General features: G+C 70.4%; 47 protein-coding genes and 3 tRNA genes (1 of these 50 cut by a window edge). 27 read left to right on the top strand and 23 right to left on the bottom strand.

The window, feature by feature from the left end:
* Positions 1-1,080, top strand: partial view of an ATP-binding protein gene (locus ACJ8AN_RS14540; RefSeq protein ID WP_407755937.1) — the 3' portion only. It extends 96 nt beyond the left edge of the window; 1,080 of the gene's 1,176 nt are visible here — the last part of the coding sequence; its start codon lies beyond the left edge, outside the window; the stop codon is at positions 1,078-1,080.
* A 28-nt stretch (positions 1,081-1,108) separates the two neighbouring features.
* Here ACJ8AN_RS14540 and ACJ8AN_RS14535 read toward each other — a convergent pair whose 3' ends face one another.
* Entirely contained in the window at positions 1,109-1,678 is a 570-nt protein-coding gene (locus ACJ8AN_RS14535; protein ID WP_407755936.1) for a DUF420 domain-containing protein, read from the bottom strand.
* A 144-nt stretch (positions 1,679-1,822) separates the two neighbouring features.
* Between ACJ8AN_RS14535 and ACJ8AN_RS14530 the strand changes: the two genes are divergently transcribed.
* The 7 genes from ACJ8AN_RS14530 (at position 1,823) to ACJ8AN_RS14500 (ending at position 13,701) form a co-directional block, all read left to right on the top strand.
* Positions 1,823-3,859 carry a DUF1585 domain-containing protein gene (locus ACJ8AN_RS14530; protein ID WP_407755935.1) on the top strand — a complete coding sequence of 679 codons (2,037 nt, stop codon included), beginning with the start codon at positions 1,823-1,825 and terminating at the stop codon, positions 3,857-3,859.
* Positions 3,859-4,518 (top strand): hypothetical protein, encoded by a 660-nt coding sequence (locus tag ACJ8AN_RS14525; protein WP_407755934.1) that lies wholly within the window; start codon positions 3,859-3,861, stop codon positions 4,516-4,518. Before ACJ8AN_RS14530 ends, ACJ8AN_RS14525 begins: the two co-directional genes overlap by 1 nt.
* 22 nt (positions 4,519-4,540) lie before the next feature.
* A complete protein-coding gene (locus ACJ8AN_RS14520) occupies positions 4,541-5,929 on the top strand; it encodes a DUF1501 domain-containing protein (RefSeq protein ID WP_407755933.1) in 1,389 nt (462 codons plus the stop codon).
* Between the two features lie 4 nt (positions 5,930-5,933).
* Complete coding sequence (locus tag ACJ8AN_RS14515) at positions 5,934-7,445, top strand: hypothetical protein (protein WP_407755932.1); 1,512 nt, start codon at positions 5,934-5,936, stop codon at positions 7,443-7,445.
* Positions 7,446-7,460: 15 nt separating this feature from the next.
* Positions 7,461-11,201, top strand: a complete 3,741-nt coding sequence (locus ACJ8AN_RS14510; RefSeq protein ID WP_407755931.1) for an FG-GAP-like repeat-containing protein — start codon at positions 7,461-7,463, stop codon at positions 11,199-11,201.
* A 173-nt stretch (positions 11,202-11,374) separates the two neighbouring features.
* Positions 11,375-13,063: a hypothetical protein gene (locus tag ACJ8AN_RS14505; protein ID WP_407755930.1), complete on the top strand. Its 1,689-nt coding sequence runs from the start codon at positions 11,375-11,377 to the stop codon at positions 13,061-13,063.
* Positions 13,064-13,074: 11 nt separating this feature from the next.
* Positions 13,075-13,701, top strand: coding sequence for a pentapeptide repeat-containing protein (locus ACJ8AN_RS14500; RefSeq protein WP_407755929.1), 627 nt, complete (start codon positions 13,075-13,077; stop codon positions 13,699-13,701).
* Between the two features lie 327 nt (positions 13,702-14,028).
* Here ACJ8AN_RS14500 and ACJ8AN_RS14495 read toward each other — a convergent pair whose 3' ends face one another.
* Positions 14,029-14,463, bottom strand: a complete 435-nt coding sequence (locus tag ACJ8AN_RS14495) for a CBS domain-containing protein (RefSeq protein WP_407755928.1) — start codon at positions 14,461-14,463, stop codon at positions 14,029-14,031.
* Positions 14,464-14,648: 185 nt separating this feature from the next.
* On the opposite strand from ACJ8AN_RS14495, the gene ACJ8AN_RS14490 reads away from it, so the two are divergent.
* Positions 14,649-14,981, top strand: a complete 333-nt coding sequence (locus tag ACJ8AN_RS14490) for a hypothetical protein (protein ID WP_407755927.1) — start codon at positions 14,649-14,651, stop codon at positions 14,979-14,981.
* A gap of 95 nt (positions 14,982-15,076) precedes the next feature.
* On the opposite strand, the gene ACJ8AN_RS14485 is transcribed toward ACJ8AN_RS14490, so the two are convergent.
* On the bottom strand, positions 15,077-15,391 hold the full coding sequence (locus ACJ8AN_RS14485) for a hypothetical protein (protein WP_407755926.1): 315 nt from the start codon (positions 15,389-15,391) through the stop codon (positions 15,077-15,079).
* Positions 15,392-15,569: 178 nt separating this feature from the next.
* Here ACJ8AN_RS14485 and ACJ8AN_RS14480 point away from each other — a divergent pair, with 178 nt between their 5' ends.
* From ACJ8AN_RS14480 to ACJ8AN_RS14460, 5 genes are all read left to right on the top strand, one after another.
* Complete coding sequence (locus ACJ8AN_RS14480; protein ID WP_407755925.1) at positions 15,570-16,037, top strand: ferritin-like domain-containing protein; 468 nt, start codon at positions 15,570-15,572, stop codon at positions 16,035-16,037.
* Positions 16,038-16,163: 126 nt separating this feature from the next.
* On the top strand, positions 16,164-17,309 hold the full coding sequence (gene argE / locus ACJ8AN_RS14475) for an acetylornithine deacetylase (protein ID WP_407755924.1): 1,146 nt from the start codon (positions 16,164-16,166) through the stop codon (positions 17,307-17,309).
* Positions 17,310-17,489: 180 nt separating this feature from the next.
* Positions 17,490-18,083 (top strand): hypothetical protein, encoded by a 594-nt coding sequence (locus ACJ8AN_RS14470; RefSeq protein ID WP_407755923.1) that lies wholly within the window; start codon positions 17,490-17,492, stop codon positions 18,081-18,083.
* Between the two features lie 128 nt (positions 18,084-18,211).
* The gene (locus ACJ8AN_RS14465) at positions 18,212-19,891 is read left to right on the top strand and encodes a diguanylate cyclase (RefSeq protein ID WP_407755922.1); all 1,680 of its coding nucleotides are present in this window, start codon (positions 18,212-18,214) and stop codon (positions 19,889-19,891) included.
* 30 nt (positions 19,892-19,921) lie between these two features.
* Complete coding sequence (locus ACJ8AN_RS14460) at positions 19,922-21,013, top strand: tetratricopeptide repeat protein (protein WP_407755921.1); 1,092 nt, start codon at positions 19,922-19,924, stop codon at positions 21,011-21,013.
* A 57-nt stretch (positions 21,014-21,070) separates the two neighbouring features.
* Here the strand turns inward: ACJ8AN_RS14460 and mfd are convergent, their stop codons facing one another.
* From mfd to ACJ8AN_RS14440, 4 genes are all read right to left on the bottom strand, one after another.
* Positions 21,071-24,649 (bottom strand): transcription-repair coupling factor, encoded by a 3,579-nt coding sequence (gene mfd, locus ACJ8AN_RS14455; RefSeq protein WP_407755920.1) that lies wholly within the window; start codon positions 24,647-24,649, stop codon positions 21,071-21,073.
* Positions 24,650-24,770: 121 nt separating this feature from the next.
* Positions 24,771-24,980, bottom strand: a complete 210-nt coding sequence (locus tag ACJ8AN_RS14450) for a hypothetical protein (RefSeq protein WP_407755919.1) — start codon at positions 24,978-24,980, stop codon at positions 24,771-24,773.
* Between the two features lie 71 nt (positions 24,981-25,051).
* On the bottom strand, positions 25,052-25,381 hold the full coding sequence (locus ACJ8AN_RS14445) for a c-type cytochrome (RefSeq protein WP_407755918.1): 330 nt from the start codon (positions 25,379-25,381) through the stop codon (positions 25,052-25,054).
* Positions 25,382-25,419: 38 nt separating this feature from the next.
* On the bottom strand, positions 25,420-26,463 hold the full coding sequence (locus ACJ8AN_RS14440; RefSeq protein WP_407755917.1) for a hypothetical protein: 1,044 nt from the start codon (positions 26,461-26,463) through the stop codon (positions 25,420-25,422).
* Between the two features lie 187 nt (positions 26,464-26,650).
* On the opposite strand from ACJ8AN_RS14440, the gene ACJ8AN_RS14435 reads away from it, so the two are divergent.
* The gene (locus tag ACJ8AN_RS14435; RefSeq protein ID WP_407755916.1) at positions 26,651-28,351 is read left to right on the top strand and encodes a hypothetical protein; all 1,701 of its coding nucleotides are present in this window, start codon (positions 26,651-26,653) and stop codon (positions 28,349-28,351) included.
* 6 nt (positions 28,352-28,357) lie between these two features.
* Here ACJ8AN_RS14435 and ACJ8AN_RS14430 read toward each other — a convergent pair whose 3' ends face one another.
* The 3 genes from ACJ8AN_RS14430 to ACJ8AN_RS14420 are packed head-to-tail and all read right to left on the bottom strand — an operon-like array spanning position 28,358 to position 31,634.
* The gene (locus ACJ8AN_RS14430; protein ID WP_407755915.1) at positions 28,358-29,944 is read right to left on the bottom strand and encodes a hypothetical protein; all 1,587 of its coding nucleotides are present in this window, start codon (positions 29,942-29,944) and stop codon (positions 28,358-28,360) included.
* Positions 29,941-30,288 (bottom strand): P-II family nitrogen regulator, encoded by a 348-nt coding sequence (locus tag ACJ8AN_RS14425; RefSeq protein ID WP_407755914.1) that lies wholly within the window; start codon positions 30,286-30,288, stop codon positions 29,941-29,943. The genes ACJ8AN_RS14430 and ACJ8AN_RS14425 overlap by 4 nt, the downstream gene beginning before the upstream one ends.
* Positions 30,285-31,634 (bottom strand): methyltransferase domain-containing protein, encoded by a 1,350-nt coding sequence (locus ACJ8AN_RS14420; RefSeq protein ID WP_407755913.1) that lies wholly within the window; start codon positions 31,632-31,634, stop codon positions 30,285-30,287. Before ACJ8AN_RS14420 ends, ACJ8AN_RS14425 begins: the two co-directional genes overlap by 4 nt.
* A 177-nt stretch (positions 31,635-31,811) precedes the next feature.
* Between ACJ8AN_RS14420 and ACJ8AN_RS14415 the strand changes: the two genes are divergently transcribed.
* From ACJ8AN_RS14415 to ACJ8AN_RS14390, 6 genes are read left to right on the top strand one after another with little or no spacing between them, the layout of a single operon-like run.
* Complete coding sequence (locus tag ACJ8AN_RS14415) at positions 31,812-34,007, top strand: GumC family protein (protein ID WP_407755912.1); 2,196 nt, start codon at positions 31,812-31,814, stop codon at positions 34,005-34,007.
* A 16-nt stretch (positions 34,008-34,023) separates the two neighbouring features.
* The gene (locus ACJ8AN_RS14410; RefSeq protein WP_407755911.1) at positions 34,024-35,163 is read left to right on the top strand and encodes a glycosyltransferase; all 1,140 of its coding nucleotides are present in this window, start codon (positions 34,024-34,026) and stop codon (positions 35,161-35,163) included.
* A gap of 12 nt (positions 35,164-35,175) precedes the next feature.
* Complete coding sequence (locus ACJ8AN_RS14405; RefSeq protein WP_407755910.1) at positions 35,176-36,528, top strand: O-antigen ligase family protein; 1,353 nt, start codon at positions 35,176-35,178, stop codon at positions 36,526-36,528.
* Positions 36,525-37,652: a glycosyltransferase family 4 protein gene (locus tag ACJ8AN_RS14400; RefSeq protein ID WP_407755909.1), complete on the top strand. Its 1,128-nt coding sequence runs from the start codon at positions 36,525-36,527 to the stop codon at positions 37,650-37,652. The genes ACJ8AN_RS14405 and ACJ8AN_RS14400 overlap by 4 nt, the downstream gene beginning before the upstream one ends.
* Positions 37,649-38,749, top strand: coding sequence for a glycosyltransferase (locus tag ACJ8AN_RS14395; protein ID WP_407755908.1), 1,101 nt, complete (start codon positions 37,649-37,651; stop codon positions 38,747-38,749). The genes ACJ8AN_RS14400 and ACJ8AN_RS14395 overlap by 4 nt, the downstream gene beginning before the upstream one ends.
* A 39-nt stretch (positions 38,750-38,788) precedes the next feature.
* Complete coding sequence (locus ACJ8AN_RS14390; protein WP_407755907.1) at positions 38,789-39,316, top strand: SRPBCC family protein; 528 nt, start codon at positions 38,789-38,791, stop codon at positions 39,314-39,316.
* Between the two features lie 105 nt (positions 39,317-39,421).
* Here the strand turns inward: ACJ8AN_RS14390 and ACJ8AN_RS14385 are convergent, their stop codons facing one another.
* The 5 genes from ACJ8AN_RS14385 to ACJ8AN_RS14365 all read right to left on the bottom strand — a co-directional run bounded on the left by ACJ8AN_RS14385 (position 39,422) and on the right by ACJ8AN_RS14365 (position 42,434).
* Positions 39,422-39,628, bottom strand: coding sequence for a hypothetical protein (locus tag ACJ8AN_RS14385; protein WP_407755906.1), 207 nt, complete (start codon positions 39,626-39,628; stop codon positions 39,422-39,424).
* A 498-nt stretch (positions 39,629-40,126) separates the two neighbouring features.
* Positions 40,127-40,630 (bottom strand): ExbD/TolR family protein, encoded by a 504-nt coding sequence (locus ACJ8AN_RS14380; protein WP_407755905.1) that lies wholly within the window; start codon positions 40,628-40,630, stop codon positions 40,127-40,129.
* Positions 40,627-41,052, bottom strand: a complete 426-nt coding sequence (locus ACJ8AN_RS14375) for an ExbD/TolR family protein (protein ID WP_407755904.1) — start codon at positions 41,050-41,052, stop codon at positions 40,627-40,629. Before ACJ8AN_RS14375 ends, ACJ8AN_RS14380 begins: the two co-directional genes overlap by 4 nt.
* A 30-nt stretch (positions 41,053-41,082) precedes the next feature.
* The gene (locus ACJ8AN_RS14370; RefSeq protein ID WP_407755903.1) at positions 41,083-41,751 is read right to left on the bottom strand and encodes a MotA/TolQ/ExbB proton channel family protein; all 669 of its coding nucleotides are present in this window, start codon (positions 41,749-41,751) and stop codon (positions 41,083-41,085) included.
* A gap of 170 nt (positions 41,752-41,921) precedes the next feature.
* Positions 41,922-42,434, bottom strand: a complete 513-nt coding sequence (locus tag ACJ8AN_RS14365) for a hypothetical protein (RefSeq protein WP_407755902.1) — start codon at positions 42,432-42,434, stop codon at positions 41,922-41,924.
* A gap of 185 nt (positions 42,435-42,619) precedes the next feature.
* On the opposite strand from ACJ8AN_RS14365, the gene ACJ8AN_RS14360 reads away from it, so the two are divergent.
* Complete coding sequence (locus ACJ8AN_RS14360; protein ID WP_407755901.1) at positions 42,620-43,558, top strand: phosphotransferase; 939 nt, start codon at positions 42,620-42,622, stop codon at positions 43,556-43,558.
* Positions 43,559-43,563: 5 nt separating this feature from the next.
* Here ACJ8AN_RS14360 and ACJ8AN_RS14355 read toward each other — a convergent pair.
* The 6 genes from ACJ8AN_RS14355 to ACJ8AN_RS14330 form a co-directional block, all read right to left on the bottom strand.
* Positions 43,564-43,632: transfer RNA gene (locus tag ACJ8AN_RS14355), tRNA-Gln, on the bottom strand.
* A 1-nt stretch (position 43,633) separates the two neighbouring features.
* Positions 43,634-43,704: transfer RNA gene (locus ACJ8AN_RS14350), tRNA-Glu, on the bottom strand.
* A 6-nt stretch (positions 43,705-43,710) separates the two neighbouring features.
* A tRNA-Gln gene (locus tag ACJ8AN_RS14345) sits at positions 43,711-43,780 on the bottom strand.
* A gap of 96 nt (positions 43,781-43,876) precedes the next feature.
* Positions 43,877-45,031, bottom strand: coding sequence for a glycosyltransferase family 4 protein (locus ACJ8AN_RS14340; RefSeq protein ID WP_407755900.1), 1,155 nt, complete (start codon positions 45,029-45,031; stop codon positions 43,877-43,879).
* Positions 45,028-46,218, bottom strand: coding sequence for a glycosyltransferase family 4 protein (locus tag ACJ8AN_RS14335; RefSeq protein ID WP_407755899.1), 1,191 nt, complete (start codon positions 46,216-46,218; stop codon positions 45,028-45,030). The genes ACJ8AN_RS14340 and ACJ8AN_RS14335 overlap by 4 nt, the downstream gene beginning before the upstream one ends.
* Positions 46,215-47,441, bottom strand: a complete 1,227-nt coding sequence (locus ACJ8AN_RS14330; protein WP_407755898.1) for a glycosyltransferase family 4 protein — start codon at positions 47,439-47,441, stop codon at positions 46,215-46,217. Before ACJ8AN_RS14330 ends, ACJ8AN_RS14335 begins: the two co-directional genes overlap by 4 nt.
* Positions 47,442-47,608: 167 nt before the next feature.
* Here ACJ8AN_RS14330 and ACJ8AN_RS14325 point away from each other — a divergent pair, with 167 nt between their 5' ends.
* Genes ACJ8AN_RS14325 through ACJ8AN_RS14315 form a run of 3 tightly spaced genes read left to right on the top strand, consistent with a single transcriptional unit; the run spans position 47,609 to position 51,453 of the window.
* On the top strand, positions 47,609-49,129 hold the full coding sequence (locus ACJ8AN_RS14325) for a lipopolysaccharide biosynthesis protein (protein WP_407755897.1): 1,521 nt from the start codon (positions 47,609-47,611) through the stop codon (positions 49,127-49,129).
* A complete protein-coding gene (locus ACJ8AN_RS14320; RefSeq protein ID WP_407755896.1) occupies positions 49,126-50,349 on the top strand; it encodes a glycosyltransferase family 4 protein in 1,224 nt (407 codons plus the stop codon). The genes ACJ8AN_RS14325 and ACJ8AN_RS14320 overlap by 4 nt, the downstream gene beginning before the upstream one ends.
* 27 nt (positions 50,350-50,376) lie before the next feature.
* A complete protein-coding gene (locus ACJ8AN_RS14315; protein ID WP_407755895.1) occupies positions 50,377-51,453 on the top strand; it encodes a polysaccharide pyruvyl transferase family protein in 1,077 nt (358 codons plus the stop codon).
* Between the two features lie 412 nt (positions 51,454-51,865).
* Here the strand turns inward: ACJ8AN_RS14315 and ACJ8AN_RS14310 are convergent, their stop codons facing one another.
* Positions 51,866-53,053: a glycosyltransferase family 4 protein gene (locus ACJ8AN_RS14310; protein WP_407755894.1), complete on the bottom strand. Its 1,188-nt coding sequence runs from the start codon at positions 53,051-53,053 to the stop codon at positions 51,866-51,868.
* Positions 53,054-53,229: 176 nt separating this feature from the next.
* Between ACJ8AN_RS14310 and ACJ8AN_RS14305 the strand changes: the two genes are divergently transcribed.
* Positions 53,230-54,714, top strand: a complete 1,485-nt coding sequence (locus ACJ8AN_RS14305) for an MraY family glycosyltransferase (protein ID WP_407755893.1) — start codon at positions 53,230-53,232, stop codon at positions 54,712-54,714.
* Positions 54,711-55,748 carry a nucleotidyltransferase family protein gene (locus tag ACJ8AN_RS14300; protein ID WP_407755892.1) on the top strand — a complete coding sequence of 346 codons (1,038 nt, stop codon included), beginning with the start codon at positions 54,711-54,713 and terminating at the stop codon, positions 55,746-55,748. Before ACJ8AN_RS14305 ends, ACJ8AN_RS14300 begins: the two co-directional genes overlap by 4 nt.
* Positions 55,749-56,333: 585 nt before the next feature.
* Here ACJ8AN_RS14300 and ACJ8AN_RS14295 read toward each other — a convergent pair.
* A partial coding sequence (locus tag ACJ8AN_RS14295; protein ID WP_407755891.1) for a hypothetical protein occupies positions 56,334-56,557 on the bottom strand: 224 nt, incomplete at its 5' end.

Genomic DNA, 56,557 nt, shown 5'->3' with positions numbered 1-56,557 from the left:
GAGCAGGTCAGCTCCGCCGAGGAGGCCCTGGAGCGCCTGGCGCGCGCGCCCCCGCCGGACGCGCTGGTGCTGGACTTCCACCTGCCGGGCATGGACGGGGTGACGCTGCTGCGCACGCTGCGTGAGCGGTGCGGCGAGCGGATGCCCGCGGTGGTGGTGTACACCGGCAGAGGCAGCGAGCGCGTGGCGGTGGAGGCGATGAAGTCCGGCGCGCACGACTACCTCCTCAAGGAGGCCCTCTCCCCGGAGCGCCTGCGCCACAGCCTGCGCAACGCGGTGGAGGCGGTGCGCATGGCGCGCCAGCTGGAGCAGGGCCGCCGCCAGACGGAGCGCGCCGAGCGGGCGGCACGCGAGGCCCTCGCCGTGCGCGACGAGTTCTTCGCCATCGCCACGCACGACCTCAAGGGGCCGCTGCAGAGCATGCTCCTGAGCACCCAGCTCTTGCGCCGTCAGCTTCCGGCCGAGGTGCGCACACCCGGCGTGGACGCGCGGCTGGAGCAGATACTGCGCGGGGCGCAGCGCATGGGCGAGCTCATCGACCACTTCCTGGAGGTGACGCGGGGAGGGGAGCGCCCGCTGCGGCGCGAGCGGGTGGACCTCTTCGCCCTGCTGCGCACGAAGGTGCGAGAGCTGGGGCCGCTGGGGAGCACGCATCCGGTGCACCTGCACCTGGAGGGCGAGGGCTTCGTGGGCCACTGGGACACGCAGAGCCTCGAGCGGGTGTTGGACAACCTGCTGGGCAACGCCGTGAAGTACAGCCCGCGGGGCGGCACCATCGACGTGTGGTTGAGCGAGGAGTCGCCGGGGCCGGAGGGTTGGGTGCGGCTGTGCGTGCAGGACCAGGGGATGGGGATTCCGGCCGCGGACCTGCCCCACATCTTCGAGCGCTTCCGCCGGGGCCGCAACGTGGCCCCCGCCATCTCCGGCAGCGGCGTGGGGCTGGCCAGCGCGCACCGCATGGTGGCGCTGCACGGGGGCACCCTCACCGTGCAGAGCGAGGAGGGCAGGGGCTCGAGCTTCACCGTGCGCCTGCCGCGAGGGCTGGGCCTCCGGCAGGCCTCCTCGGAGCAGTTGGCCTGAGGCCGGCGCGCCGCGGCGGGTCCGCCGCTCAGGGCACCGCGGGCAGGCTGCCGCGCAGCATGAAGAAGATGACCACGCCCGTCACGGACACGTAGAGCCAGATGGGCGCCAGCCACCGCGTCACCTTGCGGTGCTTGTCGAAGGCGTTGCGCCACGCGAAGTAGAAGGACAGCAGCGCGCCCGGCACCACCGCCATGGACAGCAGCACGTGGCTGGCGAGGATGAGCAGGTACAGCGCCTTGAGCGGCCCGCTGCCCGCGTAGCGCGTGTCGCCGTGCACGAAGTGGTACGCCAGGTAGCACACCAGGAAGAGCCCCGAGGACGCGAAGGCCGACACCATGAAGTACTGGTGCGCGCGCCGCGCCTTGCGCCGGATCGCCACCCAGCCCGCGGTGAGGAACGCCGCCGCGAGCGCGTTGAGGCTCGCGTTCACCGCCGGCAGGAAGCGCAGGTCCACCCCGCCCACCGCGCCTCCTCGGCGGATGAGAAGAATGTACGCAAGAAATGAGAGAGCAGCGGCGGAGACCACCGCGGTGAATACGTAGAAACCCCGGTCGCTCACCTGCGGGACAGGAGCATGGGTGCTGGCATCAGGCATGGCGCACCTTTCTGTCCTGACTGTGCCCCGCGTGCAACTCGCAAGGGCTTGCCTCTCAGTTACAAGAGCAAGCGTATAGCCATTAACTAGAATTCCTGGCATAAGCAGAGGTGCAGTTCCCCCCGCTGCATTCCGGAGGTTCCCGTGCGCTTCGCACGATGCTTCCTCGCTCCGCTGGCCACCGCCGCTGTTCTCGCGGCTCCCCCCGTCCTCGCGGATGGGCCGGTGTGTGCCCCGGTGTCGAAGGTTCCCCTCGAGCGCCACCTGCGCCAACTCACGTTGGACCTGCTCGGCCGCCCGCCCACGTATGAGGAGTACCAGGCCGCTCGGGCCAAGGGCGAGGTGACGGCCGAGGACGTCCGCGCGCTGATGGACAAGGAGGAGTTCTACTCGCGCCTGCGCGCCTACCACCGCTCGCTGCTGTGGAGCAACGTGAACGCGAGCGTCAACAACAACGGCAACTCGCGGCTGAGCGGCGCGGGCACGGCCACGGACGCGCTGTCCCTGCGCGGCAACAGCAGCAAGCCGCTGCGCGGCGCCAACAACATGGGCTGCGACAGCTTCCTCGCGCAGGACGTCTGCGACGCGCGGCAGGACGCCCACGCGGACCCGGCGCTGCCCACCACCACCGCCGACTGCGCGAAGGAGCGCTACGACGACCGCGGTGTGCCGCTGCCGGTGAGCTGGGACTACGACACCAACTTCTACGCCTGCACGCGGCTGGACCAGAACCCCACCGACACCACCATCACCTCGTGTGACGCGGCGGTGGCCAAGGGCCGCCTCGACGCGAAGTACCTCTACTTCTGCGACATGCGGCGCCTGTCGGCCACCTCCGTGGTGCCGCACCTGTGCCTGCCGGACGCGACGAAGGCCTCCTCGGCCCCGCTCACCCAGGAGGTGCTGGCCTCGGACGGCTCGGGCCGCGTGGTGGCCTTCGCCCACCCGAGCCCCACCCCCACCACCCCGCTCACGCGGCTGGACCGCTGCACGTTGACGCTCGGCCTGAAGATGAGCGGCGGTGTGGGCATCAAGGGCTCGTACGTGCCGCAGAACGGCTGCATCCAGCGCGAGGGCTACGTGACGCGGCCCGCGCCCTTCTGGAATCCCGGGGGCACGGACGTGCGGGTGTGCGCCATCGAGGCCCAGACGCGCGCGGCCAACCCGTGGACGCTGGAGCCGTGCACCACCACGCGCTTCAACGGGGACCGCTCGTGCGGCTGCGGCGAGGGCATGGACCGGTGCGAGGCACCCAATGGCACCACGCACAACGCCCGCGTGGCGGCCATCAACACCGAGCCCGAGCTCATCGCCGACTCGGTGGTGCGCCGGGACGAGCCGTACTTCAACCTGCTCACCACGCGCCGCTCCTTCGTGAATGGCCCGCTGTCCTCGCTCTACCGCGACCCGCAGCAGGGCCTGGGCGTCTTCAGCGCCTCGGCGCCGGCGGATACGTCCGTGCTGCCCGCGGTGCCTTTCACCCAGGCGGACACCTGGCAGGAGTACGTGCGCGACTCCCAGCACTCGGGTGTGCTCACCACGGCCGCGTACCTCTACCGCTTCCCCACCCAGCGCGCGCGCGTCAACCACTTCTACTCGGCCTTCCTGTGCAAGGCGTTCGCCCCGCCGGACAACGCGCGCCAGCCCGCCGCCGAGGACGCGTGCAACCGCGAGAACAACCTGGCCAAACGCTGCGGCTGCAACTACTGCCACGCCACCATCGAGCCCACCGGCGCCCACTGGGGCCGCTTCGCCGAGCGCGCCGCGCTCTTCCTCGACGCGGAGCACTTCCCCCGCTACGACCCCAAGTGCCGCGACTGCGCGCTCTCCGGCAACACCTCGTGCAACAACGAGTGCGGCCAGTACGTCATGCAGGCCTATGACGGCGACGGCGCCAACTCGCTGGGCATGCTCAAGACGTACCTCTACCGCACGGACGACGAGGAGCAGAACATCGACGGCGGTCCCCAGCTCCTGGTGCAGCGCATGCTGCAGACGGGGGACCTGGAGCGCTGCACGGTGCGGCGCGTGTGGCAGGAGTTCCTCGGCCGGCCCATGTCGGCGGAGGAGCAGCGCCTGTACCTGCAGCCCATGGCCGACGACTTCGCCCGCGACGGCCACCGTTTCAAGGCGCTCATCGAGCGCATGGTGATGTCCGACGCCTACCGGAGGATCGACTGATGCGCCGCCTGCTCCTGTTCGCGTTGCTCGCGCTCGGCGCCACCGCGTGCGAGAAGACTTCCTCCAAGCCCGTCCCGGTGGATGGACAGCTCGAGCCCGTGCAGAACCCGCACGGGGACTCGGTGACGCCGCCGCTGCCGGACCCCGAGCTGCAGGATGGCCGGGTGGGGCGCGCGCCGCGCCGCATCACCGTGAGCCAGCTGGCCCGCTCCATCGAGGTGGCGGTGGGCCGGCCCTGGACGGGGCTGGATGCCCTGGCGCCGTCGCTGGGCCGGGCGGACTTCGCGCTCGTCAACATCGAGAGCACCGAGCCCAACCTCGTCTTCGCCAAGTTCCTCGAGGACGGGGCGCGCGAGGTGTGCCTGGCCCAGGCCGCCGCCGAGCTGACCCAGATGGACCCCAACGTGCGCGTGCTCGGCCGCACGGTGCCCGGGGCACTGGGAGATTTGACGAAGCTCACGGACGCGCAGGTGCGCGAGCTGCTCGTGTACCAGTCCACCCGCTTCTGGGGCGTGCCCCTGGAGGGGGACGAGCTCACGCGCTGGGCCGGCTTCTTCACGAAGGCGGCCGCCCGCGCGGAAACCATCAAGAAGCGGGACCAGGCGCTGGCGGCGGTGTGCATCGCCCTCATGACGGACTCGCGGTTCCTCACCTACTGACGGCCCGGGGAGAGATGCTTCCATGAAGAAGAACCCAGAGACTCAGGCCTCGCGCCGGACCTTCCTCAAGGCCGCCGCCGGCTTCATGGGCTCCTCGCTGTTGGGAGGTGTGCCCTTCAAGGCCTTCGCGCAGGCGGCCACGCTGGCGCCCGCGGACCGCTGCTTCGTCTTCGTCTACTTCGCGGGCGGGTGGGATCAGCTCCTCGCCTTCGACCCGAGGGACCCGGACGTCTTCACCCCCGAGCGGGTGGCGGAGACGCGCATTCTGCCGGGCTACAACCTCTTCACCGACGCGAGCTTCCCCACGCGGCCGATTCTTCCGGCGCAGCGCTCGGGCGCGGACCCCTCCAACATCCAGTTCGGTCCGGCGGTGAGCAAGCTGGCCAACCACTACGATTTGATGACCGTGGTGCGCGGCATCAACATGACGACGCTCGCGCATGAGGAGGGCATGCGCTACTTCATCACCGGCAAGCGCCCCATCGGCGCGGCGGCGCGCGGCTCGTCCACGGCGACCGAGATTGTCGGGCAGATGGCTCCCGCGGTGCCCATTCCCTCCATCGCCTACAACGTGGAGACGTACAACGACCGCTACCCCGGCGCCGCCAACGCGCTGAAGGTGAGCCGGGCGCAGGACCTGCTGCTCACGCTCTCGCCGAGCACGAAGCAACTCGACAGCGAGCTGGAGAAGCAACTGCTGGACTTCCGCGGCCAGCCCATCTCCTGCGAGGAGGCGGCGTACGGCTCGGGCGGGGTGGGCAGCACGTACGAGTCGAGCCGCGGGCAGATGCAGCAGGTGCTGTCGGGCCGGCTGGACAACGCGTTCCGCTTCGAGCTGGCGGCCAACGCGGCCGTGCGCTCCTTCTACGGGCTGCCGGGCGCGGGGCCCTACGACAGCGCGGCGGGCCGTGCGGCGCTGGTGGCCACGGCGCTCAAGCAGGGCATCAGCCAGTGCGTGTCCATCAACCTGGTGGGCGGCCTGGACACGCACTTCGGCACGCAGACGACGCACGCGACGAACCTGCGCACGGGCTTCGATGCGCTGGCGCTGCTGGTGGATGACCTGCGGCAGACGGCGCACCCGTCGGGCGGCAACTTCATGGACCACACCACCCTCCTGGTGTTCTCCGAGTTCGCCCGCACGCCGCTCATCAACTCGACGAGCGGGCGCGACCACCACCTCACCAGCAGCTGCATGCTGATGGGGGCGGGGGTGAAGCACAACAAGGTGTTCGGCTACAGCGGCGACGTGGCGATGGCGCCGTGCGTGGTGGACCTGAAGAACGGCGCGGCCGACCCGAACAACGGCAGCAACATCCTTCCCGAGCACATCATCGCGACGGTGCTGGCGTCCGCCAATCTGGACTACAGCATCACGCGAGTCGAACCCCTCCGGGCCCTGTTGGCGTGACGCGATGAGCAACCGAGCTTCCATGTTGTCCGTGCTGTTCGCGGGCTTGCTGTCCGCCTGCGGCTCTGCCTCCTCCGTGCCGCAGGACCACCCGAGCCCCACGCCGTTCCAACCCGCGCAGACGAAGGCCTCGTCGGCGCTCGCCTCCGCGCCGGGCTTCGCGGACCAGACGGGCGGCGGCATCTTCGCGACGGCCGCGGGCGAGGCCATCCGCCTGAGGCTGGACGGAACGCGGGCGGCGCTGGAGAGCCACCCGGGCAACACGGTGGTGCCGGGCCGGGCGCGCGCCGTCTTCCGGATGGGGCCGGGCTCGGCGTTGGTGGAGACGGACAACGGCCTCTTCCTGGCGCAGTCGGGCTGGCTCATCGCTCCGCCGTGGCGCGAGGTGCTGGGCACGGGCCTGACGGCCACGGCGGTGGCGGCGGATGGGGCGGCGTGGCTCGGACACGCCTCGGGCCTCTACCAGCTGCGCGACGGCGCGCTGTCCGCGCTCAAGGTGAATGGCCAGGCGCTGGAGGGCATTACCGCGGTGGCGGTGGCGCCCGCGGAGAATGGTGCGCCGGGCGTGTGGTTTCTGCGCGACGACGCGGTGTGGACGGTGGTGCGGACGGCGCCGGGCACCTGGCAGGTGAGCGCGCCCGATGTGCCGCTGCAGGAGGGCGAGCACCCGGTGGCGCTGGCGGGGTTGGGGGCGTCGGAGAAGGGCAAGGCGGAGGCGTGGGTACTGACCACGGAGCGGCTGCTGCGGCGCGCGGCGGACGGGTGGCGGCAGGTGGCGCTCGCGCGCAAGCCGGAGCAGTTGGCGGCGGCGGGGCGCTTCGTCTGGGTGAAGGCGGGCGAGTCGCTGTTCACCTATGACGCGGACGCGGACGTGTGGGGAGAGACGACGGGCGTGGACACGCGCGAGTCCCTCTTCCTGGCGGCCGACGAGAGTGGTTGCGCGTGGGTGCAGCTCGGCGCGGACACGGTGGCGCTGAGCCGGGGCCCGGTGCCGCGGGTGCTCGGCGTGCACGAGGGCATGCAGGTGGTGGAGGACTCGCTGGTGGTGCGCGCGCGGGTGGCGCCGGGCGTGGCGCCGCTGAGCCTCACCTTCGAGGTGGCGGGCGTGGAGGTGCCGGTGCGCGGGCCGGTGTACAGCCTCGGCGGCACGGAGTCGGACGGGACGCCCAAGCCCTACTCCTTCGTGGGCCTGGAGCCGGGGCCGCACACGCTGAGCGCCGTGGCCGTCTACGCGGACGGCACGGAGGCGCGGCGCTCGGTGGCCTTCGACTACCAGCCGCTCACCACGGTGGCGCTCGGCTGGGACAGGGACATCCGCCCCATCCACGAGTCGCGTTGCGCGAAGTGCCACACCTCGGGCCCGGGCCGGCCGCTGTCCTCGTATGAGCTGTGGAAGGAGAACGCCCCGCTCATCGTGGCCGCCGTGCGCGAGCAGCGCATGCCGGCCGACGGCCCCCTCGACCCTCAGCTCATCTCCCTCATCCAGCGCTGGGCGTCCACCGGCGCGAATCCCTGATCGAGGCGCACCCCCATGACCCGAGTCTTCCGCGCGTCCCTCGTGCTCGCGCTCCTGTCCGCGGCCTGCACCCCGGAGGAGAAGCCTCCCGAGACGCCCCCCGCGGTGGATCCCTGCGCGGGCCTGCCGCCGCTGTCCCTCACCGCCAACCCCACGAAGGTGCGGGTGAAGGATCCCATCGCGCTCACGGCCTCGGGAGGCAGCGGCCACTACCGCTTCCGTGCCGAGCCCGGTGGCTCCTCGGGTGAGATGCGGGGCTCGCGCTTCGTCGCGGGGCCCACGCCGTCCACGGACACGCTGGTGGTGGAGGACGTGCGCTGCCCCGGCGACGCGCGGGCGCGGGTGTCGGTGGTGGCGGCCTTCGACGTGGCGCCCGGGCGGGCCACGCTCAAGCAGGGCACGAGCTTCCAGGTGGCGGTGTCGGGGCTGCTGGGCTCGCCCGTCTTCACGCTGGTGAGCACCAACGCGGGCAGCACGCTGACGCCCTCGGGCGTGTACACGGCGGGCGCGGGGCAGGGCCTGGACCTGGTGAGCGTGCGCGACAACCTCACGGGGGACGAGGCGCTGCTGCAATTCGAGGTGCGCTCGGACGCGGTGCTGCGCGGAGATCCGGAGCTGCTCGCGGTGCCCTCGGGCTCGTCGGTGCCGCTGGCGACGGCGGGAGGCAGTGACCGGATTACGTGGACGAAGGTGTCCGGTCCGGGCTCGCTGGACGGCGGGCGCTTCTCGGCCGAGCCGGGCGCGTCGGGCACGGCGGTGCTGACGGCGGCGGACCCCTTCACGAAGCAGACGGCGACGGTGTCCGTGCGCGTGCTGGCGGAGCTGACGCGGGACACCGCGGCGCACGGGCAGCTGACGGACACGGCCTCGGTGGTGACGGCGGACTTCGACGGGGACGGGGTGCCGGACGTGGCGGTGGGCCGGCCGGAGAGCGACCTCAACCGGCCCCAGGGCGGCGTGGTGCTCATCTTCAAGGGGAGCGCGGCGGGCCTGCCCTCGCAGCCCACGTGGACGCTGACGGGTGAGACGGACACGGCCCGCTTCGGCGACAGCCTGGTGGCGGGTGACCTGGACAAGGATGGGAAGGCGGAGCTCGTCATCTCCTCGCCGGGCGCGGACGTCACCATCGACAGCTCGGGCGCGGTGTACCTGTACCGCTTCGGGACGAGCGGGCCCGAGCGCATCCGGCCGCCGCTCGCGGGCGTGGGCCGGGGCGCCTTCGGCACGGGCGTGGACCTGAAGGACGTGGATGGGGACGGGGACCTGGACCTCATCGTGGGCTCGCCGGCCGGAGACCTGGCGTCCACCTCGACGCTCTTCAACCGCGGCATCGTGGACATCTTCCAGCTCACCCCGGGACAGCCGGTGCCGGACCTGCCGACGGTGCGCCTGGGCGGCAGCGACCTGGGGCTGACCGGCGCCATCGAGCCACGTGCCCGGACGGGCCTCGGGCAGTCGGTGGTGGTGGCGGACCTCAACGGGGACGGGAGGCCGGACGTGGCGGCGCTGGGCAAGGCCTCGCGCTACAAGGCGGACAACACCTCGCTGGGCGTGGTGCAGCCCGCGGTGTCCGTCTTCTTCGCGCGCACCGAAGCGCCGCTCTTCCGCGCCACGCCGGACGTCTTCGTGCTGCCCACGAACACGGCGGACAGCAACGAGGGCAACGCGAAGCTGAGCGTCGTGCCGGGGGATGGGACGCGGCCCCCGCTGCTGATGGTGCTGATGGACCGCGCGGACTCGCCGGACCTGCGCACCAGCGGCGGGGTGAACGCGGCGACGGACGCGGGCGGGGCGTTCCTCTTCGACCTGACCTCGTTCTCGCCCACGGGGGATGCCGCGGACACGCCGCCGCAGGTGAAGCTCGCGGATGCCTTCGCCCGTTTCTACGGGGACGCGGGCTCCATCGTGGCGGGCCGCAGCTGGGCGCTGGCGGACGTGGACGCGACGCCGGGCCCGGAGCTGCTGCTGGGCGCCCCCTACGCGAGCATCCCCTCGGGCACCACGTCGCTGCGCTTCGGCGGCAAGGTGCTGGTGTACCCGCTGACGGGCCTGAGCAAGGGCGCCGCCTTCAACAAGCCGCAGACCTTCCTGCCGGGACTGGCGAAGTCGGACGCCTTCGGAGCGGGGCTCGCACCGTGGGCGTTGCCGGGGAGCACGGGGCTGGTGGCCTTCGCGGGCCGGGCCTCGGGCTCGGGGCTCGCCTTCACCGGACGGGTGGATGCCTTCGTGAAGGCGGGTGACTCGCTCGCGCAGTGGACGCGCACGAGCTTCCTGGTGCCGGCGAAGCCGAGCGTGGAGCGCTTCGGCGAGGCGGTGGCGGTGGGCAAGGGCGCGACGGGGAGCCTCGTGGCGCTGGTGGGCTCGCCGGGTTGGGCCGGTCCCGGGGTGAACGCGGACGGCAACGACCTGTCGGCGGGCCGGGCCTATACGTACGGCGCCGCAGGAGGCGCGGGCACGCTCGTGGGCGAGGGCATGTCCGCCCCGCTGTACAACGGACGCAACGTGGGCACGGACGTGGCCTTCTCGGACTTCAACGGAGATGGGAAGGCGGACCTGGTGATGGGCGCGCCGGCCTTCACCATCCCGAGGGCCACCGCGGCCGCCTCGGAGCTCGGCGACGCGTACGTGGTGAAGAGCGCGTGCCTGCCCACCGCGGACACCGGCGCGGGCGGCGTGCTGGTGTCGCTGGCGCAGTCGGACGGCAGCTACAAGCCCGCCTACCGGCTGTGGGCGCTGGGCAACATCACGGACAACTGCATCGCCTCGAGCGGTACCTGCACGCGCTCGGGCATCGGCCGCGGGGTGGTGGGCGGCTTCGACTTCAACGGGGATGGCAAGCAGGACATCGGGGCGCTGCGCAACAGCGGCTTCGAGCTGTGGCTGGGGCGCGCTCCGGACGATGCCTCGCTGGCGAAGCGGACCATGGGGTGTGATCCCGTCTACTCCTCGCCCTACTTCGCGACGTCCTCCAGCACGGCGCAGACGACCTCCATGCCGGTGGCGCTGGGAGACCTGAACGCGGATGGCTGCGACGAGGTGGCGTGGCGCTACTCGGATGGCAGCGCGCGCTCGGGCCTCGTGGTGCTGTTCGGCTACGACACGGGCGGGGCGCGGTGTGGTGGGCGCACGGCCCCGTCGACGGTGCGGCTGGCGGCGGACCCGGAGGTGGGCAGCAACTTCCTGGGGCTCGGCGTGGCGGCGGCGCGCGTGGGCCGCGTGCTCGGCAAGAGCGGCGCGGACTACCTGGCGGTGAGCGCCTCGAGCGTGCCCTATGACGGCGTGACGCAGCCCGCGGTGATGCTCTTCGACACGGCGGAGCTGGTGAAGCGCCGGCCGGCCTCGGGCGAGGCGGTGGTGGGCGCCCTGGAGAGCGCGCTCTTCCCCAAGGTGCTGGTGCACCGCTCGCGCGCGGTGGGCTTCGGCACGGCGCTGGCGGGCGGGGTGGACCTGAACGGCGATGGCGCGCCGGAGCTGGTGGTGAGCGCGCCGGGGGCGTCGGTGGCCTCGGATGGTGGAGGCGCGGTGTTCATCTACGCGGGAGGACCGGCGATGACCGGGGCGCTCACGCCGATGCTCACGCTGACGGGAGACGCGGCCGAGCGCTCGGGCTTCGGCCAGGAGCTGGCGCTGGTGGCGGGGAACCCACCGGGTACGGGCAACGTGGGCTTCCCGCCGACGCTCGTCATCGGCGCGCCGCTGAGCTACCGCACGGGCACGCAGAACGGCACGGCCTTCGTGGTGCCGCTGGGCTTCTGACTCGACAACGTCACGTTCCCGTAGAGCCGTCCAATGGGCATCCCTGCCCGACTCGCGGCTTACCCGCTGTGTCCTGCATCCCTCGGCCAACCCGACGGCTTGACGGGCCCACCCGCATTTCCGTGTAGTTCCGGAGCGACGGCTCGCCACCGCGTCGTTTCCGGAGGTGCGCCGTGTCCCCCCGTCGTGTCGGCCCGCGTCCACCTGGCGCGCCGCTTCGCCACCTGCTCGCCTACTGGTTCGTCCTCTTCGTCTTCTTCCAGTCCGCCTGCGCTACGCACGCCCCTTGGGGCAGCCTCACGCCGGGCTACCGCTACACCTCCCTCACGCCTCCGCCTGCCCCCAGGGCGCGCGTGCCCCCGTCCACGGAGCCAGGGCTCGAGAAGGCCACCGTGTACATCGCGGCCTTCTTCGAGCCCGGGGCGGTTGCCACCCGCCCGGTGCCCATTCTCAAGCCCGAGTTTCAGCGGGCCTTGCAACGGCTCGCTCGCGACGTGCGGTTGGGGCAGCGCACTCCACGCGAGGCCGCCCTGGAGCTGCTGCGCCTCTCCGGCCAACCAGCGCGGGACGTGGAGACGGTGGCGAGCGCGGGAGAGTGGAACCTGGAGATGTACCGGGGCCAGGGCTACACGCTGGTGCCGGAGAAGCAGCAGGGGCCGGTTGCCCTCACCCCCGAGGCGAATGAAACCCTCAAGCAACAGTACCTTCAGTGGTGCGCCCCCCAGGGCGGAGGCGACTGCCTGCGGCTGCTGGACGACGGGCCCTACTTGAAGGCCGATGACCGCTACACCTTTGCCCTGGCCCTGGCCTTCGGGCGGGTGCTCGACGAGACGCGCGAGGCTCTCAAGGCCGAGCTGCTCAGCGTGCAGGCCCTCGTTTCCATGGTCGTCTGGACGGTGGCCTTGTACTGCATGATGTGGGTGGTGCCCGAGCCGACGACCAAGCTGGTGGCCGCCAGCCTGACCGTCATTCTCATGGGCTACCTGGGCCTCAGCACGGTGTACGGTCTCATTGACGGCTGGGCCCGTCTGGTGATTGCGGCCGGAGAGGCCACCACCTTCGACGAGCTGCGCGCGGCCGGTGAGCAATTCGGCAAGGTGCTGGGCGAGGACGCCGCCCGGGCCATGATTCTCGCCGTCTCCACACTGGCCGGGCATACGCTGGGGCAGGTGCTGCCACGGCTGAAGTCACTGCCGGGCTTCACCCTCGCGGCGGAGCAATTCGAGGCCCAGGGGGGCGCCGCTGTCATGACGCACGCGGAGGCCGTGGAGGCGACGCTCGAGACGGAAAGCGCCCTGGCCAGGGCCGTGGCGGCGACGGAGGAGGTGGCCACCTCTCCGCAGGGCCCCCTGGCCGTCGTCATGCTCAAGAAGGGGCATGGGCCTGGGCGGGAGACGGCTCGCGGGGGCCGCTCGGCGCAAACCGTCATCCGCCACCGGGGCGGCAACCGGCAGGTGCAGCTCAGTGACGGCCAGCGCTGGCACCTCCCTCCTGGCAAGTCCGTGGCGGACATACCCGCCGAGGACAAGGTGGGCGACATGCTCCAGGAGGTTGTCACCAAGGCCGCGAAGAAATGGGGGCCCGACAGGCGTTCGGACGCGGAAAAAGAGGCCATCAAGAATGCTACGGATAGGGGCGAATACTGGCTGTCGCGACTCTTGGAACGCGAGGCCCGGGGGCGTTTCGTGCACGCAGAAGTCAAAGCCCAGTTGCGAGGGAGCCTTCAGTTCAAACACCAGGGAGTGGACGTGGTTGACCTGACGACAGGCCGCAAGTACGAGATTCTCTCCGGCACCGAGTCGAATCTGGCGCGGCATGGCAGGCGCATGGCCAGCGAGTTCTTTCGGATGCTCACCTTCTAAAAGGAGCAACCATGGGGTGGCTGGAGAACGTCATCATTGAGGACAAGGAGATTGCAAACGAGCGGCTGGAGTTGACGGACAAGAATTCGCTCTATTTCCTTGGCCCCGATTTGTTGCTTAGAAACTGCACCGTCATCCTGAAGGTCTCCGCGAGGAACCTGATCATCGTTGGCGCACGATTCATCGAGTGCACCTTCGAGGTGAAGCAGGAGCTGAAAAACCACCAACAGTGGGTGAAAGCCTCACTCAAGGGGTGCCGGTTCAAGGGACGCCTGACGGGGTGCGATTTCGGGCATTGGCCCGATTACGGCACAGGTTGGGAGCACGGGGCCATCGAGGATTGCGACTTCACCGAGGCCCGCCTGGATGGCTGCCGTATCATGGGCTGTGACCCTGCCACCATCCGCTTCCCCAAATGGCCCTGCTTCACCTTCATCGAGCCCATCCGCCGGGCGCCTGAACTTCGCAGCATCAAGTGGCCGGGCCGCTTTGGACGAATCACCGTGGAGGAACTTCACACCCAGCCGGCTCCTACGAAGTCGCTGACCTACCACGCCCCCTCACTCGCCAGACGTATGGAGACCACAGAGGAAGAGCTCAGGGCTGTTATCGAGAAGTTCGACTGCATCGTCTACTGACGGGACGGTGCGAAGAGTCGCCCTGTCGAAGGGCCACGACGCGACGACAACTACCGCAAGTGGGGGGCGCCACCGTGTGCGCCACCTCGAAGCAGCCCGAGGCCCCCGGTTCGTATCGTGTCGGCCCGCCTGCACCGCACGCGACAACGCAGCTACAGCCCCGCTACCGACCGACTCGCCTACTCCGCCACCTTCGCAGCCTCCGGTTCTCTGCCTCTGCAACCGCGCCGTTCCGGGGGCTTTGCTCCGGACGACTGCTGCACGGTGCCAGGCACAGTTGAGAGGGAACCGGCCAAAAATGGCGAAAGTCGAGTCTGAGCGCGCGGCTCAGTGGGCCAGGGGCATGGCGGGCTCGGAGATGCCTTCGAGCACCCGCCCGGCGAGCTTCTGGTCCTCCATCTCCATGGCGAGGTCTCCCAGGGAGACGATGCCGATGAGGTGCTCCTGCTCATCCACGACGAGCAGGCGGCGCACCTGGAGCTCGCGCATCTGGTCGGCGACCTCCTCCACGTCGTCGTCCACGGAGCAGGTCTGCACGTTGCGGGTCATCACGTCGGCGACGGAGCTGGTGCGCGGGTTGAAGCCTAGCGCGAGGCCACGCACGACGATGTCCCGGTCGGTGACGATGCCGACGACGTGCTCGCCGTCGACGACGGGCAGGGAGCCCACGTTGAGCAGGCGCATCATCTCCGCGGCGGCCATCAGCGTCGTCTCGGGATGGGCGGCGACGGCGTCCGGAGTCATCACGTCACGAATCTTCATGGGACGCACCTCATGGCGGTCAGTGTGAGTGTTTCGTAGGGAGGGTGTGTCCGCTCCGGCGCCTCCGCCGCGAAATTCCATGCTTCGAACACGTGCCTGCCCGTCTGCCCTCCCTGCGGGGCGAGCGGGCGATTCACGCCTGCCTGTCTGCCCGGTGGGAAGCGGGCCTTTACGGTTGCGAGGGCATGCGCATCGTTGAGCGCATGGGGAGCGAAGCGATTGGCTGGTTCAGCTCGGTGGTGCTGCTGCTGACGATTGGCAATCAGGTCTACAAGCAGTGGAAGACGGGCACGAGCAAGGGCGTGTCGAAGTGGCTCTTCGTGGGGCAGATCACCGCGTCCACGGGCTTCACCATCTACAGCTGGATGGTGCACAACTGGGTCTTCGTGGTGACGAACTCGCTGATGCTGGTGAGCGCGCTGGTGGGAATCGTCATCGTGCTCAAACACCGCAAGGCGGAGAAGCGGTGCGCGGAACAAGGTCCATCGCCCGCGGGAGCGACCCCCGCGAGGGCCTGAGCCCCGTTCTCCAACCTCGAGCCCCGGCAACACCGAGCCCCGTGATTCCCAAGGGCGTCACAGGGTCCCGGCGGCATCTCACTTCACGAACCCCCTCAGCTCACGGTCTGGGGAGACCTCTGGCGGGAGAGCTCGTCGGAGGACTTGAGCATGGAGGCGTGGCCGCCGTGCTGGAGGCGCTGCTCCTCGTCGATGGGGGCGGAGAACGTCTTGGCGATCTTGTTGTAGGTGCCGAGGATGAGGATGGTGGGGGCCCACTGGCCGACGAAATTGGCCCAGGTCTTCTTGCCGGCGAGCATGAGGCCGGCGCTGACGGCCATGCAGCCGATGGCGACGCCGAGGAAGCCGATGGAGGGAATGCGCCGCGTCTGCATCTCGACGTTGGTGGTGACCGTGTCTTCGTTCTTCATGGTGTCCGTTGCCTCCGTCCGAAGGGATGCGGGAAAGGTGCGCACGGGGTGCGGAGGAGGGGGGAGGGCAGCTCACCTGGCTGCTGTCCGGGCGGGCGCTGGGGCGGTGGGGTTGGCTGTGCGGAGGGGTCCGCTCAGATTGGCGGGGACCATGACCGGAAGCGCGGGGGGGGGACGGATGGGACGCAAGTCCGAGGTGGAGAAGCTGCGGAGCCTGGCGCAGCTGGACGTGGATGCGGTGGGGGCCTACGACGCGGCGATTGCCCGGGTGAAGGAGCCGCTGGTGCGTGAGCGGCTGAACGAGTTCCGGGTGGACCATGTGCGGCACGTGCAGGACCTCAACGCCTTCATCCGCCAGTTCGGAGGGGAGCCGGTGGAGCTGAGGCCGGACCTGAAGGGCGCGGCGATGAAGGGCCTCACGGCGATGACGAGCCTGATGGGGACGGAGGCGGCGCTGGTGGCGATGCTCGGCAACGAGGAGTTCACCAACCGGGCCTACGAGCTGGCGCTGAGCTTCGAGTGGAGCCCCCAGGTGCGCTCGCTCATCGAGAAGAACCGGCGGGACGAGGAGCGGCACGTGACGTGGATCAAGGAATCGGTGCGCCATCGCCCCTGGATGTCCGAGGGAGCCGAGGTCCAGGCCTGAGCTCCCTGCCCCCGGGAGGGGGACGGGGTGAGGGTATCGCTTGGAGCCGGGTTCACCCCCTGGTCTACATTCGGAGGACGGCAGCCCCGCGCGCCAGGCGCGGAGCCCCGAACCCTGGAGACCCTCGTGAGTGACACCCTGCCCGAGCTGCGCGCCACGCTGTCGGAGCTGGTCGCGCTGGACACGACATCCTCGCGGCCGAACGCGCCGTTGGTGGAGCTGGCGAGGGGGCGGCTGGAGGCGGCGGGCTTCGCGGTGGAGCGGGTCCCGTACCGGGACGGGGCGGGGGTGGAGAAGGTGAACCTCGTCGCGGTGAAGGGGGGCACGGGCGGGGAGCGGGCGGGGCTGGTGCTGGTGGGGCACACGGACTGCGTGCCGTACGACGCGGCGTGGACGGAGGCGCTGCGGCTGACGGAGCGGGAGGGGAAGCTGTACGGCCGGGGCGCGTGCGACACCAAGGGCTTCATCGCCTGCGCGCTGTACGCGGCCACGCACTACACGGGCCCGCTGCGGGCGCCGCTGATGGTGATGCTCACGGCGGACGAGGAGATGGGCTGTGAGGGGGCCAAGTACCTGGTGACGCAGGGCAAGGGGCGGGCGCGGCACGCCATCGTGGGCGAGCCGACGTCGCTGGTGCCGGTGCGGGCGCACAAGGGCTACTGCCTGGCGGAGGTGGAGGTGCTGGGGCGCGAGGGGCACAGCGCGTACCCGGACGAGGGAGCGTCGGCCATCTTCCGGGCGGGACGCTTCCTCCAGAAGTTGGAGACGCTGGCGCGCACGCGGCTGCGCGAGGAGCGGGACGAGTCCTTCGAGCCGCCCTTCACCACGGTGAACGTGGGCCTCATCAGCGGGGGCAAGGCGCCCAACGTCATCTCCGGGGCGTGCCGCTTCACGGTGGAGTGGCGCCCCATTCCCCGGCAGCCGAAGGAGCGGGTGCTGGAGCTGCTCGAGTCCATCCGGCACGAGCTGGTGCGGGACGAGCCCGGCTACGAGGCGCGCATCCGGCTGTTGCGCACGGAGCCGGCGGTGGACACGCGGGCGGACGCGGAGGTGGTGCGGGTGCTGGCGGAGCTGTCCGGCAACGCGCCCATCACGGTGCCCTTCGGCACGGAGGCCCCGCAGCTCACGGAGCTGGGCGCGGAGGCGGTGGTGTTCGGCCCGGGGGACATCCGGGTGGCCCACCAGACGGGTGAGCACGTGCCGGTGGAGGACCTGGTGCGCTGCGAGGCGTACCTCACGCGGGCCATCGCCCACTTCTGCGGCGGCACCTGACGCCGGACGTCGAGCGTCAAGGCGCACCCGGCCACGCACCGGAGAGCCCTGCGGGTGCACCCCCAGTGAGGGGGGGCGAACGGGCTTGTCGGCGCACCTGACCTGGGTGGTACAGTCCGCCGCGGTGGGGTCGGGCATTGGCCCGAGTACGTCGCCGGGGCCTGGGGAGGAGGCCACGACATGCAATTCATCCCCTTCGAGGAGGGCATCGAGGTCAAGGGGACGTCGGTGCTGGGAGTCGTGGAGGGCTTCGGCGATTTCGCGGTGCTCGGCAGTGCCTACCTGCTGGACGAGGGGCTCGGCACGCCCACGGCCAGGGGCCTGGTGGGGCTGGAGCCCGAGGGTTGGTACTCTCAGAGGTCCCTGCTGCTGTGCATGCGGCGGATCCGCAAGGAGCTGGGGGACGGGCTGCTCATGCGTATCGGCATGGCGCTCCCCCGCATCGTCTCGGCCGGCGCGGGCATCCAAGACATCCGCGGCGCCATCAAGTTCGTGGACGTGGCCTACCACCTCCACCACCGCAAGAACGGCCGGCCCATGTTCGACCCGGAGACGGGGCGCATGGAGGAGGGCATCGGCCACTACGGTTACGAGCCCGTGCCGGGACAGCGGAAGATTTTCTGTTTGTGTGAAACCCCGTACCCGTGCGCCTTCGACCAGGGCCTGCTCATGGCCATGGCCCAACGCTACGAGTCCAATGCGCGCGTGACGCACGACGACAGAGCCTGCCGCAAGCAGCGGGCGGAGCACTGTACCTACGTCATCACCTGGTGAGCCCGTGACGCGTCCGCGACGCGTCGACGACGCCCCCCGGCGGCCTGCCCGGTGTCCGGGAGGGAGCAGTTGATTCGGGCCCCCTCTCCTCCATTCGGCCCCTCCACCTGATAGCCTCGGCACGACCCATGGCAGCCCTCTCTTCTCTCGGCACCTCTGGCCACGTTCTGCTCTGCGATGACAGCCCCATTGCGCTCGAGGCCATTGGCTCCCGATTGCAGGAGAGTGGACTGGACGTGGTGATGACGACCTCGCCTCGCGAGGCGCTCGGACTCGCCACCGAGGGCCCCCAGCCCTTCGATCTGATCATCCTCGACGTGCTCATGCCGGGCCTGGACGGCCACGAGCTGACGCGGCGGCTGCGCGACCATCCGCGCACCAGCACCACGCCCATCCTCCTGCTCACCTCGCTGGACACCACGGATGACCGGGTGCACGGCCTGATGTCGGGCGCGGACGACTTCTTCACCAAGACGGCGCCCAACGCGGAGATGCTCGCGCGCGTGCGCTCGTTCATCGCCCTGGGCAAGATGCGCGCTCAGCTGCAGGCGCAGCACGAGGCCATGACGCGCGTCATGCGCGAGCCGGAGGCCCCCACGCCGCCCCAGGCCCGGGTGGAAATCATCCACCACCTGCCCGTGGTGAGCGAGCGGCTGGCGCGCGCCCTGCGTGGCTCGCCCGTGGGCGGCGAGTTCCAGCTCACCCAGCGCGCCGCCTCGCAGCGGATGGTGGCCTCCGACGCGGACCTGCTCGTCGTCAGCTACCCGGTGGCGCTCGAGGGCGAGGCGCCGCTGCTCAAGCGCTTCGGCTTCGACGAGGAGGCCCCCGCCATCCTCGTGGTGGACGAGGTGGAGTCCACCTCGCGCCGTGTGACGGCGTTCGACTCGGGCGCGGATGACTACCTCACGCTACAGACGCCCATGGCGGAGCTCGCCGCGCGTCTGGGGAGCGCCCTGCGCCGCCAGCGCCGTCAGCGCCAGCTGCGCTCCTCGCGGGACAGGGCCATGCTGGTGGCGGTGACGGATCCGCTCACCGGGCTGTACAACCGCGCCTACTTCCACGAGGCGCTCGGCGTCGAGTTCCGCCGCGCCCAGCGCTACAAGCACCCGATGACGCTGGTGCTGCTGGACCTGGACCACTTCAAGCAGGTGAACGACACGCTGGGCCACAGCGCCGGAGACGAGGCCCTGCGAGAGACGTCCAAGCGGCTGCGCCAGACGGCGCGCTCGACGGACGTGGTGGCCCGTCACGGTGGCGAGGAGTTCGCCATGATTCTGCCCGAGACGGACCTGGAGCAGGGGTTGATCGCCGCCGAGCGCTTCCGGGCCGCGGTGGACGGGGCCACGGTGCACGGGGCCAAGGGTGGCAGCCGCAAGCTGACCCTCAGCGCCGGAGTGGGTTGCTTCCCCGTGCACGCCAGCTCCATCAGCGAGCTCATGGAGCTCACCGACGCGGCGCTCTACACCGCCAAGCGCACGGGCCGTAACCGGGTGAGTGCCGTCTCGGTGAGCCAGGAGCCGCCGCCCCTCGCTCCCGCCGCCGCGCAGATCACGGGGACGTCGGGGGTGCTGGAGCGGCTGCGCCGGCTGGTGGCGGAGGACGTGGAGGGCCCACTCACCGCCACGCGCACGGCCGCGCGCATGCTGCACGAGGCCTCGGCGCCGGGCGACACGCTGCACACCATCACCACGCAGCTGCGCCAGTCCTCCGAGGACGTGCGGCAGGAGCTGCTGAAGGTGATGGATGACCTCTCCCGGGCCATTCTCGACTCGAGCCGGCAGGGAGTGGTGCACAGCGAGCAGAAGTGAAGCCGTTCCCGGGCTTGTTAAGGTCGCCCGATGCGAAGACTCCTCGTGGGCTTGCTGTGCCTGACGGTGGGCTGTGCCACCGCCTCCTCCACCTCCACGCCGTCGTCCTCCTCCAGTAGCGCGCCCGCGGCGGCCGCGAAGCCGGAGGAGGAGAAGAAGGACACCCGCTCGCTCGACGAGCTGAAGGCCGAGGCCGCCAAGGCGGGTGAGGGCAAGGATTGGGCGCGAGTCCAATCGCTCAACCGGGAGATCGTCCGGCGCGAGCCGGAGAACGCGGATGCGATGGCGTTCGCGGGCATGGCGAGCATCATGCTCGGTCAGAAGGAGGAGGGCGTCGCGGAGGTGGAGAAGAGCCTGGCGATGAAGGACAACGCGCCCCTGCACTACGTCCTCGGAAGCCTGCTGTTGGAGATGGAGGAGCCGCAGCGGGCGTTGGAGCACCTGGAGCGCGCGGTGCAGTTGGACCCCGGTGCGGTGCGGGTGTGGTTCGACCTGGCGTTCACGCGGGCGCGGCTGGGGAAGATGGACGAGGCCTTCGAGGCGGCCGAGCGGGTGAATGCCCTGGCTCCCGAGGCTCCGCAGACCGAGCAGCTCTACATGTTCCTGTCGCAGTGGCACGCGGCGACGCGCGTGTCCCCGGAGGCGGCGCAGCACAACGCGCAGGGCCTGCAGCTGACGACCCAGGGGAAGCAGGACGAGGCCATCGCCGAGTTCGAGGCTGCGCTGAAGCTGGAGCCGGACTACGCGGATGCCCGGTACAACCTCGGCACGCTGTTGCAGAAGAAGGGGGACAAGGCGCGGGCCGAGCAGGAGTACCGGAAGGCGATTCCGGGCTTCCACGAGCGAGAGAAGCTGCTGCGCGCGGACGCGCAGAACAACCTGGCGTTCCTGCTGGTGGGGCGGGGGGCGAAGGGGGATGAGGCCGTGACGCTGGTGCGCGCGGCCATCGCGGTCCGGGGCGAGCGGCCGAGCTACCTGGACACGCTCGCGCGGGCGTGTGACGCGAAGGGGGACAAGGCGTGCGCGGTGGAGAGCTTCCGCAAGCTGCTCGCGTCGAGCCAGACGCTGCCCTACGAAGTGAAGACGCACGCCGAGGAGCGGCTGAAGAAGCTGGCCCCCTGACGGACGGGCTCAACCCGGGCGCGAGGCTCGAGTCGAACGCTCGAGCCTCCCCGCGGCCTACGCCTCGGGCAGGGCGCAGGTGTGGAGGTCGCGCAGCACCTTCCTGGCCTCGACGATGAGCTCCTGGCCCCGCACCTCGGCACCCAGCTTGACCACCAGCTTCATGTCCGGCGTGAGCCGGTAGACGCCCTTGGAGCGCTGCACCAGTCCCGCCACCTTCATCCCGTCCAGCAGCGCGTCCGCTCCCAGCGTCACCACCACCCGGCCCGGACCTGCCTCCAGCGCTCGCAGCCGCAGATCCCTCATGTCGATCTTCAGCAGCGCCTGCTCCGAGAGGTTGTCCACCTCGTCCGGGGCCTCGCCGAAGCGATCCACCAGCTCGGCGCGCAGATCCTGCACCTCGTCCGGATTGCCGGCCTGGCTGAAGCGCTTGTAGAACACCAGCCGCTGGTGCACGTCCGGCACGTAGTCGTCCGGAATGAGCGCGGGAATCGGCATGGTGATGTCCGGCTCGATCTGCGTCCTCGGCGGCTCACCCCGTACCTCGGACACCGCCTCTTCCAGCAGTTGCGCGTACAGATCGAAGCCAATCGCCGCGATGGAGCCCGACTGCTCGGAGCCCAGCAGGTTGCCCGCGCCGCGGATCTCCAGGTCGTGGCTGGCGATGGTGAAGCCCGCGCCCAGCTCGGTGAAGCGCTGCAGCACTTCCAGGCGCCGCTGCGCGTCCTTGCTGATCGCCGTCCGCGCCGGCACCAGCAGGTATGCATAGGCGCGCTCCTTCGAGCGGCCCACACGTCCACGCAGCTGGTAGAGCTGTGCCAGTCCGAACGTGTCCGCCCGGTTGACGATCATCGTGTTGGCGCTCGAGATGTCGATGCCGCTCTCGATGATGCTCGTGCACAGCAGCACCTGGTTCTTCTTCTCGGTGAAGTCCAGCATCGCCTTCTCGAGCTGTCCCTCGCCCATCTGCCCGTGCGCCACACCGATGCTCACGTTGGGCAGCAGCTTCTTGAGCGTCTCCTCCATCGCGGGCAGCGACTCCACCCGGTTGTGCACGAAGAAGATCTGACCCCCGCGGGCCAGCTCGCGCTCGATGGCCTCCTTGATGGTCTGCTCGTCGAACTTCATCACGAAGGTGCGGATGGCGCGCCGGTCCTGCGGCGGCGTGGCGATGATGCTCATCTCCCGCACACCCGACATCGCCATGTGCAGCGTGCGCGGAATCGGCGTCGCCGACAGCGTCAGCACGTCCACCTGCGAGCGCAGCTTCTTGATCTGCTCCTTGTGCTTCACCCCGAAGCGCTGCTCCTCGTCCACCACGAGCAGCCCCAGCTCCTTGAAGGCCACGTCCCCACCCAGCAGCTTGTGCGTGCCGATGAGGATGTCCACCTTGCCGTCCTTGGCGCGCTTGAGGATTTCACGCACCTCGGGAGGCTTCTTCATCCCGGAGATGACCTCCACCGTGACGGGGTAGTCCTTGAAGCGCTTCTTGAAGGACAGGTAGTGCTGCTGCGCCAGCACCGTCGTGGGCACCAGCACCGCCACCTGCTTGCGGTCCAACGTCGCCTTGAAGGCGGCCCGCATCGCCACCTCCGTCTTGCCGTAGCCCACGTCGCCGCAGACGAGCCGGTCCATCGGCTCGCTCTTCTGCATGTCCGCGAGCACGTCCTCGATGGCCTTGGCCTGGTCCGGCGTCTCCTCGAACTCGAAGTCCGCCTCGAACTGGGAGTAGTACCGGTCCGGCGGGCTGAAGGCGTGGCCCGGGTGCGCCCGGCGCGCCGCCGCGATGTTGAGCAGGTCCGCCGCCATCTTGAGCAGCTGCTCCTTGACCCGCTTCTTCGTCTTCTCCCAGGACGTGCCCCCCAGCTTGTCCAGCGCCACCTTGGTGGGGTCCCCACCGGTGAACTTCTGGATGAGCCGCATGCGGCTCACCGGGAGATAGATCTTGTCCTTGCCCGCGTACTCCAGGACGAGGAAGTCCCCGGGCACGCCGTTCACCTGCATCTTCGTCAGGCCCGCGTACCGGCCCAGGCCGAAGTCGGTGTGGACGATGATGTCGCCTTCCTTCAGGTCCTTGAAGCCCGAGGAGAAGGCATCCATGCTCTTCGAGCGCCGCACGCGCCGGCGTGCCCTCGCTCCGAAGATCTCCTCGTCCGAGAGCACGGCGATGCCGCCCGCGCCGTCCACGAAGCCGTGGCTCACCTCGCCCGCGAAGAGGTGCGCGGACACCGAGGGCTCATAGAGCTTCGCGGCATCCGTGAGCGGCTCGGTGTGGACGCGGACCATCACGTTGCGGTCCAACAGCAGGTGCTTGAGCCGGTCTGCCTGGCTCAGCGTGCCGCAGGCCACCGCGCAGGCAATCCGCGTGTCCCTCCAGCGCTGGAGCCGCTCGATGAGCGGGGTGAGCGCGCCCTCCTCACCGTGGTGGGCGAGGATGGCCTCGCGCACGTCCTGCGTCGTGCCGAAGGGGAAGTGCACCGGCGGCTCGCCCTGGGTGAGCGACAGGCCACCGCCCTCCATCACCCGGTGCGCCGCGAGCTTCTGCTCCACCTGCGCGCGGGTGAGGAAGTGCTCCTCGGGTGGATAGGCCAGGTCCTGGCGCTCATCGGACGCCTTCGCCGAGCGCTCCACCTCGTTCCACAGGTCCTCGGCGATGCGCTCGAGGCCCAATGGGTCATCCAGGTAGAAGAGCGGCTCGGCGTGCCACAGCGGCAGGTAGTCGAAGACGGTGCCCAGGCCACCCTCGAAGAAGCCGGGCAGCAGGCCCTCCAGGCCGAAACCGGGCAGGCCCTCGCGGATGGCGTCGAGCCGCTCGCGCAGCTGCGAGGTGGGCAGGTTGAGCCGGTCCGCCACGGCGCGGGCGGCGGCCTCGGCGCGCACGCGCGTCTGCTCGGAGAAGATGACCTCGCGCGCGGGCAGGAGGATGATCTCCTTCATCGAGTCCACCGTGCGCTGCGTCTCCGGATCGAAGGAGCGGATGGACTCGATGGTGTCGCCGAAGAACTCGAGGCGGACGGGCTTGTCGTAGAGCGGGCTGTAGACGTCGACGATGCCGCCGCGCACGGAGAAGGTGCCCAGGTCCTCGACGAGCGGGCTGGACTGGTAGCCCATGTTGGCGAGCTTGCGCGCGAGCGCGTCCCGGTCGAAGTCCTGCCCCACGCGCACGAGCTCGGACAGCTCCTTCATCACCTGGGGCGGCAGCACCTTGCGGAACAGGCCGCGCAGCGAGAGCACGAGCGCGGGGAAGCGCGTGCCCTGGGCCAGGTGGAAGAGGGCGCCGAGCCGGTCCGCGGCGGCGTCCGCGTCCGGGGAGAGCTCGTCGTAGGGGAGCACCTCGTCGGCGGGCAGGCGCAGGACGTGGGGCTCGCGCGCAGTGCCCTTGCCACCGAGGAAGAAGGCGAGGTCGCTGGCGAGCGCATCCGCGGCTTCCTCGTCGATGGCGACACAGACGAGGGGCGCCTCGAGGCTGCTCGACAGGCGGGCGAGCGCATGGCCGCGAGCGGCTCCCTGGAGACCTTGTGTGCGGACACGCTGGCCGGCGCGGAGCAACTCCATCACGCGGGCGAACGGGTCCCCAGCCATTGGAGGCGCGCGAAGGGCCTCCGCATCGAACTTCTGGGAAAAAGGAGTTTCCATCCGGGGGGGGCACCTTGCAGGGCCCCCCGGTAATTAGGAGCCGGACCCGTGTGGGTCAACGGAAGAGCGAGGGGCCCGGTTGGCGACAGTCCTCTCGGGCCCCGTGCCTACAGCCGCCTACTCACCCCACCCGGAAGTCCTCGTCGTCATCATCGTCGTCGCCGCCCTTGTCGCCTCCGTCATCGCCGCCGCCTTTCTTGTCTCCGTCCTGGAGGGACGGAGCGGCAAGGCGGGCCTGGGCGGAGGAAGCGTCCGGAAGCAGGCGGACGGGCGCGGCATGGAGGCAGGCGAGGGCGAGCAGGCAGGCGAGAGCGGTGGTGAGGATACGCATGGGGAGAAGGCCTCCGGTCGCGGGGGGACGCGGCCCCGGACAGGGATATTCACCCCACGCCCGAAGGGGAATCAGCCCTTCTTGAAAGTGCGGATGTAGCCAACGAGCGAGTTGATCTGCTCCGGGGTCAGCTTCTCCTTGTAGGGCTTCATCTTCCTGTTGCGGGAGGAGCCCTCGGAGATGACCTCGCGGATGTCCTCGTCCGTCTGGGCCTTCTGCCAGGCGGCCTGGGACATGTCGACGATGGCCTCCTTCTTGCCCATCTGCGTCTGCGCGCGGCCATCCGGGCCGTGGCAGGACTTGCACTTGGCCGTCCACAGCTCGGCGGGGGTTTCGTCGGCGGCCTGGGCGGCGGTGGCCAGGGACAGGGAGAGCAGCAGGGCGTAGCGGGTCGTCTTCACGATGGAGTGTCCTCTCGTTGAGGGGGCCCGAGTATAGGTCACGGTGCGTCGGTGGCCACCGCGCTCGGCGCCTCGCGCACCAGTTCGCGTGCGAGCAGCCGGGTGTATTCAGGGGCCGAGCGGTAGTCGAGGTGCGAGCCCTCGGGGCACTCGAAGCGCGAGAGCGCGGGGACGTCCTCGAAGGTGATGCCTTTAGCGCCCGTGCGCTGGAGGAGCCGGTCCCAGTACCGCTCGCGCGGGTAGCGCGTGTCCTCGATGTTCCGCACGCGCCCCGAGCTGACCATCCGCACGAAGACGACCTCTCCGCCGCGGGCGCGGATGTGGCCCACGAGGGAGGACACGTGCTCGAGCAGCGCGTCCAGCTCGGCGGGCAGTGGCTGCTGGCCATGCGCGCTCTGGAAGTGATGCTCCCAGGACTCCCGGAGCGGTTTCAGGTCCACGCCGTCGAAGTCGGACTGCTGCTGACGGCTGGCCAGGGTGCGGGTATAGGGCGGGACGGGCAGGGACCGGCTCATGAGCAGGGCGTACAGCACGTTCTTGGGCTGCACCGAGGACTGCATCACCACGAGCCGCTCCTGGAGGAACACCCGCATCGCCGTCTCCGCGTCCGCCGCGAGGGTGCGGTGCGCGTACCCGGTGGTGTACCGGTAGGCCGCCGTGCGCACCTCGAGGGGCTCCACGGAGAAGAAGAGCGTCGGGCTCACCTCGCACAGCACCAGCCCCCGGAAGCGCTCGTCCGCGGCGAGGTCCTCCAGCAGCGGCAGGCTGCTCGAGCCATTGATGGAGAGCTGTGCGACGCGGGCACCGCCCAGCGCCCGCGACAGCACCTCGGGAGAAATCCCCACCTGGAAGCGCGACGAGCCCAGCAGCACCGTGGCGCGCCCCTTGCCCCCGCTCGCGCGGGCCCGTTCCAGGGACCACAGTTCCGGCGTGTCCTTCACCGTCGGGTGGAAGCCGAGGCGGCGCCAGCCCAGCTCGGTGCCCACCAGCAGCACCCCGGCCACGAGCAGCGCCACCCACCACATCCGCCCGAGCGTGCCGGACGCGGGCGTCTCGCTGGAGCCGAAGGGAGATGAACGCACGAGTCACTCCGACGGCGGTGAGCCCGCGAGGGTATGTGCTCACCGCCGTGGTTACCAGCGGACGCGCTGGCCCCTGTCCTTCCGAGCCTCCAGCAGGCGGCCGAGGCCTCCCAGGAGCCTGGAAGGTACGCGCTTCATTGGCACTCGCGGCGAGCGGCATGGTTGGATGCCGGGTGGCTCCGCGCGAATGAATCCCCCTCCCTCATCGGCTCCCGTGCTCCGGCGAGACCTGCTCCTGGTCTTCGTGGGAGCGGCCCTGCTCTTCACGAGTCTGCTCTCGCGTGACTACATCGGCGACGGCATCCGCTGGCTGGAGGAGATGACGGCGCCGGGACTGCCCGCGCCCTCGGAGAACAACCACTTCCTCACGCCGTACGTGGGGTGGGTGGCCTGGAGGCTCGCGGTGGCCACGGGCTTCTCCTCGCTGCTCGAGCACCTGACGGATCGTCCCGCGGCGCTCGTGTGCTTCCAGGGGCTCAACGCCCTCTTCGGCGCGGCGGGACTGGTGGCGCTCTTCCTGCTGCTGCGCTGGAGCGGGGTGTCGCGGCGCGGCTGCTGGCTCGGCGTGGCCATCACCGGGCTGTCCCATGCGTACCTGCTGCACGCCACGGACATGACGGAGCCGATGGCCTCCGTGCCCTGGATGGTGCTCGGGGCGGCCGTGGTGCGGCGCGCGCCGGAGTCGCGGGGTGCGCGCTGGCTGGGCGGAGCGCTCGCCGGACTGGGCGCGGCCTTCTACCTCACGGCGCTCGGCGTCTGCGTGCTGATGGGCTCCACGGTGGGCCTGCGCTACCTGCGGCGCCGGCAGTGGGGGCGGGGAGTCGTGGCCGTGACGGAGGTGGGCCTGGGCGCGGTGGGCTGCCTCGGAGCCATCCTCCTCGCGGGGCGGCTCCTGCTCTCGGTGCCGCATGACCTGGCGGGACAGGAGCAGGGCCTCGTCTCGATTCCCACCGGCAGCGGCATGTTCGGGCACTTCGATCCCCGCCACCTGGTGGGCGCCTTCTTCGGCTTCGCCAATGCCTTCGCGCCGCTGCGGGACTGGCTCGGGGCGGGCCGGCTCCGCGAGTCCCCTCCGGGCGTGCTGGCCTACAACCTGGCGCTCGTGGCCCTCTTCGCGCTGTTCGTGTTCGCCGTGGGGCTGCGCGTGCGCCGGGCCGCTCCGGCGCTCCTGCGCTCGGACAAGGTCGCCGACCTGACGGGGGCGCTGCTGTGGACGGGCTGCACCTATGTGCTCGCGAGCTACTGGTCCGCGACCTACGAGAAGCTGTGGATTGGCGGCGTGCTGGGCACCACCGTCTTCCTGTGCATCCTCTTCGAGAGCGAGGAGGAGAGCACGGGCGAGCAGCCGGCCCGGAGTGGGGAAGGGCCCTGGCGCCACTGGCTTTCCCTGGCACCGCTCGCGCTGTTGCTGCTCATGAGCCTTGGGGCGGGAGGCGTGTGGCGCCGGGTGACGATGAACGAGGACCTGCGCGTGGCCACCGAGCTGTCCCAGCGCCTACAGCCCTCGGACCTGGCCATCTGCACGGGCTGGGACGCGACGAGCGGCCTGCTGGCCCATGTCGTCAATCCGCCCTTCGAGTGCTGGAGCATCGTGGACGAGATGATCGCCACGGGGCTGCGCGCGGAGGTGTTCTCCGAGCGCCTCCAGAAGCGCATCGACGAGGCGCACGCGCAGCAGCGGCGGGTGTTCTTCCTCGGGCTGCTCGACCAGAGCGAGGAGGACTGGCGGCGCTTCAACGAGGCCCGCTTGAAGCTGCCGTATTCGGTGCTCGACCGGTACCGTGGGCACGCCATCGTCGCCGATAAGCTGCGAGGCAAGGAGGGCCGGGAGCTGGTGCTCTACCAACTCTGTGACGAGCCCGCCCCGGGTTGCCCCCAGCCGAACTGAAGGAGATTAGAAGCCGAGCGTCCGGCCGGGAGGCACGAGCCAGACCTTCTCCAGGAAGTGCACCGCGCCCTCGTCCGCTGCGTGGTGCTTCACCGTGGCGACTTGAGCCCCGAGCATCAGCGCGAGCACCGCCAGCCCGCCAACGAGGGGCATGGCACCGGGCCGCCGCTCCGTCTCCTTCAGCCCCAGCCGCACGAAGACCCAGACGGCCAGGCCGAGCAGCAGCACGAGCAACAACACGCCAGCCACCGGGTTGGAGATGCCGAGGAGATTGAGCGCGCTCGGAGGCAGGTAGCCCTCGCGCAGCAGCGGCACGGCGAGCCCGAGGACCACGTTGGACACGTCGTCGGGGATGTAATTGACGAAGGTGGCCAGGCCCGTGAACACGATGGACGCGGAGCACAGCGCCGCGGCCGCGCCCGAGAGCGCCGGGTGGCCCGAGCTCCGCAGCCGCTCGAGCACCAGGCCCGCGGGCAGGAGCAGGAAGGGCACGAGTCCCGTGAGGTGGCGGGGGCCCGTCGTCCAGCCCCACGAGTCATACGAGAACGAGGACGTGAAGTACGTGTACCCGGCGAGCAGCGCCACCGTGAGCCAGAAGTGCGCCCGCATCTCGACGCTGCCACGTGCCTCCCTGCGCAGCACTGCCACACCGGGCAGCGCGAGCAGCAGGAAGGGCGACAGGGTGAAGAGCCCGCGCAGCGGCGAGAAGAAGGACAGGGCGAAGGCGCGCGGATCCGGGTAGCGGATGCCGAGGAAGCCCCCCAGGTGCCACGGCTGATAGGCCGCGTCGTTGAGGTGCTTGTACCCGGTCTCCAGCGGATGCCCGAAGGCCGCCTGGTGGTACAGCATCAGCCCCACCACGAAGGGCAGCGCTCCCAGTACGGCCAGTCCGGCGCCGCGAGCCAGCCGCATCCACCGGGCGCGCGCGGGCTCCTCGCGCCACAGCACCGTCAGCACCGCGTACAGCACCAGTCCCAGGACGCCCAGGGCACCGGTGTACTCGGCGGCCACCGTGGCGCCCGCGCACGCGCCCGCCACGAGGTAACCCCGCTCACGCCACTCGCCGCGCGCGAGCCGCCACAGGGCGTAGAAGCCGCCAAACAGCAGCACCGCCGTCGTCTGGTGGCTCATGAAGAGCAGCGAGTAGCTGAACGCGAGCGATCCCAGCCCGTACGTCACCGTCACCGCGTCCGCCACGCCCGGGGACACGTACGCGCCCAGGAACCGGCGCACGAGCCACAGCAGCCCCAGCGTGGGCAGCACCGTGAGGAACAGGCGGCTGAAGAAGACGAGCGGCACCTCATGCACCGCGTAGAGGAAGCCTCCGCCCAACCCGCGCAGCACCGCGTATACGGGCACCGCCGCGAAGGACAGCAGCGGCGCCTTGGACGGGTAGTACTTCCCGTCCTTCACCGACAGGTCTCCGACGTAGCCGAAGTCCCGCAGGGCCTGGTTGATGTCCAGCGTCCCGTACTCCACGAGCGCGCGCGTCTGCCACAGCCGGCACAGCTCGTTGGGCGAGCGCAGGCCCGGGTGGTACGGGAACAGCAGCACGTACAGCGCCACCAGTCCCGCGTACGCCGCGCGTCTCACAGCGCGTCGCTGCCGCGTTCCCCCGTGCGGATGCGCACGGCCTCGTCCACCGGCAGGACGAAAATCTTCCCGTCGCCAATCTTCCCCTCGGCGCCCGAGCGGGCCGCGCGCACGATGGCATCCACCACGCGCGACACCATGTCGTCGTCCACCACCACCTCCACCTTCACCTTGGGCAGGAAGTCCACCACGTACTCGGCGCCCTTGTAGAGCTCCGTGTGGCCCTTCTGCCGGCCGAACCCCTTCACCTCCACCGCGGTGAGACCGAGCACGCCCACCTCGTGCAGGGCGTCCTTCACGTCATCCAGCTTGAACGGCTTGATGATGGCTTCGATCTTCTTCATGCGGCACCTCCCGTGACTCGAGCCACCGCGAAGAGGCTCATTCCCACCGGTAGCTTGACATGGCTTTCGGCCTTCGCCAGCAACGGAGCGATCCGGTCATACATCTTGAGCTGGAACCTGGGCACCGAGCGGCGGCGCATTACCCGGCTGCTCATGAACCAGCCCGGAATCCCCACCAGGTTCATCCACTCCAGCTTCTCCACCTCGAAGCCGTTGCCCTCGAGCACCTCGCGCAGTCCGGCCATGGTGTAGCGCCGGTGGTGGCCCACCGCCTCGTCGATGGAGCCGAAGAGCTGCGGCAGCGCCGGGACCAGCACCACCACCCGTCCGCCCGGGGGCAGAATCTGCCGGAAGCGGCGCACCGCCGCGCCATCGTCCGGGATGTGCTCGAGCACGTTGGAGAGCACGATGGTGTCCAGCCGCTCGGCCTTGAGCGACTCCCAGTCCGCCAGGGCCACGTCCGACAGGTAGGGCCGCACGTGCGGCTTGCCCCGGAACTTGTTCTTCAGCCGGTCCACGTAGAAGCGGTCCACCTCGAGCGCGATGAGCAGCTCCAGCCCCTCCTCGAGCTTCTCGGTGATGGTGCCGATGCCCGAGCCAATCTCCAGCACGCGCCGCCCCAGGTGCTCGCGGAAGCGGCTGCCCAACCACGCGTTGTAGTTGTTGGCCCCGTCCATGCGCTCCAGCGTGTTGTAGCCCTCGTGCTGGTTGTCCGCGTCGTTCTGCACCGTGGCGTAGCGCATGAGCGTGCGCAGCCGCGCGAGCTGCGAGCCCAGCGGCCGGTGCGGCGCCTCCTCCATGCCCACGGGCACCTCCGCCAGCCGGTAGAGCTGCGCCGCCAGCTTCACGACGATTTCGGCGTCCACCGCGTCGTCCTCGCTGGTGAGCGACACGGACTTGAGCGCCTCGGTGCGGAAGGCGCGCTGGCCGCAGAGCGGATCCTCCAGCGCCACGGACGTGACGAAGCGGGTGACTCGCCCCAGGGCCCGGTCCGCCAGCAGCTCCGCGTCCAACCCCTGCACCCGCCGGCTGCCGAACACCGCGTCCGCGGTGTTCTCGAGGATGGGACGGCACAGCGCCTCGCAGGCCTCCAGTGAGTAGGCCGGGTCCGCGTCCTGCAGCACCGTTATCTCGCCCGTCACCCGGCCGAGCGCCGCGCGGATGGCCGCTCCCTTGCCCACCAGCCCGGAGAGCACCTGCACGTTGGGGGCGGAGGGCGTCTCGAGCGGACCGTCGCCCGCGAGGATGACCTCGTCGCCGCGGGGCGCGAGCGCGTGGGCGAAGCGGGAGGCGGCCTCGGCGGTAGCCGGGGTGTAGGGGATGACGAAGGAGAGGGGCGGACTCACAGCGGCCGTGACTACCACAGGGCGGACACGGGTGCTCGCACGGGTTCACACTGCGTGGCAGGAGGGCGTGCGGGCGAGTCCGGGAAGATTGACCCTCCGGGTGCGCCAGTGCACTCTGACCCCTTCGCCACCGAGTGGGAGTGAGCCCGCACCCGCAGGAGAGCGACGGAGAGCGACGTGGAAGACACCTCGACCGAGGCCCCCGAGGCCAACGAGCCCGCGCTGGACGTGATGCAGTACGTCCGCGCGCTCTGGCGCCGCAAGTGGCTCATCGTCGGCGTGACGGCCGTGATGGTGCTGGTGGGCACGCTCTACACGCTGCGCCAACCGAAAATCTACGCCGCCAGCACCTCCCTCATCATCGACGTGGCGGCGCCTCGCGTGCTCGACACCGACGTCAAGGAGGTGATGGGCGACGAGCGCAGCAACTACTGGGCGAACAAGGAGTACTACCAGACGCAGAACGAGGTCATCACCTCGCGCGCGGTGGCCGCCCGGGTGGTGGACCATCTGGGCCTGCGCAGCGACCCGGCCTTCCTCGGCGTGGAGGGGATTCAGGACCCCGAGGCGCGCAAGAAGGCCATGGCCTCCATCGACGCGGTGTCGCTGGTGCGCTCGCGCATCAACGTGATTCCTTCCGCCAACTCGCGCGTGGTGCGCATCGCCGTGGAGGACCTGGAGGCCAACCGCGCGGCGCTGCTGGCCAACGAGGTGGCCGAGGCCTACATCGCCGAGAACCAGGCCCTCAAGCTCAAGACGACCGAGGGCGCCAGCGCGTGGCTCGAGGAGCGGCTGAGTGAGCTGGGCTCGCGGGCCAGCGCCAGCGAGATGGACCTCTACAAGTTCAAGCGCAGCGCGGACGTGCTCTCCATGTCCATCGAGGGCAAGGGCGCGCCGCAGCCGAGCACGGCGAAGCAGGCCTACGACAAGTACATGGCCGAGCTCATCAACGTGCGCACGAAGATCGCCGCCCTCCAGGCGCGCGTGGAGGCCATGCGCCAGTTGCGCAAGAGCGCCAGCCCCGAGGCGGAGCACTGGGCCGAGGGGCTCGCCGAGGCGGGCGAGGGCGCCCTGCGCGACCTGCGCACCAAGGTGCTGGAGCAGCGCACCGCGTGCGTGGAGCTGTCCGAGCGCTACCTGTCCGAGCACCCGAAGATGCAGGAGTGCCAGCAGAAGCTGGCCGTGGTGCAGCAGGAGCTGCGGCGCAGCCTGGAGAACCTGGTGCTCGGCGCCGAGACGGACCTGTCGGCTGCCCAGGCCAACGAGCGCAACCTCCTGAAACTGGTGGCCGGGGCCAAGGCCGAGGCCTTCCAACTCACGGAGAAGGAGATCGCCTACCAGAAGATCCAGCGCGAGGCGGAGAACGACCAGCGCCTGTACGAGCTCGTCCTCAAGCGCTTCAAGGAGCTGGAGCTGTCGGGCCTGTTGCGCACCAGCAACGTGCGCGTGCTGGATGCGGCGCTGCCCAACCCGGCGCCGGTGCGGCCCAACACGCGCAGCGCCATCATCCTCTTCTTCCTGCTGGGCCTGATGGGCGGCGTGGTGCTGGTGGTGGGGCTGGAGCTGCTCGACGCGAGCGTGGCCAGCCGCGCGGACGTGGAGGAGCGGCTGGGGCTGTCCTTCATCGGCGCCATGCCTCCGCTCAAGGCCGAGGACGGGGCGACGACGGATCTCTTCATCCACCGCCACCCGCGCTCGCCGGCGGCGGAGATGTGCCGGGCCATCCGCACCAACCTCCTCTTCATGTCGCCGGACAAGCCCTTCCGCACGGTGGTGGTGAGCTCGGCGGGGCCGTCCGAGGGCAAGTCCACCGTCGTCATCAACCTGGGCATGGTGATGGCGCAGACGGGCACCCGGGTGCTGCTGATGGACACGGACATGCGCCGGCCCCGGCTGCACAAGGCCTTCGGCGTGCCGGACGACATGGGCGTCAGCTCGCTCGTGGTGGGCGAGGGCTCGCTCGAGCGCGCCATCAAGTCCACGGACGTGCCCAACCTCTTCGTGCTGCCCTGCGGGCCGCTGCCGCCCAACCCCGCGGAGCTGCTCCACACCCGCGCCTTCTCCGAGCTGCTCGGCAAGCTGCGCGAGCGCTTCGACTGCATCCTCCTGGACAGCCCGCCGCTGGGCCCCGTCTCGGACGCGCTCGTCCTCTCCAAGCAGGCCGACGGCATCCTCCTGGTGCTCAAGGCGGGCCGCACCCAGCGCGAGCAGGCCAAACGCGCCATCCGCTCGCTGCGCGACGTGAAGGCCCGCGTCATCGGCGCCCTGCTCAACCACGTGGACATGCGGGGCGGCAAGGGCTCCGACTACTCCACCTACAACTACTACCGCAGCTACGGCGGCGAGCGCGACGAGCAGCGCACGGCCTCCTGAAAGACGGGCTCCGGGTATGAAGGTCCTCCAGCTGGGCAAGTACTACGCCCCCTACCGGGGCGGCATGGAGACGCACCTGTCCGGGCTGTGCGAGGAGCTCAAGGGCCGCGTCGAGCTGGAGGTGCTCGTCTCCAACACGGCCCCGCACACGGTGCACGAGGTGGTGCACGGCGTGCCCGTCACCCGCTGCGCCGAGGTGGTGAAGGTGGCCTCCACCTCGCTCAACCCCACGCTGCCCTTGGAGCTGTCGCGGCGCCGGTACGAGCTGCTGCACATGCACTTCCCCCACCCCATGGCGGTGATGGCGTACCTGGGGAGTGTGCGGCCGCGGCGGCACGGGCTCGTCATCACCTACCACAGCGACGTGGTGCGCCAGAAACGGCTGCTCACGCTGTACGGGCCCTTCATGCAGCGGGCGCTGGCGCGCGCGGACGCCATCCTGGTGGGCTCGCCCAACTACGTGGAGTCGTCCGAGGCGCTGCGTCCGCACCGGGACCGCTGCCACGTGGTGCCCTTCGGCATCGACACGACGCGCTTCGCCCTCACCCCCGGGCGCGAGGCGGCGGCCGCGGCCGTGAGGGCCCGGTATGGCGGGGCGCCGCTGCTCATGGGGGTGGGGCGGCTCGTCTATTACAAGGGCTTCGAGTACGCCATCCGCGCGCTGCGGTACGTGGACGGCGCGCACCTGCTGCTGGTGGGCGAGGGGCCGCTGCGCGCGCAATTGGAGACGCTGGCGCGGGCCAGTGGTGTGGCCGGACGCGTGCACTTCCTCGGGCGCCTGGAGGACGAGGCGCTGGTGGCGCTGTACTACGCGTGCGACGCATACGTGCTGCCCTCCGTCACCCGCGCCGAGGCCTTCGCGCTGGTGCAGCTGGAGGCCCTGGCGTGCGGGCTGCCCGTCATCAACACCGCGCTGGACTCGGGGGTGCCCTTCGTCAGCCGCCACGAGGAGAGTGGCCTCACCGTGCCTCCGGGCGACGAGGCGGCGCTGGCCGAGGCCATGCGGCGCATGCTGGCGCACCCGGAGCAGCGGAGGGCCTGGGGCGAGGCGGGCCGGGCGCGTGTGCGCAGCGAGTTCTCCCAGGCACGCATGGGCGAGCGCGTGCTCGGCGTCTACCAGGAGGTCCTGGCGCATGTGGGCCACCGGGCGGCGTGAGGTGAGCCGGCGATGATGGGATTGCTGCTCACGGTGCTCGCCCTCGTCTCCACGTACGGGGTGACGCGCTACAAGGGCGCCGGCCACGGCCTGGGCGTGCTGCTGCTGTTCGGCTACTTCTACGGCATCCTCCGGGCGCGCTTCCCGGACGGCCTCTCGCACTTCATGTTCGACGCGGGGGTGTTCGGGCTGTACCTCGCGTACTTCACCCGGCGCTCGCGCTCGAAGGCGCCAATGGGCCGCGAGGGCCAGGCGCTGCGGCTCTGGGTGAAGGTGCTGATGGTCTGGCCGCTGTGCACCCTGGTGCTCTCGCCGCTGCTCGACGCGCAGCACATCCTCATCCAGTTCGTCGGCCTGCGCATGGCCATCCTCCTGCTGCCGCTCATGCTCATTGGCCTGCGGCTGGAGGCCGGGGAGTTGGATGTGCTCGGCACCTGGGTGTTGGGGCTCAACGCGGTGGCGTTCGGCTTCGCCCTGCTCGAGCTGGCCCTGGGCATCGAGCCCTTCTTCCCCCGCAACGCCTCGTCCTTCATCATCTACATCTCCCAGGACGTGGGCGAGGAGGGGCTGCCGCGCATCCCCGCCATCTTCAACAGCGCGCACGCCTACGCGGGCACCATGTTGATGTCGATGCCCCTGCTGGTGCGTCGGCTCGGACGCTCCCGCTCCGGGCGCCTGCTCACGTTCGCGGCGCTGGGGATGAGCCTGCTGGGCATCTTCATCAGCGCGGCGCGCAGCCCGGTGGTGCAACTCGGCGCCATCGTGCTGCTGTTGCTGCTCGTCTCCCGCCTGTCCGCGAAGCTGCTGGCGGCCATGGCGGCCATGACGCTGGTGGTGGGGGCCGTCATCGCCACCAACCCCCGCTTCCAACGCTTCCTCACGCTGGACGACACCAGCTACGTCACCGAGCGCGTGTCCGCCAGCGTGAACACGAGCCTGCTGGAGGTCATCACGAATTACCCGCTGGGCAGCGGGCTGGGCAGCGCCGCGGGGACGAGCATTCCCTTCTTCCTCACGGACCTGGCCAAACCGCAGTACGGCCTGGAGAACGAGTTCGCACGCGTCGCCATGGAGCAGGGGCTCATCGGCTTCGTGCTGTGGCTGGGCTTCCTGGCGTGGCTGCTGTTGCGCCTGCCGCCGCGCCGCCGCAAGGAGCAGGTGGTGGCCAACCGCCTCATGTGGGCGACGGTGGTGGTGATGTGGATGACGGCCTTCATCGGCACGGGCCTGCTCGCCTCGGTGCCCGGCTCGGCGCTGTTGCTGCTGTGGATGGGGTGCCTCATTGGAATGCGCCGGCCCGTGCCCGTGCCGGCCACGGCCCCGGTGGCGCCATTGCCGGGGCTGCCGGAGGCGGTGCGCCGATGAAGATTGCCCTGCTGGTGCACGAGTACAACCGGGGCTTCGGCCACAGCCGCTACGTCGTCGAGCTGGCCGAGCGCTTCCGGGCCGCGCACGAGGTGCATGTCTTCGCCCACCGCTTCGAGCCGCGAGGCGCCGAGGGAATCATCTTCCACGCCGTGCCCGCGGTGCGCACGGGCGCGCTGTCCACGGTGCTGTCCTTCTATGCCTCGGCGAGCGTGCTGCTGAGCCGCCACTCCGGCTTCGACATCATCCACGGCCAGGGCATCACCGCCGCGCAGGCCAACGTCCTCACCGCGCACATCTGCGGCCGCGCCTGGTTCCAGGCCCAGCGCCGGCTCGGCTACGACTACTCGTGGAAGCAGCGCGTCTTCGACGGGGTGCTGACGCCCCTGGAGGAGCGGCTCTACCGGGGCTCGGACGAGGCCACCGTCATCGCCATTTCGCACAAGCTGGGCGAGGAATTGCGCACGCTGTACGGGCGGCGCGGCCCCATCCGCGTCATCCACCACGGCGTGGACGTGGCTCGCTTCTCCCCGGCCCTGCGCGAGCAGCGGCGGCGCGAGCTGCGTGCGGAGCTGGGCCTCGGGCCGGACGAGCGGCGCGCGCTCTACCTGGGAGACCTGCGCAAGGGCGCCGCGGTGACGCTGGAGGCGCTCGCCCGCGTGCCGGGACTGTCCCTGGACGTGGTGACGCGCAGCGACCCGGCGGCCACCCGGGCGCGGGCGGAGCGGCTGGGGCTGGGAGGGCGCGTGCGTTTCCACCCGCCCACGGACGCGGTGGAGCGCTTCTACGCCGCGGCGGACCTCTTCGTGTGCCCCACGCCGTACGATGCCTTCGGGCTCGTCGTCACCGAGGCCATGGCGTCCGGGCTGCCCGTCATCACCACCCGGGCCGCCGGGGCCTCCGAGCTCATCACCCACCGCCGGGATGGGCTGCTGCTGGAGGACGCGGGAGACGTGGGCGCGCTCGCCGAGGCGATGCGTGAGTTGGCGGAGGACACGGACTTCTCCGAGCAATTGGGCCGGGCGGCGCGACTCCGGGCCGAGGCATGCACCTGGGACGAGGTCGCGCGCCAGACGCTTGGCGTGTACGAGGAAGTCCTGGCCCGGGGAGCGCGAGCGGCATGAATTCCAAGCGGCGCGTGGCCTTCGTGGTGAATGGGACGCCGGGCAGCCCCATGGGCTCGCGTGCCCAGGCGTTCGCTCGGGAGCTGGAGGGAGCGCTCGACATTTCGCTGCTGTACCGCCAGCCCCGGAAGGTGCGAGCGATTGGCGAGATGGTGGCGGCGCTGCGCTCCTCACGCCCCGAGGTCGTGTATGTCTTTGACCTGGCGTACTCGGGCGTGGTGGCTTCGGCGCTGCACGCGCTGGGGACGCGCTGCCCCCGGGTGGTGGACACGGGGGATGCCATCTTCGCGCTGGCGCGCTCGGTGGGAGGACGCGGGCCGGCGGGGCTGCTGGCCACCGCGGCGCTGGAGCAGTTCGGCCTGCGCACCGCGACGGCCGTGGTGGTGCGCGGCACGTTCCATCAGAAGCTGCTGGCGGAGCAGGGGATTGCCAGCACCGTCATCCAGGACGGAGTGCACGTGGACGCGTTCCGCCCGCGTCCCGCCGTGGAGCTGCGCCGGAGCCTGGGGCTCGAGGGCGTGCTGACGGTCGGCATCCTGGGCTCGTCCATCTGGAGCGAGCGGCTCGGGGTGTGCGTGGGTTGGGAGTTGGTGGAGTTGATTCGCACGATGAAGGGCCGGCCGGTGAAGGGCGTGCTCATCGGGGACGGCACGGGCATACCCGTGCTGCGCGAGCGCTGCCGCACCTACGGCATCGAGAACCAGATGGTGTTCATCGACCGCGTGCCCTACGAGTCGCTGCCCGAGTACCTCGGATTGATGGACGTGACGTTGTCCACGCAGAGCAACGACGTGGTGGGCCAGGTGCGCACGACGGGGAAGCTGCCGCTGTACATGGCGGCGGGCCGCTACATCCTGGCCACGGACGTGGGCGAGGCCTCACTGGTGCTGCCCGGGGCGATGCGCGTGCCCTACCAGGGCGTGGTGGACCGCGCCTATCCAGCGCGGCTCGCCGAGCGGGTGGAGGGCCTGCTGGCGCGGCCCGAGCAATTACAGACAGCCGAGGCACTGGTGGGCGTGGCGCGGGAGCGGTTCGATTACCCGGTGCTGGCCGCGCGAGTCCTCCAGGTGTTGGAGCGGGTGCCGCGCGTCCGGTGAGCCACGCGCGGAGAGCGAATTCCTGGGTACAATGGCCTCATGGCCATCATTCGGCTCAACACGCTGATTTCAGCGCCGCTCCAGCGCTGCTTCGATCTCTCTCGGAGCATCGATATGCACCTCGCCTCGGCTGCCTCGAGCGATGAGCAGGCCATCGCGGGAGTCACGACGGGCCTCATCGGGGCCGGGCAGGAGGTGACCTGGCGGGCGCGGCACTTTGGGATCTGGCTGACCCTCACCAGCCGCATCACGGCGTTCAACCCGTCGAGGCACTTTCGCGACTCGATGGTACGGGGCCCCTTCCGGCGCTTCGATCATGATCATTTCTTCGCGCATCAGGGCGACGCCACGTTGATGACGGACGTGTTCGATTTCGAGTCTCCACTCGGAGTCGCGGGCCGGTTCGTGGACTGGTTGATCCTCCGGCGACATATGCAGGCCTTCCTCATGGCGCGCAACGAGACCCTCCGGAATGTCGCCCAGTCCGATGACTGGCGGCGTTTCCTGACGCCAGAAACAGGCGGCATCCCATCAACGCCCCGGGCAGCCAATGTGTCAGGCGTGTAGCAAGTGCACGAGGGCCAGATGGGCACCGAGCGTCGCGCCCCGGCCGGGGAGCGCGGCCATCCAGGCCTTTCTCAGCCCACACCCGTGGTGCCGCGTCCGGTGAGACTAGCGAAGCAGCAATGCCCTCGGCGGCAGAGGCTGCGGATTCAGCGTCACCCAAGAAAACGACGAGCGATAGCTGGTCATTCTCGGCGGCAGCGGTTGAGGGTTCAACATGACCTCGCTGGCGTAGCCACCCCTGACCCTTTCCAGCTCGGAGATGTCGAGTTCACGGAAGTCGACGGTAGCGGTTTCGGTCTTCGATTCGGTCATGGGCTTGCTCGTAGTTTGACCGGCCGCTCATTGCCGTCGGTCCTCGCTGTGAGAATGAGTGGGTCGAGTGCCGTTGTGATGGAGGTCACGCTCGAGGCCGTTCGTGGGGTCGGCAGGTAGGCGAACACCGCGTCCAGGTCACTCTCCGAGGCGGCGGAGCAGGAGCCCTCGTGCTTCTCTGCTCGGAGTCGTCCAGGTCGTTGGCAATGGCTGTCCGCGACAGGGTGGGGTGTATCGTCCTTTGGTCAGCTTCCGCCGCGTGCGCTGTGTTCACTTGGGAGAGAGTCTTCAATGCCGCATCGCCCCGCCCTGCTGCCGTCCCCGCTCTGTGCCGCGCTGCTGTCCGCCTGCGCGGCGACCGCGCCCGCCACCCCGCGGCGGCAGCGGCCCCCGGAGGCGCCGCGTCCCGCTTGGACGGCCGTTGCCCCCATGCCGGCGGCCCGGTAGGCCGGAGCGGGTGTCGGAGACTTCGAACCGCCCGACTGTGTCATCCCGCGCCTACCGCGGTGGGGTGGGGGCCGGGGCCGTGCCCTCGGTCGGGGTGGCGCCCGGGACGACGGCGCCCCCGGGCTCCTGCGGTGCGAAGCCGAGCACCTTCGCACCGGCCGCCTTGGCCCCATCCATCGCGGCCACCAGCTTGCCGTAGCTCGCGTTGTCATCCGCCACGAAGAAGACGACGCGCTCGTCCTGCTTCTTGGTGTTGAGCATCCGGGTGAGCCGCGCGACGTAGTCGGCCGGCGCGATCTTCTCCGTGTTGATGGAGTAGTCCCCCGACTCGGCGACCTGCACCACGAGCTGCGTGTCGTTGGGGTCGGACGGCGGGTTCTCCTCCAGCTCGGTCTCCGGCACGCGCACCTCGAGGTCCTTCTCCATCAGCGGCGTGACGACCATGAAGATGATGAGCAGCACCAGCACCACGTCCACCAGCGGGGTGACATTGATGTCCGCGTTGGGCGCCGAGGCGGGTTTGACCCAGGACCTGCGAATCCTTTTCTGGGTCATGGCGAGTCCTTCAGTTGCTCGACCCCGAGGGACACGCGCCGGGCCTTGGCCTTGCGCGCCACCTCCATCACCGTGCGCACGTCGCGCACCCGCAGCGAGTTGTCGGCTTTGAGCAGGATCTTTCGGATGGGGTCCCTGGCCAGCTCCTCGCGCAGCCGGTCCTCCAACGTCTTCTCGTCCAGGAAGTCGTTGTCCAGATAGAGCTTCTTGTCGGTTGTCACCGAGACGATGAGTGCTTTGTCATTGCCGTCTTTCTTCGTCTCGATCTCCCTGGACTTGGGCAGTTCCACGCTCTTGCCACGCTGGAGCATGGGGGTGATGACCATGAAGATGATGAGCAGCACGAGCACCACGTCCACCAGCGGGGTGACGTTGATTTCTGCCTTGGGACCCCTCCCGGGGCCACCGATTGACATTCCCATGAGTTCACCTGGGTCGTTGAAGGGTTGAACTCAGGAGTGCGAGCCGCCGAAGTGCCGGGCCACCAGGTCCAGGAGCTCGTTGGAAGACTCGGACATGTCCACCGAGCGGGCGTCCACCCAGCCCTGCAGGAAGTTGTAGGCCATCACCGCGGGGATGGCCACCACCAGGCCGAACGCGGTGGTGATGAGCGCCTCGGCGATACCGGACGAGATGGTGGTCAGACCTCCGGCGCCCGCGGCCGCCATGAGGTTGAAGGAGTTCACGATGCCCATCGTGGTGCCGAGCAGACCCACGAAGGGGGCCGTGGAGCCCACCGTGGCCAGCACGCCCAGGCCGCGCTTGAGGCTCTGCACTTCGCGCTGGGCCTGGCGCTCGAGGGCTCGCGCCACGGACTCCACGGCCACGTCCTTGCTGGAGGAGGACACCCGGTAGGCCGTCAGGCCCGAGTTGATGACCCGGCCCAGGTGCCCCACATCCTTGCCGGAGGGGGTGTTGGCCGCGGTGGTGAGGTCGTCCTTCGCCAGGATGGCTCCCATCCTGGCGGCGAAGCCGCGCGACTCGGAGCGGCTCTTCCAGTACACCAACACGCGCTCGGCCATGACGACCAGTGAGGTCAGCGACATCGCACCCAGCGCGAAGATGATCATCCGGGCGAACAGGCCCGTGTGCTCCCAGATATCGGCGATCGTGAATTGCATGGCGGTGAGGCGCCCCTCCTTGAGCGCATGGAGGCGGGCTGCGTGAGCCCGTCCACATGCATTCACCCTAAGGAGTCGCGGAGGCGCCATGGCCAGGGGCGGACCATTTTTTCGTCATGGTCCTGTCACGGCCATTGAAGCAACACAGCTCATGGACGGACCTGGCGAGCTTATTTCGACTTGGTGGCCAGGTACTGGTCCACCTGGGATTCCAGCGCGTGGGCGACGGAGGGGGAGACCCGGGAGAGGATCTGCCATTCCAGGTCCAGGTCCCGGACAATCTCTGGATGGACATAGGAGAGAGGGTCGCCCTTGACCATCCTCTGCACTCCGGGTGTTTCATCATTCTTCTGGGTTTCGGCGGGGTGGGGTGCGGTCCGGCCGATGGTGGTGTAGGTGGCGCGGTACGCAGTCAGTGCGAAGCGGCCGTCCTCGAGCTCCTTCCCCATGACGAACATCCGCACCCGGAGCGCCCCGACGTCCAGGCTGTCGTCGAACTTCGTCTGCCAGGAGGTGCGCACATAAAGGGGATCCCTGCTCTCCATGAGGATGTACCCCTGCTCCTGGAGGAGCTCGCGGGCCACCTGCAGGACCTGTTCGGGGGGGAGACTGTAGGCGACGTAGGCCGCGCTGCGCTCGAGCAGTTGCTGGCGCGGGGCCGTGGCACAGCCTGTCATTCCCATGAGCAAGAGACCGGCAAGAGCCACCGGGAGCAGGGTCCGGGTTCTCGTTTCCTCGGGCAGCCGGCGCGGGGCGTGCATCCATTTCTCCTGACGTGGGTGAAGCGGGATGCTGCTAGAACGTTCGGGCGAGTCCGGCATATCGATGCCTCGCGCGGCCACCTGTTCCCCACGCGCTGGAGTCGAACATGAACGTCGAAGACTGCTTGCCCGCGGAGCTCCGAGGACCCACCACCACCCTCACCCGGATCGCCGCGGGGATGTCGGGCGCTGGCGTCTACCGCGTCGAGGCCGCCGGCCAGTCGTTGGTGCTCAAGGTCGCCGGCGAGACAGAAACCGACGCCGACTGGCACCGCGCGCTCCACATCCAGCGGCTCGCCGCCGACGCGGGCCTCGCGCCTCGCATCGTCCACGTCGATGAGGCGCGGCGCGCGGTATTGACCGCCTTCGTCGCCGACCGTTCGTTCGGGGCCTTCCTGAGGGACCCGCGCACCCACGACGCCGCGCTCACCCTGCTGGGCCGCACCGTGCGCCGCATCCACGCGCTTCCCCTCGCCGCCGACGCACGCGCGCGAGATCCCCTCGAGTTGCTCGGCCAGCTCTGGGGCTGGCTGACCGGCTTCTCCATCCCGGACTTCGCCCGCGGCGCGATCCAGCGCATGCTCGCCGAGCAGCCACCGGCCCTCGAAGGCGCCCGGGTCCTCGGTCACAACGACCTCAACCCCACCAACCTCGTCTACGACGGCGAGTCGATCCTGATTCTCGACTGGGCCACCGCCGGGCCGATGGATCCCTTCTACGATCTCGCGGTGCTCTCCGTCTTCCTGCGCATGGACGAGGGCACCAGCCTGCGTCTGCTCTCGGCCTACGAGGGCAGGCCGTACGCCCAGCTCCCCCAGCGCTTCCTCTACACGCGCAGGTTGGCGGCGACGCTCGCTGGCACGTTCCAGCTGTACCTCGCCCGCCAGATGAAGCACGCGGGGGCCACCGGCGCGGAGACGCTCGACTCCACGCCCTCCCTCGGCGAGTTCTATCAGCGGATGATGGCTGGCGAGCTGAAGATGGGCACGGCGGACGGCCAGTGGTGGTTCGGCCTCGCCCTGCTGAAGCACAGCCTCTCGCTGTGAGGCAGCACCGGGGCAGGGATTCGAACCCTGCTCGACCGCTTCAAAGGCGGCTCGGCTCCCAGAGCCATCCCCGGACACCGCATCAGGGACTCGAACCCTGTTCACCGGCGTGAAAGGCCAGCGACCTACCCATGGTCGAATGCGGCAAGACTCAGCGGGTGACGGATTCGAACCGTCCAGACCTGGTTCAGAGTCAGGCATCCGCGGCCAGCGGCACCCGCTACACGAACCAGACGGCCTCGCCCCGCGTTTACTGACGAGGCGTGAAGGGGAGGTGGGCTTGCCCCGGCGCGCGCTCCCAGTCTGACGACAGAGGCGTCAGTACCCCGTGAGCCGACGGTAGGTGTCGAGGATGGTGCGCGCGTGGTTCGTCCACGAGTAGCCGCGTCCTCGCGCCACACGCTGGTTCCGGGCCGCGTCGGACTCTGGCGACTCCAGCACGCGGTGTACGGCCTCGGTCCAGGCGCCAATGTCTCCCACCGGCACGTAGGTAACGGCGTCTCCGCCCACCTCGCGCAGCACGGGCAGGTCACTCGCCACCACGCGCGTTCCACACGCCATGGCCTCGATGACGGGCAGCCCGAAACCCTCGGCCTCGCTCGTCACCAGCACCGCCCGCGCCTTCCGGTACAGCCCCGCCAGCGTCGCCCGGTCCAGCTTCGGCGGCTGCAGCAGCGCGTCTCCGATGCCGAGCCTCGCCACGTGTGCCTGCTGGTTCTCGTTCAGTGCCGCGCCCTGTTGCACCAGGCGCAGGTCCGGGTGCTGGCGGCGCAGTGCCGCGAAGACTTCGAAGAGCACGTCCACGCGCTTGCGCGGAATCCCACTGCCCACGTGCAACACGTAGGGCCGGCCTCCGAGGGGACGCAGCACCTCGTCGCTCGTGTCTCCCGGTAGGGGCTCGGGCCCGTACTCCGGCGAGACTCCCAGCGGCGCGTGCACCAGCCGCTCGGCTCGCACCAGGCCGTGGCGCAGCAATTCCTCGCGCACTGCCCGGGTGGAGTGGAATACCACCGCTGCCCGCTGCAGCCCCTTCAGCGTCGTCCACGCCATGGCCCGGAACCACGCGGGCCTCGGCTCCTTCTCCGGCTCCACCAGACAGCGGAAGGCATCCAGGTCGTGGCAATACACGCCGGTGCGCTCGGCTGGCAGGGCGTGCACGAGCTGCGCGTAGCTGTGGTCCACCACGTGGTACGCGTCGTGCCCGCGTGTGCGCAGGGCCGCCCGGGTCGGGTAGGTGAGGAAGCGTGTGAGCACCCGGTCCACGTTGAGCGCCTGGCGACGCTCGCGCAGCACCGGCAGCTTGCGCGCCAGCGGCAGCATCTTCGGGCGCAGCGACGTCACCCAGACCCTGTCCGCGAGCGGGCCGTGGAATTGCTCGTGCAACGCCTCTCCCGCCAGGTCCATGCTCGGCCACCCCTCCTCGAGCGGATCCATCAGCAACGCCAGGCGCAGCGGGTGCCCATCGTGGTTCATGCGTCCTCCACCACGCGCGCACGGGTCCGGTCCAGCAACACGTCCAGCGTGTGCGCGAGCGAGAAATTCTCCGTGTAGAAATCGGCCGCGCGCTGGCCCAGCCCGGGCCAGGTCTCCGGAGCTGACAGCAGGGCCTCGGCCGCCTTCAGCACAGCGGCGCCCGTGGGCTCGGGGGCCAGTGCCAGCGCGCCGGAGCTCCGCCACGGAGGCTCGGTGGCGGGGCCGTCGTTGGACACCAGCGGCACGCCCAGCGCCAGTCCCGCCATGGCACTGCTGCGGCGCGTGCTGAGCCCGTCGGGGAAGGGCTGGAGCAGCACGTCGCAGGCCTTCAGCGTGGCGGCGAGCTCGTCTCCGGGCAGTCCGCCCAGGGCTCGCACGCGTCCGGTGAGCTCGGGGTGGCGCGCGGTGAGTTGCTCGGCGAAGCGAGGGCCTCCCCGGCCCGCCAGCACCGCCACGCGGCGCGCGTCCTTCCGCAGCAGCGCGGGCAGCACCTCCTCCAACAGGCCCGCGATGAGGTCGCCGTACGTCCCCATGTGGCCCAGCAGCACGGTGTCCGGGCCTGCTCGCAGCGAGCCTCGGAGCTTCTCCACCGCGCTCGCGGGCGGCTGGGTGGGCAGGTTGCTCGGCACGGGCAGCCACTCGCCAGGCACCCGGCGCGGCGGCGCGTGGAGCAGCCGGTTCCACCACGTCGTGGAGACGAAGACCCGGTCCGCCCTCGCCAGGACGATCGCCGCCATCGCCCGCGTGACGGCTCCCAGCACGTTGTGGCGCCACGGCAGCTTCCAGCCCCAGGGGAAGCACACCTCGTGGAAGAACATCCACACCTCGTCCCGCCGGCGCTTCGCGAGCCACAGCGCGAAGGGGACGTTCATCGCCCGGTAGCCGAAGGCGTGCGGCACGTACTGCACCACCAGCCGCTTCGGCCCGGGCAGCCCCTCCAACTCCCGCTCCAGCCGGCCCAGGCCTCGCACGCCGAAGCCCTCGGGGAGCCGGTGCACCGTGACACCCTCGGGAGACGGGCCCTCCTGCCGCTCGCCCGGAGCCCAGACGTGGACGGCGCAGCCCTCGCGCGCGAGCCCCCCGGCCACCTGCCACGTGTAGTCGCTCACCCCGCCGGACTGTGGGGGGAACTCGCCGGTGAGCAGGTGCCAGGAGACGCCGTGCGCGTCCGCGTGCCTCCCGCTCATGTCCGCCCCTCCAGCACCCGCGCGTAGACGTCCCGCACCCGCGCGGCGTAGCGCTCGCGGGTGAAGCGCGCGAGCACCGAGCGCCGGGCCTCCTCGCCCAGCCGCGCGCGCAGCTCCGGCTCCCCGGCGAGCCGCGCCATCGCCCCGGCGAGCCCCTCCACGTCTCCGGGAGCGAAGGTGAGGGCGTCGTGCCCGGAGCGCACGAGCTCCGCGGCTCCTCCCGCGGCGGACACCACCACCGCTCGCGCGCACGACATGGCCTCGACAATGGTCATCCCGAAGGGCTCCGGCCGCGTGCTCGCGTGCACCACGCCGTCGAGCGCCCGGTAGATGGGGGCGGGCTCGGACTGGAAGGGGATGAAGCCCACGTGGCCCTCCAGGCCCAGCGCGTGCGCGGTGGTGCGCAGCTCGGCCTCGGAGAACTGCGAGCCGGGCGTGCGGTACACCGGGCTGCCCACCACGTAGAAGCGCATCGCCCGAGCGGGACTCCGTGCCCGCAGGCGCGCGGCCGCCTGGAGGAACACCTCCTGTCCCTTCCAGCGCGCATAGGTGGCCACCAGCCCGAGCCGCACCGTGTCCTCGGAGGCGGGAGGCAGTCCGGCGAGCGCGTCGAGCCGTGGGCCCTCGGCCGGGCCGGGCGAGAAGCGCTCCGTGTCCACGCCGTTGTGCACCGGGTACACCGGGACGCGGCCGAGCACCCGCCGGGCGTCCTCCGCCACCGCCGCCGAGTTGGCGATGGCCGCCGCCGCGCGCACTCCCGCCACGCGCAGCACCCGCCGCACGAGGGGCCGCTCGCCGAGGAAGTCATGGAGGTGCCACACCACGGGCGCACCCGGGGTGCACAGCGCGCAGAGCAGGTGCGTCTTGAGGCCGTTGGAGTGGACGAGCGTGGGGCGCGAATCGCGCAGGGCCCGCTGCAGGGCGCGCAGGTGGCTGGCCGCGGCCGGGGTGGCCCGCGCCACGGAGGCGCCGAAGCGCAGGAAGGACTCCACTCCGGCGCCGCGCAGTTGCGAGTCCCCGAGCGCGGCGAGCCCGGCGGGCAGGGGCAGGGCGAGCGTCTCCACGCCCAGCGCCCGCGCCTGCTCCGTCAGCGGTCCCTCCGCTCCGGCGATGAGCCCCAGCCACGGGGCCTCCGGTGTCCGGCGCAGACAATCCAGCAGGTCCAGGAGCGTCCGCTCCGCGCCACCCACCACCCCCACGGGACTGAGGAAGAGCCACCGCACGCGGCGCAACCCACCAGAGGTCCACCCACGAGGTCAAGGAATCGATGAAAACATGGCGAGTGGGGAACAGGCCCGTGGTTGGCCGCTCGGGCCTGGAGGGGCCTGGCTCACAACCCGGTCACCAGGGGCCCGTTTCCGGGGCGGCTGGTGGCACAATGCGCGCGCTCATGAGTCGAACGCGCCGCTACCTCCGTGGAATGGGAGTGGGTTACGCCCACCAGCTGATCTCCATGGGGGTCGGGCTCTTCCTGACGCCCTTCCTGCTCAAGCGCCTCGGCTCGGAGCAGTACGGGTTGTGGGTCATCGGCTTCCAGTTGCTCGGCTGGTTGTTGCTGCTCGACGTGGGCGTGGTGGCGCTCGTGCCCCGCGAGGTCGCCAGCTCCACCGGCCGCACGGAGGACCCCGAGGCCACCCCGCGGCTGATGGGCTTCGCCTTCCGGCTCGCGCTGATGCAGACGGTTGTCGTCGGGCTGGCCGCGCTCCTCTTGTGGCTGTTCCTGCCCTCCGACTGGGAGGCGCTGCGTCCGGCACTCGGGCCCACGTTGATTGCCTTCGTGCTGCAGTACCCGCTGCGCGTGCTGCCCGCGATGCTCGAGGGCTTGCAGGACCTCGCCTGGCAGGGCGGCACGCAGATGCTGTCCTTCGCCCTGGGCAATGGCACCACGGTGGGCTTCGTGCTGCTCGGGCATGGGATGGTGGCGCTCGCCTGGGGCTGGATCGTCCAGCAGGGCGTGGTGTCCGCGATGGCCGGCTGGCGCTTGTGGCGGCACCACCGGCACCTGCTTCCCCGGCGGCTGCCCCCGCTCGCCTGGCCCCAGGTGGGGGACTGGCTGCACCGCGGCACGTGGATCAGCATCGACAAGCTCGCCAGCCTGCTGCTGACGGGGACGGACCTGCTGCTGGTGGGCAAGCTGCTGGGGCCCGAGGCCACGGTGGCCTACGCGTGCACGGCCAAGGCGGTCACCATCCTCATCAACCAGCCGCGCATGCTCGTGCTCGCGGCGCTGCCGGGGTTGAGCCAGATGCGCACCGGCGAGTCCCGCGAGCGCCTGCTCCAGGTGTGTACCAGCCTCACGCAGGCCACGCTGCTCGCGGCCGGGTTGCTCGCCACCGGCGTGGTGGCCGCCAACGGGGCCTTCGTGGGCTGGTGGGTGGGCCCGGACAAGTACGTGGGGCTCGGCGTCACCGCGCTCTTCGCCATCAACATGGTGCTGCGCCTGCTGGCCAACGCCCTCGGGGTGGCCACGTTCTGCTTCGGCGACGAGCGCCGCATCGCCATCACCTCGCTCTTCGATGGGGCGCTGGCCTTCGTCGTCGGCGCGGCGGGCGTGAAGCTCTGGGGGCCCATTGGCGCGCCGCTGGGCGCCCTCGTGGGCATGCTCGTCGTGAGCCTGCCCGGCCACCTGCGCGCGATGGCGCGTCACGCGGGCACCACGGTGGGAGGGCTGCTGCGCCCGCTGGTGCCGTGGGGCGTGCGCACCGCGGGGGTGATGGGGCTCGGCGCGGGGATGGCGCTGGCCTGGAGGCCCGAGGGCTTCCTGGGACTGTCCGTGCTGTCGGCCACCGCCGCGCTGCTGTACGTCGTCGTGGTGGGCCCCGTGGCCTTCCATGGGCCGCTGGAGTCCTACGTGCGGCCCCGGTGGGACGCGGTGCTCGCGCGCCTGCCCAAGCCCTCGGGAGGGACATGAGCCCGGGGCCGCGCATCCTCGTCGTCACCCGGCACCGGGCGGTGGTCGGCGGTGTCGAGACGCACCTGCGCACGCTGCTGCCGCTCCTCCAGGCCCGTGGCTACGTCCTCGGGCTCGTCTTCGAGCACGACGCCGCTTCCCACCAGGCACGCATCGACGAGGGGCTCGGCCTTCCCGCGTGGAGCCTCGCGGCGCTCGGACGCCGGGGCGTGCTCGATGCCGTGGCCTCCTGGCGGCCCGAGCGCGTCTACCAGCATGGCGTGCAGGATTTGGACTTGGAGGCGGCGCTGCTCGAGCGCTACCCCGCGCTGCTCTTCCTGCATGCCTATTACGGCACGTGCATCAGCGGGATGAAGCGCCAGGCCTTCCCCCGGCCCGTGCCGTGCGAGCGCGTGCTCGGCCCCGGGTGCCTCGTGCACTACCTTCCGCGCCGCTGCGGGGGGCGCAGTCCCCTCACCGCCGTGCGCGAGTACCGCTACCAGCAACGCCGGCTCGCGCTCGCGCGGCGCTACGGCACCGTGCTGGTGGGCAGCCGGGCCATGCGCGAGGAGTACCTGCGGCACGGGCTGTCCGAGTCCCAGGTGGTGTGCGTGCCCCTCTTCGGCGAGGGCGCGAGAGACAGCGAGCCTCCCGCGCCACGGCCCGCGTCCGGACAGGTGCTGATGGTGGGCCGGCTCACGGAGCTGAAGGGCGGCGTGGAATTGGTGCGCGCCCTGCCCGCGGCCCGAGCGGCGCTGGGGCGCGAGCTGGAACTGGTGGTGGCGGGGGACGGCCCGGAGCGCGAGCCCATGCAGCGCGAGGCGGTGGCGCGGCGCGTGCCGGTGCGCTTCGCGGGCTGGGTGGACGGGGCCGGGCGCGAGGCGTTGATGCGGCGGGCGGACCTGCTCGCGGTGCCCAGCGTCTGGCCCGAGCCCTTCGGCATGGTGGGCGTGGAAGCCGGTGCGGTGGGCCTGCCCGCGGTGGCCTTCGCGGTGGGCGGCATCCCCGACTGGTGTGAGCCGGGCGTGTCCGGCGAGCTCGCGCCGGGCCATCCGCCCACGGTGCGGGGGCTCTCCGACGCCCTCGTCCGGGCGCTCGTGGATCCGGCGCACCATGCGCGGCTGCGGGAAGGTGCCTGGCGCATGGCCTCGCGCTTCAGCCCGGGCGCTCACGTGGACGCACTGTGCGCGCTCCTCGGCGTCCCCGGGAGATTGTTGGTAAACCAACAAGCGACGCGATAGACTGACCCACGGTCTTGGTGTTCTCCGATGCGCTCCGTTCTCTCCGCCATCTCCCGGAATGTCTCCGCCGCCCAGGAACGGCTCGTCCTCCTGCGAGAGGAATTGCCGCGGCTGGCGTACGTGGGCGGCCATGGCTGGCAGAACCTCGGAGATGACGCCCTCTTCGAGGCCGCACAGCAGGTGCTCGGGGGCGTGCGCCTCGTCTCCTTCCGCTACCCGCGCCGCGAGGAGCGCCTGTCGCGGGTGGGGCTGTCTGGCCGGGGTTACTTCCAGGAGCTCATCCTCGGCGGCGGGACGTTCATCAACCCCTATGGGTTGTCCAACGTGCGGGCCGCGCTCCAGCTGGGACTGCCCGCGTGGACGCTGGGCACCGGCGTGGGCAGTGCCGGCTTCGGCATGTGCCGCCGGCCGGACCTGACGGAGTGGCGCGCCCTGCTGCGCGACTTCCGGGCCGTGGGCGTCCGGGGCCCGTACTCGAAGGCCGCGCTCGAGGAGCTGGGCGTCTCCGGGGTGGAGGAGATTGGGGACCTGGCCCTGGTGTTCGCGCGGGCGGCGCCCTCGCTGGTGGTGCACCCGCGCCGGTTCGCGGTGAACATCACCCTGCCGCCGCCCGAGGAGCGCGAGGGCTACCCCTACGAGCGCCTGGAGGGATTGGAGCACGCCCTCCGCCACTTGCTGGCCCAGGAGTGGACGCCCGTCTTCGTGGCGATGCACTCCAATGATTATCAGCCCATGCGCCGGCTCATGGCGGCGGTTGGCCGGGCAGGGGATGTGCTCCACACGCCGAGCCATTCCAGCGAATACATGACGCTCGTCGGCCCGTGCACGCTCACCCTCGCCGTGCGGCTGCATGCGGCGGTGCTCTCGTGCTGCGCGGGCACGCCGGTGCTGTCGCTCGGCTACCGGGAGAAGTGTCTGGACTTCATGGCCTCGTTGGGGCTGGAGGCGTGGCACGTGGACCTGTGCACGCCCGAGGGAGACATTCTCGAGCGCGCGCTGGCCCTGTCCGAGCAGGCCGACGGTCTGCGGGCCACCGTGCTGGCGCGAGCCCAGGAGAAGCAGCGGGGCATCCGCGACTACGTGAGCAGGTTGCTGGGCGCCTGAGCCGGGCGCGGAGGGGGTGCGGATGTCCCGATTCCGTCAACGCAGGTGGAGGGCCTGGGTGCTGGCTCTCACGTCCCTGGCCTGTCGTCATGGCGAAAACCAGGACAAGGCACCTCGAGCTAGTGTGCTCGACGGGCTCCATCGGCGCTGCGAGAAGCACCGGCGCTGTCCGGAGGGCCAGCGCTGCATGATCTGGGGCCTGAGAATGATCGCCACGTGCGAGATCGCCTGTCAGGAGCACTCCGATTGTCCCGCTCCGACCCACTGTAGTGGGGGGATAGATAATGATGGGCCCGGTTCGGTGTGCACGGAGTATGGCGAGCCCGTTCTGCTGCCGGAGGAGTCCGCTCTGCCGCCTCGCCCGGGATTCACGACTCGGGGTTGAGCCTCTGGCGAGGGCCGTCGGCCCGGGTCAGGGAGTGACGGACTCGAACCAGGTGCGCAGCCGGGCGAGCGGGTCCGCCGCCATGCGTGTCTCGACGGCGGCGCGCGCCCGCTCTCCCATGCGCGGCAATTCCGAGCGGCGGTGGAACGCTTCCTCCAGCGTGGCCACGAGCGCATCCTCCCGGGCGGCGGGAACGAGCCAGCCCATGCGGCCGGGCTCGACCCAGGCGGCGGCGCCACATGCCTCCGTCACGACCACGGGCAGTCCGCTCGCCATGGCCTCACCCACCACGAGCCCGAAGCCGTCCTCCAGCGTCGGCAGCACGAAGAGCTCCGAGTCCGCGTAGGCCGGGCGTGGGTCTCCCGGCATCGCCTCCACCGGGAGGCCCTGCATCTCCCGCTGGAAGAGCTGGCGGGACACGCGGTCTCCCGTGGCGCCCACGATGCGCAACCGGACGCGCCCGGCACCCATGCGGCGGATGGCGCGCAGCAGGTAGTGGAAGCCCTTGCGCACGTCCAGCGAGCCCACGAAGCACACGCGCAGCGGGCCCTCGGCGGCGGGGCGCGAGGCCGGGGGGCGGAAGCGCTCCAGGTCGATGAGCTGATCGATGACGGCCACCTTCTCCCCGGGCACGCCGCGGCCCACCATCGAGTCGCGCGACCACGGCGAGGAGACGCGGATGGCGCTGGCGAGCGCGTACTCGCGCTCAATGCGGCGGACGGCGGCGGGGGTGGGGTGGCCGAGGTGGGGGCGGCGGGCCTGGCGCCACGTCTCGCGGACGTAGACGTCGCGGAAGCCGGCGATGTGGCCGTTGGGGTTGTCGAGCACGCAGGGCACGCCCGCGCGCCGGGCCCACTCGAGCGACTCGAGCGCTACCTGGGTGAAGGCATACAGGCGCGAGGGCCGCAGCTGCTCCAGCCGCGCGGCGGCCCACTGCCCGAGGTGCTCGTCCTGGTGGCGCTGGAAGGCGCCGGTGAGCCAGCGGTAGGGCGTCCACCGTTGCACCGAGGCGAGCAGGGGCTGCGGCGGCACATGCCACACGACACCGGGGAGAGCAGCCAGCCGGGCATCCGCGGGAGGCGGTCCGAGCACGTGCAGCGTCGTCCCGCCGTGAGCGAGCGCCCGCAGGACGGTGGCCGCGAAGCCGCCCAGCCCGCCCGCGCCCGCCGCGGCTCCACACACGAGGGCCGTGCTCGAGGAGCGTTCCCTTTCCATGCGCTCCCCTTATCGGATTCCACTGGGGTGGCATAGCGCGGGCCGGTGTGGCCGAAGCCGGGGGCCGCCGAGTCGTACAGCGTGCAGGCGACAGTCGCGTGGCACTTCGGGACATTGACGCTCCCCTGCCCTCCGGACACCATGCGCGGCCCTGGGCTGGGGATGGAGGCGTCGCGATGATTACCTATCTGGTGGCCTTCCTTGTGGCGTTGATGGTGGCCGTGGTGTTCACGTTGGTGGTGCGCAACCGCGCGCTGGCGTGGGGGCTGCTGGACCAGGCCAACTCGAGCCGCAAGGTGCACGCCCGGCCCATTCCGCGCCTGGGCGGCATTGGCATCGTCGGCGGCTTCTTCGCGCCCCTGTGCGCGCTCTTCGTGGTGGACTCGGCGGTGGGCAACCAGTTCCGCGCACAGACGGCGCTGGTGTGGGGCCTGTTCGGTGGTGGGCTGGGCGTGGCGGTGCTGGGCCTCTACGACGACCTGCACGGCGCGGGCGCGAAGCTGAAGTTCAGCGTGCAGCTGGCGTTGGCGCTCGGGCTGTACGCGCTCGGCTTCCGCATCGAGCTCATCGCCAATCCCTTCGGGCCGCCGGTGCCGCTGGGGATGCTGAGCCTGCCCTTCACCGTGCTGTGGGTGGTGGGCGTCATCAACGCGCTCAACCTCATCGACGGGCTGGACGGGCTGGCGGGCGGGGTGGCCTTCTTCGGCGTGGGCACCAACTTCATCCTCGCGCTCAGCCGGGGAGACGTGCTGCTGTGCCTGGTGATGGCGGCGCTGGCGGGCGCCATCCTCGGCTTCCTCATCTTCAACTTCAACCCGGCCTCCATCTTCATGGGCGACACCGGCAGCATGTTCCTGGGCTTCGTGCTGGCGGCCGTCTCCATCAAGACGAGCGCCAAGAGTGGCACCGCCGTGGCCATGATCGTGCCGGTGATGTCGCTGGGCCTGCCCATCATGGACACGCTGATCGCCATGAGTCGGCGGGCGCTCGTGGGAAGACCCATGTTCAGCGCGGACAAGGAGCACATCCACCACCGGATGATGAGCCGGCTGGTGCTCAGCCACCGCTCGGCGGTGCTGGTGCTCTACGGCCTGTGCGCGCTCTTCACCCTGACGGCGCTCGGCCTGCATTGGGCCAACACCGCGCAGAGCGCCATGCTGCTCACGGGCATGGCGGTGGTGGTGGCGGTGCTGATGCGCAAGCTGGGTTACCTGGACCTGCGGCGCGCCGGCGGCGTGGGCGAGCTGCGGCGCAAGAACATCCGGCTGCGCTCGCTGGTGAAGGACGTGACGGACGCGGTGCGCGCCGCCCCCGAGACGAAGGACATCTGGGCCTCGGTGCGCCCTCTGGCCGATGCGCTCGATGCCTCGCACCTGTCCCTGCGCCTGGAGCTCCAGCGCGAGGGCAACCGGGACGGACTCACCTTCGAGACGCAGCGGCCCGCGGGCTCGGCGCTGCCGCTGGAGGTGCGCCTGGAGGTGAAGGGCGGGGAGGTGTCGCTCGGCTGGCTGTGCATCGTCTGGCGCGATGGGCGCTCGGAGATCAACCGTGACGAGGAGCTGGCGCTGGAGCTGGCGGCGGACGCGGTGGGAGACCGGATGATGAAGCTGCTGGCCGAGGCCGAGGCGGATCCGAGGCGCGTCGTCTCGATGCGGCGGTGAGCGACGTGGGGGCGAGCGCGCTCCTGGACGTGCTCCGAGCCTGGCCGGAGGCCCCTCGAGGCCCTGCGCCCGGAGACGCGGACGCCCTGGTACACGCGGCGGCGCGGCACGGGCTCGCGGGTTTCGTGCAGCACGCGCTGGGGCGCTCGGAGTGGAGGCTGGAGGAGGCGGCGCGCACGCGGTTGCGCCGCGAGGCCCTGGCGCAGGCGGCGCGGGGCATGCGGGTGAAGGCGCTGCTGCTGCGGAGCCTGGACGCGCTGGCCGCGGTGGGCGTGGTGCCGGTGTCGCTGAAGGGGTACGGGCTGGCGCTGCGCCTCTACCCCGAGCCGCTGCAGCGAGCCACGACGGACGTGGACCTGCTGGTGGCGGACGCGGAGGTGGCGGGGGCGTCGCGAGCGCTGGAGGGATTGGGGTTGAAGCCGCTCGGCGCTGAGGCGGCGGCGCACGCGCGGGAGCACGAGCACCACCTGACGTTCACGGGCGCGGCGGGGATGGTGGAGCTGCACTTCCGGGCGCTGGTGGGGTACGGCGAGGCCCTGGAGGCGGAGGCGCTGCTGGCCCGAGCGGAGGAGTCGGTGCTGGAGGGCCGGCGCGTGCGCTACCTGCGAGCGGAGGACGAGCTGGTGTACCTGGCGCTGCACGCGAGCAACCACCTGTTGCAGCGATTGGCGTGGCTGTTTGATTTGAAGTTGTTGGTGCTGGCGAGCCCGGGGCTGGACTGGGGGAGGGTGGTGGAGGTGGCGCGGGGCACGGCCTTCTCGCACCTGGCCTGGTACGCGCTGGAGGCGGCGAGGCGGTTGATGGGGATGCCGGTGCCGGAGGAGGTACTGTCCGCGCTGGCACCGCCGCGGTGGCAGCGATTGCTGGCGGTGCGCTTCTTCAGCGCCGGGCGCTTGCTGGAGACGGAGTTGATGCTGCACAAGCCGGCGTGGGTGGCGGCGAAGCTGCTGCTGGCACCGAGGCTGCTGCCCATGGCGCGCTACACCGTGCGCCGGCTGCGGGAGGACGGGCTCACGGCGCTGCGCACGAGGTGAGGGGTAGTCCTCCGCGCAACGCAGGGCGTGTCCCTCGTTGAACACGGTGGGGTGAAGACCGGATTCACTCTCGACGCAGGAGAGACGGAGTGGAACCGTGTCCGGATGGACTCCGCGAACACGACCAGGAGCCGTGCGTGGCTCTGGTTGATCGTCCTGGTACTCCCGCTCGCGTCGGGATGCGGAGCACAGCTCAAGTTCGTCACGGTAACGCCCAAACCTGAATCGGGGGCGGGTGGCTGGCAGGAGACATGCCTCGAGGCGAACATACAAAACATGACGACCGGCGATTCCACTGTGTGTCCAGTCTCTATCGGGATGCCGATAGAGACCGAGGCGAATGGCTACATCGGTTCCTGGTGGGCAGCGGAAACCGCCGCGGACTGCATCAATGAAGCCTCGGAGCTCGTCATCCGACCCGCTCCACCCGAAAGCCCTTCCGCTCTCGTGTGTACGAACTTTGTGGAGATGGTTCGTGAGATTTTGAGGAAGAGCGTTTTGGGTTCACGCGTCAAGCGGGGGTGTGAGCCGGGTATTCCCGTGACACGAGTTGGATTCTGAATCATGAAAACTTCAGCTGAACAACTACTGGCAATCGCTCGAAATTATTGGCCTGGGAATATTGAAAGTTATAACGGGCTCCTCTTCGGCAAGAGATGTCCCGAGGTCGACCGATTCCACGAGCTCTGGCAGCGTGAGCTCAAGAAGATCGATCGGTGGCGGGACTTTCTCGCGTCCTTTCGTTCCGAGCTGCCTGGGTTCACTCTCTCGGACATCACGGCGCCGGTTGATTCCTGCTGGCGTTGTGG

It is taken from the genome of Archangium sp. (assembly GCF_045802675.1).
Taxonomy (GTDB): Bacteria; Myxococcota; Myxococcia; order Myxococcales; family Myxococcaceae; genus Archangium.
The sequence above is the reverse complement of the archived record's forward strand: the minus strand, read 5'-3'. Positions and strand labels throughout refer to the sequence as shown.

What these genes read in the sequence shown, in the direction of transcription:
- ACJ8AN_RS14480 (WP_407755925.1), top strand. Translation starts at nt 15,570, where the DNA reads ATGGGACGCAAGTCCGAGGTGGAGAAGCTGCGGAGCCTGGCGCAGCTG.
- ACJ8AN_RS14435 (WP_407755916.1), top strand. Translation starts at nt 26,651, where the DNA reads ATGAATCCCCCTCCCTCATCGGCTCCCGTGCTCCGGCGAGACCTGCTC.
- ACJ8AN_RS14460 (WP_407755921.1), top strand. Translation starts at nt 19,922, where the DNA reads ATGCGAAGACTCCTCGTGGGCTTGCTGTGCCTGACGGTGGGCTGTGCC.
- ACJ8AN_RS14495 (WP_407755928.1), bottom strand. Translation starts at nt 14,463, where the DNA reads ATGAAGATTCGTGACGTGATGACTCCGGACGCCGTCGCCGCCCATCCC.
- ACJ8AN_RS14425 (WP_407755914.1), bottom strand. Translation starts at nt 30,288, where the DNA reads ATGAAGAAGATCGAAGCCATCATCAAGCCGTTCAAGCTGGATGACGTG.
- ACJ8AN_RS14375 (WP_407755904.1), bottom strand. Translation starts at nt 41,052, where the DNA reads ATGGGAATGTCAATCGGTGGCCCCGGGAGGGGTCCCAAGGCAGAAATC.
- ACJ8AN_RS14510 (WP_407755931.1), top strand. Translation starts at nt 7,461, where the DNA reads ATGACCCGAGTCTTCCGCGCGTCCCTCGTGCTCGCGCTCCTGTCCGCG.
- ACJ8AN_RS14320 (WP_407755896.1), top strand. Translation starts at nt 49,126, where the DNA reads ATGAGCCCGGGGCCGCGCATCCTCGTCGTCACCCGGCACCGGGCGGTG.
- ACJ8AN_RS14340 (WP_407755900.1), bottom strand. Translation starts at nt 45,031, where the DNA reads ATGAACCACGATGGGCACCCGCTGCGCCTGGCGTTGCTGATGGATCCG.
- ACJ8AN_RS14450 (WP_407755919.1), bottom strand. Translation starts at nt 24,980, where the DNA reads ATGCGTATCCTCACCACCGCTCTCGCCTGCCTGCTCGCCCTCGCCTGC.
- ACJ8AN_RS14360 (WP_407755901.1), top strand. Translation starts at nt 42,620, where the DNA reads ATGAACGTCGAAGACTGCTTGCCCGCGGAGCTCCGAGGACCCACCACC.
- ACJ8AN_RS14380 (WP_407755905.1), bottom strand. Translation starts at nt 40,630, where the DNA reads ATGACCCAGAAAAGGATTCGCAGGTCCTGGGTCAAACCCGCCTCGGCG.
- ACJ8AN_RS14390 (WP_407755907.1), top strand. Translation starts at nt 38,789, where the DNA reads ATGGCCATCATTCGGCTCAACACGCTGATTTCAGCGCCGCTCCAGCGC.
- ACJ8AN_RS14305 (WP_407755893.1), top strand. Translation starts at nt 53,230, where the DNA reads ATGATTACCTATCTGGTGGCCTTCCTTGTGGCGTTGATGGTGGCCGTG.
- ACJ8AN_RS14325 (WP_407755897.1), top strand. Translation starts at nt 47,609, where the DNA reads ATGAGTCGAACGCGCCGCTACCTCCGTGGAATGGGAGTGGGTTACGCC.
- ACJ8AN_RS14465 (WP_407755922.1), top strand. Translation starts at nt 18,212, where the DNA reads ATGGCAGCCCTCTCTTCTCTCGGCACCTCTGGCCACGTTCTGCTCTGC.
- ACJ8AN_RS14315 (WP_407755895.1), top strand. Translation starts at nt 50,377, where the DNA reads ATGCGCTCCGTTCTCTCCGCCATCTCCCGGAATGTCTCCGCCGCCCAG.
- ACJ8AN_RS14365 (WP_407755902.1), bottom strand. Translation starts at nt 42,434, where the DNA reads ATGGGAATGACAGGCTGTGCCACGGCCCCGCGCCAGCAACTGCTCGAG.
- ACJ8AN_RS14515 (WP_407755932.1), top strand. Translation starts at nt 5,934, where the DNA reads ATGAGCAACCGAGCTTCCATGTTGTCCGTGCTGTTCGCGGGCTTGCTG.
- mfd (WP_407755920.1), bottom strand. Translation starts at nt 24,649, where the DNA reads ATGGAAACTCCTTTTTCCCAGAAGTTCGATGCGGAGGCCCTTCGCGCG.
- ACJ8AN_RS14310 (WP_407755894.1), bottom strand. Translation starts at nt 53,053, where the DNA reads ATGGAAAGGGAACGCTCCTCGAGCACGGCCCTCGTGTGTGGAGCCGCG.
- ACJ8AN_RS14400 (WP_407755909.1), top strand. Translation starts at nt 36,525, where the DNA reads ATGAAGATTGCCCTGCTGGTGCACGAGTACAACCGGGGCTTCGGCCAC.
- ACJ8AN_RS14370 (WP_407755903.1), bottom strand. Translation starts at nt 41,751, where the DNA reads ATGCAATTCACGATCGCCGATATCTGGGAGCACACGGGCCTGTTCGCC.
- ACJ8AN_RS14520 (WP_407755933.1), top strand. Translation starts at nt 4,541, where the DNA reads ATGAAGAAGAACCCAGAGACTCAGGCCTCGCGCCGGACCTTCCTCAAG.
- ACJ8AN_RS14405 (WP_407755910.1), top strand. Translation starts at nt 35,176, where the DNA reads ATGATGGGATTGCTGCTCACGGTGCTCGCCCTCGTCTCCACGTACGGG.
- ACJ8AN_RS14485 (WP_407755926.1), bottom strand. Translation starts at nt 15,391, where the DNA reads ATGAAGAACGAAGACACGGTCACCACCAACGTCGAGATGCAGACGCGG.
- ACJ8AN_RS14395 (WP_407755908.1), top strand. Translation starts at nt 37,649, where the DNA reads ATGAATTCCAAGCGGCGCGTGGCCTTCGTGGTGAATGGGACGCCGGGC.
- ACJ8AN_RS14335 (WP_407755899.1), bottom strand. Translation starts at nt 46,218, where the DNA reads ATGAGCGGGAGGCACGCGGACGCGCACGGCGTCTCCTGGCACCTGCTC.
- ACJ8AN_RS14525 (WP_407755934.1), top strand. Translation starts at nt 3,859, where the DNA reads ATGCGCCGCCTGCTCCTGTTCGCGTTGCTCGCGCTCGGCGCCACCGCG.
- ACJ8AN_RS14535 (WP_407755936.1), bottom strand. Translation starts at nt 1,678, where the DNA reads ATGCCTGATGCCAGCACCCATGCTCCTGTCCCGCAGGTGAGCGACCGG.
- ACJ8AN_RS14410 (WP_407755911.1), top strand. Translation starts at nt 34,024, where the DNA reads ATGAAGGTCCTCCAGCTGGGCAAGTACTACGCCCCCTACCGGGGCGGC.
- ACJ8AN_RS14490 (WP_407755927.1), top strand. Translation starts at nt 14,649, where the DNA reads ATGCGCATCGTTGAGCGCATGGGGAGCGAAGCGATTGGCTGGTTCAGC.
- ACJ8AN_RS14500 (WP_407755929.1), top strand. Translation starts at nt 13,075, where the DNA reads ATGGGGTGGCTGGAGAACGTCATCATTGAGGACAAGGAGATTGCAAAC.
- ACJ8AN_RS14385 (WP_407755906.1), bottom strand. Translation starts at nt 39,628, where the DNA reads ATGACCGAATCGAAGACCGAAACCGCTACCGTCGACTTCCGTGAACTC.
- ACJ8AN_RS14470 (WP_407755923.1), top strand. Translation starts at nt 17,490, where the DNA reads ATGCAATTCATCCCCTTCGAGGAGGGCATCGAGGTCAAGGGGACGTCG.